The sequence below is a fragment of the Acidobacteriota bacterium genome (assembly GCA_039030395.1).
Lineage (GTDB): Bacteria > Acidobacteriota > Thermoanaerobaculia > Multivoradales > JBCCEF01 > JBCCEF01.
Map to the genome: position 1 here is coordinate 1 of JBCCEF010000005.1, position 55,960 is coordinate 55,960.

Below are 55,960 nucleotides of genomic sequence, written 5' to 3' on the forward strand. Positions count from 1 at the left end.
TTTCCAGGTCGGCGCCGGCGCCAACAACAAGAACGTCGCCTTCGGCGCCTCCGGCTGGTTCGACTGGAACGTCACCTCCCAGCCGACCGCCGGACCGAAGCTGGAGGTGACCGGCCAGGGTGACTTCAATGTCGACCTGGGCTTTGACTGCGAGCCGGTCTGCGCCGGCGACGGCAAAGTGAAGGACTCGTTCAAGCAGCGGTCGTACTCGAACAACGACGGTCCCGACAGCTGGGACGGTCCGTGGATCGAGGACGACGTGGCGGGCGCGGGTCCGAACTCCGGCAACGTGTGGATCGACAACGGGTTCCTGTTCCTGAACGATCAGCCGGATACCGGCACCGAGCCGAGCATCGCGCGCCAGGTCAACCTGGACGGCGCCCAGTCGGCGACGCTACGCTTCGCCTTCGACACCGGTCACGGGGTCGATCCGAGCGATGCGGTGACGGTCGAGGTGTCGAACGACGGTGGCGCGACCTGGACGGTGTTGGAGGTGATCACCGGCATCTCGGGGGCGGTGGAGGAGAGCCGTACCTTCGACATTTCCGGCCACATTTCGGCCAACACCCAAGTGCGGTTCCGGGTGACCAATCTCTACGGCGGTAGCAATGAGTTCTTCTGCCTGCGCTTCGTGGAGATCACCTATTCCTGCGATCCGCCGGTGCAGCACCCCTGCCCCGGCTGCGATCACTACAACGGAAGCCTGAAGAATTCCGGTGACTACGACCTGCATCCGGATGGCACCTACTACTACGCCAATGCCGGCACCCATCGCGGTGTCCTCGAAGGTCCCGCTGGATCGGACTTCGAGCTCGAGCTCTACCGCTGGAACGGCAACGGTTGGTCGCGAGTGGACGGGTCTTGGGAAAGCGGCTCGTCCGAAGAGATCAACTACAACGGCAGTTCCGGCTACTACATCTGGATGATCGAATCGTATTCCGGTGGTGGTAGCTACGATTTCTGGCTCGACTCCCCCTAAGGTATAGAGTCAGCAGTCGTTGCCAGGCGGCGGGTCCCGGACGGGGCCCGCCGTTTTCTTATGGCCGGCACTGAATCGCCTGATCCGCCCGGTGCCACCCGAATGTCGGTGGTGGAATGTCGGTGGTGGTGGTGCTCGGTGGTGCAAGGTCGGTGGTGGTGCCGCCCGAAGGTCGGTGGTGGTGCCGCCCGAAGGTCGGTGGTGGTGCTGAATCGCTCGGTGCCACCCGAATGTCGGTGGTGGGAATTCGACGGCACTGGGCGCCCAGGCCCCTAGATAGGACAGCTCTGACAAGCGCTGAAATCATGCGCAGAGCGCATCTTCGGTAGGCTGCTAGAGCCCAATGACGCGAATGACCTCTTCGACCGTGGTCTGGCCCTCGGCGAGTTTGCGCAGGGCGGCTTGGCGGAGGGTTTTCATGCCGCGCTGGACCGAGTCGCGCTTGATCTCGGCGGAGTCAGTTCCGGCGATGATCAGTTCCTGGACCTTCTCGTCGATCGGTAGAATCTCGAAAATCCCCGTGCGGCCGAGGTAGCCGGTGCCGCGGCACTCGAAGCAACCGGAGCCTTCTTTGACCCGCACGCGGCGGTTCTCCGGCACCGTCAAGCGCAGGCTGGCGACCTCTTCGTTGGTCAGGTGGCGGTCCGCGATGCAGTGCGGGCAGATCTTGCGCATCAGCCGCTGGGCCATGGTGCCGATCAGCGTTGAGCTGATCAGGAAGTGTTCCACGCCGAGATCGGCCAGGCGGGAGATCGACGAAGCGGCATCGTTGGTGTGCAGGGTGGAGAGCACCAGGTGGCCCGTCAAGGCGGCCTGGATCGCGTACTGCGCCGTTTCCGGGTCGCGGATCTCCCCGACCATGATGACGTCCGGATCCTGGCGCAGGATGTGCCGCAGGGCAGCCGAAAAGGTCACTCCGGCCTTCGGCTGGACGGCCGTCTGGTTGAAGGCTTCGTGCACCATCTCGATGGGATCTTCGATGGTGGTGATGTTGATCTCGGAGTTGCCGATCTGGCTCAATGCCGAGTAGAGGGTGGTGGTTTTGCCGGAGCCCGTCGGTCCGGTGACCAGGATGATGCCGTGGGGCCGGCTGATGAACTCCTCGAAGAGGAGCAATTCTTCCGAGTAGAAGCCCAATCCCGACAGTTCCTGGGTGAGGATCTCCGGGTCGAAAATGCGCATCACCGCCTTTTCGCCGAAGGCCACTGGCAGCGTCGAGGTCCGTAGTTCGACCTCCCGACCGTCGCGCAGGGTCTTCACCCGGCCGTCCTGTGGCCGCCGCTTTTCGGCGATGTCCAGCCGCGACATGGTCTTGATGCGGCTGACCACTGCTTTGTGCACCACCCCCGGCATCTTCTGGATGTCGTGCAGCACACCGTCGATGCGGAAGCGGATGAGGCTCTCGTCGCGCTTTGGTTCGACGTGGATGTCGCTCGCCCGCGAGTCGAAAGCGTGTTGCAGCATGAACTCCACGGCGTTGACCACATGCTGGTCGCTGGACTCGATCTCCGTGTCGCTCTTCATGCGGACGAGCTGTTCGAGATTGCCCAGATCGATCCCGCCGCGCAGATCCCGCTCCGCCCGCTTTACCGAATGGCGCAGGCCGTAGAACTCGGTGATCGCCTTCAAGATGTCCGGCTCCGAGGCCACCACCACTTCGATCTCCCGGCCGGCGAGGCGCCGGAAGGAGTCCAATCCTTCGATGTCGTAGGGGTTGGCGCAGGCCAGCCGCAGGCGGCCGTTGGTCATCGCCAGGGGAAGCATGCGGTGCCGTTTGGCGAAGGGCCGCGACATCTTGTTTTCAATCAGATCCGCGTCGAGGCCGAGGGCGTCGATGCGCACGTGATCGAGGCCCGCGTCGGCGGCGATCGCCTCGGCGATTTCCTGCTCGCCGAGCTGGCTGCCGCTCGTCTGGTCGCGCAGCTTGAGGCGCTGTACCAGGTCGTAGGCAAAGGCCTTCTGTTCGTAGCTTTTGGCGGACCGCAGGCGGTTCGGCAGCAGCTTCGCTTCGGTCTTGATCTGCTGCCCATGCTCGGGCGAGATCCGGCTCTGGCGAACCAGAATGTCGGCGACGAGATCCGGCGTGAGGCTCATGAGAAATCCAGCATAGCAGGAGCGTTAGAGCGCTCTCTGCACCGGCTGGGCGGATGCCTGCAGGGCGTGGCCATCGCGAGCCGGGGCCGAGCGGTGTAGCGCCTCCTCCAGGGACATCTTCGGAAACACCTCCAACGCTCCTCCATCGGTGGCGTCGAGGATCTGGCGGCCCTCGGCGACATAGGCCGATCTTGCCGCTTCGTAGAAGCGCTCCGAACCGGCGAGGTTGGGCAAGTGCCAGCGAACGCCATAGCCGAAGTAGTCCGGGGCGAAGTGGTCGCGGTCCTCGCCCTCTAGGCGAACCTCCCGCATCGCCGGACCGCGGGTGCCGAAACGGTGATCCACGCCGATCAGGATGACCGTCTGGAAGCCGAGGTAGAAGGCGGCTTGGAGGGCGGCCATGGTCACCGTGTAGCCGAGGGTCCAGCCGGTCAGCAGGTCGCGATGGAAGCGCATCGACGGAGCCTCCGGCAGGAAGACCGTTTGGGAATCCGGAGGGACGAATCGCCGTCCCGCTCGCCAGTCGAGCAGCTTGAGGCCCGGCAGGTCGATCATTTCGCGATGGAACTGCTCGAGAACCAGGCTGTTCACGCAGCAGTAGACCGAAGGAGAGAAGCCCATCTCCTCCTTCAGCAAGTAGATCCTGTTGGTGCCGAAGGTGAACTCGTCGCGCACCTTGCTCCAGTCCGTCTTTCGGAGGCTGGGACCATTGCCCATGATGACCGCGCGCCGCCCGGAGTATTGGTTGCGTCGGGGAGCGAGCACGCGGACGGCATGAGCCTGGCCCATCGGGCTGCGTCGCCAGGCGGCCGTCGCCGGCCAGTGGGACGCCTGCCGGTACAGCGCCTTGGTGGCGGGCGGGAGGCGTTCGTAGAACGTCCGCAATCGCGACGAGCGGACGCGGTTCCAACTACGGGCGAAAAAATGTCGCATCGGCCAGATGGGTCGGTCGGAAGGTCGGCACCGTCGAAAAGCCTACGGCGCTCGGGAGATCTGCTAGGGTTGGCAGGTCAGGAATCTTTACCATCCTCCGACGAATCGAGTGACATCCATAATCCCGGGACCGCACCCTCTGGTATGACCCTCTGCACCGAAACGGACCCAGAATCCAAGAAGCCCCGCTGCTCCGTCGTTGTTCGCTGCTACAACGAGGAGCGCCATATCGGCAGGTTGCTCAGGGGCATCATGGAGCAGACCATCGACGATGTACAGATCGTGGTGGTCGATTCCGGCTCGACCGATCGTACCGTCGAAGTTGCAGGTCATTATCCCATAGATCTCGTGCGGATTCGGAAAGAAGACTTTTCTTTCGGCTTCTCTCTCAACGCCGGCATTCATGCCGCTCGCGCCGACATCGTGGTGCTCGCCAGCGCCCATGTTTTCCCCACCTATCGGGACTGGCTGGAACGGTTGATCGCCCCCTTCGAAGATTCTCAGGTGGCGTTGACCTACGGCAAGCAGCGCGGCAACGAACAGACCCGCTTTTCGGAAGAGCGGATTTTTAGAGGCTGGTTCCCGGAGACCTCGGATCCCTGGCAGAGCGATCCCTTCTGCAACAATGCGAACGCCGCTATTCGGCGTTCGGTGTGGCAGGAGATCCCCTACGACGAGAGCCTCACCGGCCTCGAAGATCTCGCCTGGGGCAAGCAGGCTCTAGCCCAAGGCTACCGAATCGCCTATGTCGCCGAAGCCGAGATCATCCACGTGCACGAGGAAACCTCGGCGCAGATCTTCCGCCGCTACGAGCGGGAGGCGATGGCCTTGAATGCCATCTACTCGGATTCCCGTTTCTCCTTCGGCAGTTTTCTGCGCCTGGCGAGCCACAATATCTGGAGCGATTGGGTGGCGGCGGCGCGCGCCGGCCGGCTGTTCGGCAACTTGTTCGACGTCGCTCGCTTTCGGGTTCTCCAGTTCTGGGGTACCTATTGGGGTTTTCGTCAACCCGATGAGGTCAGTGAGCAGCTGCGCATGCGGTTCTACTATCCGCCGGCAACGGCTCCGCGACGAATCGAGCCGGAGCCCCGGCGGCCCGACGCCACTCCGGTCGACTATGTTCTGACCGGTTCGCAAAGCGGTAAGACCAAGTCGTTGCCCGAGCGGTCGGAGATCCGGACCCTGGCGCGGGAATGATCGACATCTCCGTCCCCCTCGACGCCGGGCTTCCCCTGTGGCCGGGGAGTCCGGGATACCGGATTTCCTCACTGGCAGCCCTCGGATGTGACTCCGATGCCAACGTTTCGCTGCTCGCCATGGATCTTCACACCGGCACCCACATCGACGCTCCGCGGCACTTCCTCGCCGACGGCGCGACGGTCGAAGAGATTGCGCTGGAAACCCTCGTCGGCCGCGCCTGGGTGGCCGAAGTGCCAACCCAGGGCGACATCGGTCCGACGGAACTCGACGCCTTGAGCCTGCCGCCGGGGATCGAACGGTTGCTGTTGCGGACTCCGAACTCGGCCCTTTGGAGCGAGCATCCGGGGGAGTTTCGGAAAGACTTCGCCGCCCTTTCCCTGGCAGGCGCCCACTGGATCGTCGAACGCGGCATTCGCCTCTTCGGCATCGACTATCTGTCGGTGCAGCGATTCGCCGACGGGCCGGAGACCCACCGGGTTCTGCTGCGCGCCGGCGTGGTGCTGCTGGAGAGTGTCAACCTGTCGGCGGTGAAGCCCGGTCCCTACGACCTGACCTGCCTTCCGTTATCCCTGATCGGCACCGAGGCGGCGCCGGCCCGAGCCATCCTTCGCCCTCTCGACCCCTAGAGAACAGATCATGACGAAACCTCGAGTGGCGGCCATTGTCCCCATGCGCCACGACAGCGAGCGAGTGCCCGGCAAGAACTACCGCTCCTTCGCCGGACGGCCGCTGTACCACCGCATCGTCGAGACCCTGCTGGCCTGTGGCGCGATCGATCGCGTGGTGATCGATTCCGACAGCTCGCCGATGCTCGAAGAAGCGGCGCGGCTGTTTCCCTCGGTGACGCTCCTCGAGCGACCGGAGCACCTGCGAGATGGCGAAACGCCGATGAACGACGTGCTGCTGAACACCACCGCGCAGGTCGAGTCGGAGCTCTATCTGCAGACCCACAGCACCAACCCGCTGCTGCGGGCCGACACCTTGGAGCGGGCCCTCACCGGCTTTCTGGACGTTTATCCCACCTATGACTCGCTGTTCGGCGTCACCCGCCTCCAGACTCGGCTGTGGGATCCTCTGGCCCGACCGATCAACCACAACCCGGCGATCCTGCTGCGCACCCAGGATCTTCCTCCCGTTTACGAGGAAAACTCCTGCTTCTACGTTTTCGACCGCGATACCCTGTTGCGGCGCCACAACCGGATCGGCGACCGCCCGATGCTGTTCGAGGTGCCGCGCAACGAGGCCTGGGACATCGATGAGGAAATCGATTTCGACGTTGCCGAGTTCCTGTTCAGCCGGAACCCGAAGGGATGACCGTGGAGAAGCGCGCGCTCATTCTCTGCCTTCACCTGCAGCGACACCTCGACCGATTCCGCGGCCTGTTCGACGATCACGGCATCGCGGTGGAGGCGCCGGAGGTAGAGCAGCAGATGCTGGCCGCCGAGCTGCTGCCGATCATCGGCCGGTTCGACGGCGTCATCGCCGGTGACGACGAATTCACCGCCGCCGTTCTGGAATCCGGTCGGCCGCGCCTGCGGGTGGTTTCGAAGTGGGGGGTCGGGGTCGACGGTATCGATCGGGAAGCCGCTCGGCGCCTCGGGATCGCCGTCTTCAACACGCCGGATGCCTTCGCCGACGAAGTCGCCGATGTGGTGATCGGGTACCTCGTCTTGCTCGCCCGGCGCCTCCACGAGATCGACCGCTCGGTGCGCCAAGGCGGCTGGAGCAAACCCCAGGGAAGGTCTTTGCGGGGCAAGCGGCTGGGGGTGATCGGCGTCGGCAGCATCGGCCGGGCGGTGGTGCGTCGGGGTTGTGCCGTCGGCATGGAGGTGTGCGGCTTTGACACCGCCGAGATCGACGCCGAGTTTCGGCGCGAAACCGGCCTGTCGGTGCTCTCCCTCGACGAGCTGCTGGCGGAGAGCGATTTTGTTTCGCTCCACTGCCCTCTCACCCCGGCGACTCACCATTTGATCGACCGGGCCGCCCTGGCGCGGATGCGGCCGGGGGCCTATCTGATCAACACCGGGCGCGGTCCGCTGGTCGATGAGGTGGCCATGGCGGAGGCCCTGCGAAGCCGGCATCTGGCCGGTGCCGCCCTCGACGTCTTCGAGCAGGAGCCGCTGCCCGCCGGCAGCCCGCTGCGCGACCTCGACGGCGTGATCTTGGGCAGCCACAACGCCTCGAACACGCTAGAGGCGGTTCAGCGGGTCAATCGGCTCTCCATCGACAATCTGCTGCGCGGCCTGGGGATCGAGCCGTGAGTTCGCCGGTGGCCCTGGTGACCGGTGCGGCCCGGGGCATTGGCGCGGCGATTTCGGCCCTGCTGGCCGGCGAAGGGTGGCGGGTCGTCGCGGTGGATCGTCGGCCCGCCGAGGCGGTGCCAGAAGGGGGCCGCTGGTGGAGCGCCAACCTGCGAGACCCCCAAGACGTTCGCTCCCTCGCCGCGTCGGTGGCGGGCGAGGAGGGCCGCCTCGATCTGCTGGTCAACAACGCCGCCATCCAGGTGGCGGCGCCGCTCGAGGAGACCTCTGACGAAGCCTGGGACGAGGTGATGGAAATCAACCTGCGGGCCCCGTTTTTGCTCGTCCGCGAGGTCTGCCCGCTGCTGGCATCGAATGGCGGAGCGGTGGTCAACGTGGCCTCGGTCCACGCCCTCGCCACCTCCGTTTCGATGGCCGCCTATGCCGCCAGCAAGGGAGGCTTGGTGGCCCTCACCCGTGCCCTCGCGGTGGAACTCGCCCCGCGCCGTGTGCGCGTCAATGCGGTGCTGCCGGGGGCGGTCGATACGCCGATGCTCGAGGCCGGCCTGTCCCGAGGTCACCTCACCGCCGCGACCCTCGCCGAGGGTAAACGTCAGCTGGCGAGCCGTACCGTCGCCGGCCGCATCGGCTCTTCCGAAGAGATTGCTCAGGCGGTCCTCTTCCTAGCCGACACTGCACGCTCCGGTTTCATCACCGGCCAGACGCTGGTGGTCGATGGCGGGGCGACGGCGCGGTTGAGCACCGAGTGAGGAAGCGCACCGATGGCTGACCTAGCCACAGCCACCGCCGGGCGCCGGCCGGGCACCTTCCGCCGCTACTTCGCCCTCATCCTGTACAAGACCTATACTGAACTGCGGGCCGAGGCGTCCCGGACGTACTTCGGCTACGTCTGGTGGGTGGTGGAACCGGTGCTCTCGATGAGCGTTTACTACTTCGTGTTCGAGTACCTGTTCCGCCAGGGGACGGCGAATTTTGGCCTGTTTCTGATCATCGGGTTGATCCCCTGGCGCTGGTTCTCCACCAGCATCACCCACGGGTCCAGCGCGTTGATCCAGTCGCGCGCCTTGATGAAACAGGTGTATCTGCCGAAGGTGGTCCTTCCGTTGGTCACCCTGGCCAGCAACACCTTCAAATTCTTGGTGGTCTTTGCCCTGCTGATCGCGTTTCTCTGGCTGATGGGATTTGCGCCAGGTCCTCAGTACCTCGCGCTGGTGGCGGTGATTCTGGTGCAGGGGCTGTTGGTGGGGGGACTGACCTTGTTGGCGGCCGCTGTCACCCCGTTCGTTCCCGACCTGCGGGTGTTGCTGGACAATTTTCTGCGCTTGCTCTTCTTTGTCTCGGGCATCTTTCACGACATCGATGTGCTGGGCGGCAAGGCCGAGTCTTTACTGCGCCTCAACCCTCTCACCTGGTTGACCGAGGCGTACCGCGAGATTCTGCTGCACAGGCAGTGGCCGGATTTTGAAGCGCTGCTGTGGATCGGCGCGTGCAGCGCGGTGGTTTTGTTCCTCGCCGAGCGGCTGATCCGGCGTTTCGAGTTCGTGTACCCGAAGCTGAGTCGTTGACTTCGATGGGCAAGAAACTCCTCAGCCTCCAACACGCCGGCGTCTACTATGGACCCGCGGGCCATCTCGTCTCTCGTCGGCGGGAGAAACACTGGGCGCTCAAGAACATTTCCCTCGACGTTTCGAGCGGCGAAACCCTTGGCGTCATCGGCCGCAACGGCGCCGGCAAGAGCACCCTGCTGCGGCTGCTGGCGGGCATCATCCGGCCCGACCGGGGCCGCTATGCCAACTACGGATGCCGCGCCACCCTGCTGTCGCTCAAAGTGGGCTTCGTTCCTTACCTGACCGGTCGGGAGAACGCCATCTTGAGCGGCATGCTCCTCGGTATGGAGCGCAAGGAGCTGCTGCGCAAACTGCCGGCGATCATCGAATTTGCCGAACTCGAAGAGTTCATCGACGAGCCGGTGCAGACCTATTCTTCCGGCATGCAGGCCCGCCTCGGGTTCTCCACCGCCTTCCATGTCGATCCGGACGTTCTCCTGGTCGACGAAGTGCTGGGAGTGGGGGACGCTGAGTTCGTTGCCAAGTCTACGGCGATGATGCGTCAGAAGATCCTCTCGGACCACACGGTGGTACTGGTCTCCCACAGCGCCGAGACCATTCGCACGCTGTGCGATCGGGTGGTGTGGATCGAAGGGGGATGCACCCAGGCGAGCGGCCAGGTCGAAGCGGTACTCGACGCCTACCAACGCTCGCTTTCGAAGACCTAGCTACACTCCTTCGAGGAGCGGGCGAGCATCTCGCGATAGAAGTCGACGGTCATCTCGGCGGTCCTGCGCCACGAGAACTGCGCGGCGCGGGCGCGGCCCTTCTCGGAGAGTCCCCGACGCCGATTCGGATCCCGGGCGAGGGCTTGGATCGCACGAGCGATATCGGCGGTATCTTCCGCGTCGACATAGACTCCGGCGTCTCCCACCACTTCCGGCAAAGAGCTGTTGTCGGCCACGATCACCGGGCAACCGGCGGCCATGGCTTCCAGCGGGGGAATGCCGAAGCCCTCGTAGAGGGGCGCGTAGACTAGCGCCGTGGCCAGGGCATAAAGGCCCGACAGGGCCGCGTCGTCGACCTCGGTGAGGATTTTGATGGTGTCGCTCAGAAGCCCCTCCTCCCGCAGCGTCGCCAGCAGGCGGCGTCGGTGGCTCTCCCAGGTGACCAGGACCAGGTCCGGAAGCTCCGCTGGTTGCGTCGCGGCTGGCCCAGGCGCGGCCGGCCCAGGCGCGGCCGGCTCAGGCGCGGCCGGCCCAGGCGCGGCCGGTCGCGGTCGGCTTTCGTTTCGGAACCGCAGGTAGGCCTCGACCATCTTCGGGATGTTCTTGCGCGGCTCCGACTGGGCCAGCGCCAACAGATAGTGTCCGGGAGTCACCTCCAGGGCCGCGAGCCGGCGCTGGGCTTCGGCGAGGTCGGGTGTAAAGAACTGCGCATCCGCCGACAGCGGGACGACGGTGGTTCGGTCCTGGGCGATTTCGAGGTAGTTGTGGAGATCCCGGCGGCTGTTTTCGGAATCGCAGATGACGAAGTCGCTGTGCGGGTCGATGCTGTCGAGGGTCCGGCGGATCGCCGGTACCTGGCCGGGATTGGGGTACAACTCCGGAAACTTGAGAAACAGGCAGTCGTGTACCGTCACCACCCGCGCGTGCCTCTCGGTGAGGCGGCGAGGGGGCAGCGGATTGACCGGCGAGTGAAAGATCTGGCCTGCGATGGAAGAGCTTTCGGCGGTACCGAAACTCCTCGTGACCAAGCTCCGCTGGAGGGATCCCAGGGCGCGTCCGAATAGGCGGTTCGGATCGCCGCCAAAGCGGCGCTCGAGTCCGTTGATCAGGCGCAGCCCGAAGCCGGCGACGGACTGGCGGTCCCAGAGAGTCTGGACGTTCTCACCGAACAGGTTGGCAACGGCATCCAGCCCGAAGGTCTCCGTAACGGCCTTCTTGACTCCGATGCGCTGGGGGTCCAGGGGGTGCAGGTAGACCGGATTCACCACCACCTCGTCGCCGAGCTCCCGGAGCGATTCAAAAAGCCGCAGGGCATAGCGGGTGATGCCCTGGTGGGGCTTGCGAGTGACGCTGGCGTCGACCAGCCGCTTGATGTCGAAGTCGATGACGATGGCCATGAAGGACCCTCAGCCTTTCCCTGAAGCGATCTTCGAGGCGTCCTCGGCGGGAAGCGCGTCGATGGTGGGGCCCGTACAGCCCAGAAACCTAGCCACCCCTATGGCGGCTTCGGCGCTGGCAGGAGGCAGCGGATCCTCCTTCCCCGGCGGGGCGGCCGCGGTGTCGCCGAACCAGAACAAGCGGGAATTCGCCGGCACCAGGCCAAAGAGCCGCTGGGGCAGGAAGAAGAGAGTCTGTTGGCTGGACTTCAGCCGTTCGCTGACCTCCTGGGCGAGGGCCGGCTGCACCGTCACGTAGAAGTCCGGTTCTCCTTTCGGTGGATCCGGAAAGTGCCGGTCAATGGCGAAGGTGAGCGTTGATTCGGCTTCGGTGGTTTGGTCGCTCTCTGAACCACTCAGAACCGTCGCCCGGCGGCCGTCGAAGCGCCCCGCCAGCTGCCGCAGACGCGCTTCTTCCTGGGGCGAGCAGCCGGAGGCGGTCAGCGGCGAGTCGGCGGCCCGGGGACTCTGCCAGATGTGCCCGAAGATTCGTTCGTAGGGAACCGCTCTCGCCGGAAACCACTGCCGGCGATAGTGCACCAGATGGGGTACCTTCGCCTTGAGTTCATCGGTCTTGACGCCGAGGCGCGCAAGGGTGGCCTCGCCCCTGGTGAGAACCCCCTTGCCCAGACGGGGGAGAACCCACAGGATCAGCTTTCGGCTCAATTCGCGGACCCCGTGCTGCCGCAGGGTGCCGAGCGCCTTGGCCGGTAGGGAGGGGGAAGCCCTGGTCGCGGCCGTATCTTCCCGGGCCGGTTCCTTCGCACGCGGTGCCTCCTGGGGCGGCGTCAGGGGCGGCGGCGGTGCCTTGCGGGGAGGAGCCACGGCAGCGAGCTCTCTCAGGTCCTGGGCCAGGGATTCGAACTGGCCGGCGTCGAGGTGCTCTGCCGCCCCCCCGGCCGCCGCGATCAGGTCGTCGACGAATTGCTCGGGTCCCCTCTGGTGCGCGGTGCCGTCGTTTTGCCGGCAGGGGTAGAAGCACTCCTGCGCCAGCCAGCCGACGAATGGAGGAAAGGGCTCGAGCTTGGCGGCGAGCCCTTCTCGGGCCAGCGCCGCCTCGAGGGTGGACCGCACCCGGTGGGGATCCAGGCAATGATAGGTCGCCCCGCAGACCGCCACGGGGTTGGGGGCGAGGGTCACCACCGGCAGGCCGAGGGCGAGGGCGGGAAAGGCGACCTTGGTGTTGAAGGTCACCACCACATCCGAGGCGGTGAGAATGGCGTGGAGGTCTCCCTCGATCCAATGGGCGCCGCTCGGTAGGGTGGCTTCGCTGATCGCCAGGCAGGCCGGGTGCCCCTTGACCACCAGCGATCCGCCGAGGGCCTGGGCGTGGGCGACGAGGTCCTCGATCGCCGCCCGCGGACTGGGATAGAGCGGGTTGTCGACCTGGCGCATGGGATGGTCTAGCTGTTCCCAGCCGGTCCACAGCACGTTGTCCATGGGTAAAAAGAAAATCGGCTTCTTGAGTTTGGAAAACCACCGGGGAAGGCTGCGGGGACCGGTGGCGGCGCGAAAGCCGTGGGGATTCTCCACCACCCGCGCCATGTAGGACTCGCCGATCGAGGTGAGTTCGGCGGAACCGCGAGCAGGCGCCGCCTGGTAGCGCGGGCCGATCTCCGACTCCGCGAACAGCCCGTTCGGTTCCAGCCAGATGCTGTCCAAGGGGGAGCGCTCCACCACCATCGTCGACAACTTGCGGTAGAGGCTCGCTTCGCGAAACAGCGCGACGCCGTGGTCGATCTTGTTGGTGGTCAACACCACTGCGGGCTGGGCGCGCCGCATGGCGTCCTCGACGAAGTCGGTCAACCGCAGCAGCCCCAAGAGAGTCGCCGGGAGGCGTTCCGGGAGGTTCCAGCGGCGGTATTCCCAGTCTTCCAGGATCCGCAGATAGTCGCTGGAGATCCAAGGGGGAGTGAGTCCCTCGGAGCGCCTTGGCGGGGCGGGCAACTTGGCAAACAGATCGCTGAGCCGAGCCGGCAACGATACGGACTGGGCGAGCGGGGTTTCCGGCAGAGCTCGGGTGGCGATCTCTAGCCAATGCCAGCCCCGCGCCGCGGCGGCGGCGGCGGCCGCCACCCAGAATTCGTGTTCCGGCGGGGTGGCGTGACAAGGGTTGGCCACCAGGATGACGTTGTGGCGATCTTCCTGCGGTCGGGGAGGAGCGAGATCACTCATCTGCCGTCGAGCCTTCCTTTGAGCTCCCGTAGGGTCTCGTTCTTTTCCACGATTCGCTCACGCAACTCGGCGATTGCGGTGTCCTTTTGGGCCAGACCCTCCCGCAGGCGAGCCAGTCCTTCGTCTTTCTGGCGCACGGATTCCTTCAGGCGGTCCAGGACCTCGTCCCGGCGGCCGATGGCTTCCTTGAGGGCATGGATGTCGGCCAGTCGTTTCTCCATGCCGGCGTTGCGCTCCGCCACGCTCACCCTCAGGCGCTCCAGCCCTTGATCTTTCTCCTGCACCGTTTCCTTCAGGCGAGCCAGGCTCTCGTCCTTCCGGTGGAGGGCCTCCTGGAGGTCGTGAATGGACTCGAGCCGCTGTTCCATGCCCGCATTGCGCTCTTCCAGGGTGTCGGTCAATCGGACCAGCCCCTGGTCCTTCTGGCTGAGGGTCTCTTTGAGCTGGGCGATGGTCTCGTCCCGCTTGTGGATTGCTCTCTTCAGATCATGGATCTCGGCGGTCCGCTCCCTCATGGTGCGTTCGAGACCTTTGAGATTGGCCAGCGCTTGATCCCGGTGGAGGAGGGTCTCCAGCATTCGGGTGCGGTCGGCAACAGCCGCGTCCAGGAGCAGTCGCCGGAGGGTCTCGGGATGACTTCGCCGGGACACCGCAATGAAATTGCCCCACGACCGCGGGTGGATCAAGTCGCACGGGTAGAGGCGCACCGAGACCCAGCTATGGGGGCGACCGTACTCTTCGATGGGACGCCACTCGGATAGGTAGACCTCGTAGCCCTGTGCGAGGAGGAACTGTCCGAGGTCCTGGTGGGTGAAGTGTTGCTGTGCGGACTTGTAGTCGTCGAACTCGCACAGCACGATCTCCGGCCGGCAGCTTCTCCGCAGCAGGTCGAACCCTGGTCGGCGCCAGGGGAAGCCCCGCAGTACCTTGAGGTCGAATCCTTCCGTGTCGACTTTGAGATAGTCGACCCTTCGGAGTTTCTCCCCCCGCATGACCTCGGTCAGGGTCTTGACCTCGACCTTGGCCACTTCGCGATGCGACGGCAGGAAGGGCTTGAGGGTCGAGATGCCCTGGCTCTCGGGACTGGAAAAGAAGGGAATCTCCTGGCCCGGTTCGTCGGACAGGGCGCAGTCGAAGAGGTGAACTTCGGGCTGGCCGTGGAACGCTTCGCGCAGGTTCTTTTGCGGATCCGGCTCGAAGGCATAGATTTGCCATTCCAGCTCCGTGAAGGCCTGAAAGCTGCTGCCGAGCATGGCACCGACGTCGAGCATCACCCCGGGCCGGGGGTGGGCTTGAAAGTATTTGAGAATGACGTCGTGTTCGTTGAACGAGCGCGCGGTCATCGGGGTCGAGTCATGAGATGGGTCGGTCATCGCCGCCGGACATCGTAACACCGGCCCGGAGGGCGGCACGGCGCCTTTCCGGGGCCTGAAAAGACCAGTCCTGGCGGGCGAAAACGCTTCACGCACTCGAGCGCCTCGAGGATCCCCGAGGCAGCAGGGCTCCTTGCGCACGGTGGTAGAATCGGTCAGTTCGTAGCCCATTGCAGCCTGGCGGTGTCGACTCTCCTTTCCTCGATGAAGAGATCGTAGAAATGTCTCAGCCCGTTACCCGTCCGGATCGTCTACCGGAGGGGGTGTCCGTCGTGGTTCCGGTCTTCAATAGCGAAGACTCCCTCGCCGATCTGGTGGCGGGACTGGGACGCGTGTTGCCGACGGTGGCGAGGCGATTCGAGCTGATCCTGGTGAACGACGGCAGCGGCGACGGGAGCTGGCGAAAGGTGGAGGAATTGGCGGCGAGCCAGCCGTGGGTTGTGGGCATCGACCTGGTGAGGAATTTCGGTCAGCACAACGCTCTGCTGTGCGGCATCCGAGCGGCGCGCTTCCGGGTGGTCGTGACCATGGATGACGACCTCCAGCATCCTCCGGAGGAGGTACCTCGACTGCTGGAGCGGCTCGCCGAGGGATTCGATGTGGTCTACGGGCCGCCGATCGATCCGGAGCACGATCTGCCGAGAAACCTGGCCTCGTTGGTGAGCAGGATGGTGTTGAAGACCGCCATGGGGGTGGAACATGGGCGTCACGCCAGTTCGTTCCGCGCCTTTCGCACTTCCGTGCGGAACGGCTTCGCCGGCTACAACGGTCCCTTCGTCTGCCTGGATGCCTTGCTGACCTGGGGAGCCAGTCGGTTTTCTCACGTACCGGTGCGCCACGAGCCGCGCAGCCAGGGCCACTCAAACTACACGGTGGCGAAGCTGCTGGGCGTGGCCTTCAACATGATGACCGGCTTCTCGGTCCGGCCCCTGCGGGCCGCCAGCTTGATGGGTTTCGCCTTCTCGCTGTTCGGCGGGCTGGTGCTGGTCTATGTGGTCGGCAGGTACGTGATCGAGGGTGGCTCGGTGCCGGGCTTTCCCTTCCTCGCCTCGATCATCGCAATCCTCTCCGGAGTTCAACTGCTGGCGCTTGGAGTGATCGGCGAGTATCTGGCCCGCATGCACTTCCGCCTGATGGATCGTCCGCCTTATGTGGCGCGCGAAGTCTCCGGCGGAGAGGGCACCGTCAGGAATCCCGGCTAGAGCCACCATGCGCGCGACCCACCTGAAGATTGTGAGATCGAGATGGATGTAAGAAGTCTCGTTGAGATCCTCGCCTGGGACAGCGATCACTTCGGCTGTCGGATCGCCCGCGTGGTTGCGAAGCGGCTGACCCCGGATCTCGGCCGGCAGATCCTCGAACGGGTCGACGAGGAGAAGGTGGATTGCCTGTACTTTCTAGCCGAATCGGCGGATCAGGGCACCGTCCGGGTCGCCGAAGATCTGGGGTTCCGGCTGGTCGACATCCGGCTGAGAATGGAGGCGGACAAGGCAGCGCGTTCGCTTTCACCGCGGGACTTGCCGCCGGGAATCTCGATTCGTCCCGCCGTCGAGGAAGATCTGCCGGGCCTGCGCGAGCTATCCCGCGATACCTTCAGGCATTCGCGTTTCTATCGCGATCCGAATTTCCCCGATACCCTGTGCGATGCGCTGTATGAGCAGTGGATCGAGAACGTGTTCACTGCCGAGTCGGGATTCGTGCTGGTGGCCGGGGCCCCCGGCGAGCCTGTGGGCTATACCGCCGGTCGCCTGCAGGACGGCGTGGGAGAGTTCGACCTGCTGTCGGTCGCCCCAGTCGCCCAGGCTCGTGGTCTCGGGCAGGTGCTCGTGGAACGCGGGATCCGCTGGTTTTTCGATGCCGGCGCCGAGCGGGTATTTACCGTGACCCAAGGACAGAATCTCAGAACGCAGCGAGTAGCCATGCGGGCCGGGATCTTCCCGATCGGCGTGGAGGTCTGGTATCACCGCTGGAGCCGAGACTCTCAATCCTGAGGGTCGGCTGAGGGCTTCGAGCCCGGATCGGGCGAGGTCTCCGTGGTGGGTCGGGAGGAGGTGTGGTGTCGACTTACAGAGTTCCTTTCAATCGACCCGTGTTGATGGGGAACGAACTCCGCTACATGGAGCAGGCGGTTCGGCGCGGAGCGACTTCCGCGGACGGTGATTTCACCGTCCGTTGCCAGAAGCTTCTCGAGCGACACACCGGCGCTTCGAAGGTTCTGCTGACGACCTCCTGTACCCACGCGCTGGAAATGTGCGCACTGCTGCTGGAGTGTGGTCCCGGCGACGAGGTGATCATGCCGGCGTTCACCTTTCCTTCCACGGCGAACGCCTTTGTGCTGCGAGGGGCCACCCCCGTCTTCGTGGATATTCGCGCGGATACCCTGAATCTCGACGAAGACCTGCTTGAAGGCGCGATCACCGACCGCACCAAGGTGATCGTTCCGGTGCACTATGGCGGGGTGGGGTGCGAGATGTCTCGCATCATGGAACTGGCCGGTCGGTACGGCCTGGGGGTCGTCGAGGACAATGCCCACGGGCTGTACGGCAGCTACCGGGGCAAGGCTCTGGGAACCTTCGGGTCGCTGGCCACGTTGAGTTTCCACGAGACGAAGAACATTTCCTGCGGCGAGGGCGGGGCTTTGATGATTCACGATCCGAAGCTAGTCGACCGGGCGGAGGTGATCCGGCAGAAAGGAACGAATCGCAGCCGATTCTTTCGCGGCGAAGTAGACCGCTACACCTGGGTGGACGTCGGCTCGAGCTACGGCCTGGCCGATCTGCTGGCCGCCCACCTCTATGCCCAATTGGAAGCCGCTGAGACCATTCAGGAGCACCGTCAAGGCGTTTGGGAGGAGTATCTCGCGGGCCTCAACGAGTGGGCGAAAGGGGCGGGTGCGACCCTACCGGTGGTGCCGCCGCACTGTCAGCAGGCCTACCATCTGTTCTATCTGCTGCTGCCTTCCCGGGAGGCGCGCCGGGCCCTCATCGAGCACTTGAAAGCCGCCGGCATCCTGGCGGTTTTTCACTACGTTCCCCTTCATCTCGGCGAGTTTCACGAGAGTTGGGCGGGCCGGCCCATGGTGAGACCGTGTCCGGTCGCGAAGGATGTCTCGGAACGACTGCTCAGGCTTCCCTTCTACAACGATCTCGATGCGGAATCCCAGTCCTACGTGATCGACTGTATCTCCGAGTTCAAGTGTTGAAGCGCGTCCTCGACCGGATTCAAGAGTGGTGGCGTCAGGACTGGTGTCTGCCGGCAGGTGTTCTGGCGCTACTCTGCGGAGCCCTATGGCTACCCTTCGGATTCACCGTCGGCGGTACCGTGGAGGAGTGGCTCTACCTCGACCGCTTCGGCCGGGGCATGAGTCCCTTCGCGCTCTATGAGCAGATTCTGCGGCCGATGGGCTATCTGCAGACCTATTTTCCTTTCCTGCTCACGCCCGGCTCCTTCGTCGGCCAGAATCTTCTGCATCTGGTGTACATGTGGGGCAAAGGGATGGCCCTGTTTCTGGTTTTGCGGGAGTTGCGGGCGAAGCCGGCCTTCGCCCTGGCGGCGGCGCTGCTGTTCGTGCTCCATCCGGCGGATACCGGGCAGATGACCCTGCGCACGACGGTGATTCATGGTCACTTGATGTACCTGATGGTCGCCATCTGGTGGCTGCTCCAACTGGCCCGGCGATTTCGCCTCGGCCTGGCTCTGGCGACCCTGGCCCTGCTGGCCTTCACCTTGCTCGTCTACGAAGCGGGCTACCCGCTGGCCTGGGCGGCGCCGTTGCTGCTGCTGGCGTTGGGAAAGAATCATGCGGCCGATGGCCTCAAGGCCTCGCTCTTGTGGTACGGCACGCTGCTGCTGCTGGTCGGCCGCTATGTTCTGGTCTTCGCCTCCGGGGTGGAGACCTACAACGCCGAGATTCTGGCCTTCGAGCAAGGGGGCGAGCGTTTGGCCAATATGTTCGCCGCTCTGGGCGGTGCCTACGCCCGGGTGCTGTGGGTCGGTTGGGTGGAGGCCTTCGAAAGCCTCAAGGCGGCAGGCTGGGGCGACCTGGCGATCGGGTTGCTATCCGCCGCATTGGCAGGCTTCGCGGTGGCGGCTCTAGGGCCGTGCAAGGATGCGAAAACCAAAGGCGGTGCGCGGTTCTCGATGCTCGTGGCGGTCGCCGCGTCGGCGATCGTCGCGCTGGGTTTCTTGATGTACTTGCCGACCCAGGTGCGGGCGTCCACCTGGCGAACCCTGTTTCTCCCTTCCGTCGGCGGGGGGCTGATGGCGGCGGCCATCCTGTGGTGGGTCTGCTCCCGCCGGTTGCCCGGGGGACGACTTTTCTTCGCCGTGGCGTCGGGCTTGGGCGTTCTGCTCGGCACGGTGCACTTGACGGCCCAGCACCGCGCCTTCGCGGAGGTGTCCTGGAACCAACAGCGGGTGCTCGCGGGCATTCTCCGCGCGGCTCCGAGAATCGAGCCGGAGGTCGAGCTGTTGCTCCTGATCGACCAAGGCGATCCGGCGGCGATTTCTCCGCAGTCTTTTCCCTACAGCCGCTACTTCCGCGCTGCGCTGACGTACCTGTATGGCTTGGAAGGGCTCAACGCCCAGGTTTGCTATCCCTTCTTTCCAAGGCGAGGCGAGCGGTGCGAGTTCGGGAGGGAGAGTGCTCTAGTCGACCATATCGAGCCGGATTGGTTGCACCCTGAGCTCGCCTGGGACGTGGACTATGAGCGGTTGCTGGTCTTCGAGCGGGATCGGGACGGCCGGATCTCCCTGCTGGAAACTCTGCCCCGCTGGTATTCCCTGCAGCCGGGAGACCTGAGCTACCACCCTGGACCGCTGCTGGAGGAAGGGGGAGCCCGCCACCCGCGATTCCTCAAGGTCCCGCCGGTGGTGGCGAGCGGGCGGACCGCTGGCGAATCTTTGGAGCACCTCGCCTACGAGTTCGACGAGGACCGCTTGGTCGGCGCGGGCTGGGGAGGGCTACGCAAGAACGACTCGGGGATCACCTACCGCTTCATGCTGCACGAGCGGGCGGCCCTGCACCTTCCGCTACAGCCGCGGTCCTACCGCCTCGAACTGCGCATCGCCAATGGGCTTTCCGACAAGCTGTTGAACAGCTTGCGTCTGCAGGCCTCGGCACAGCCGATTCCCCTGCGCAGGACCGGCCCCGGTACCTACCAGGGCCAACTCTTCCGGGAACAGGTGGAACCCGGTAGCGACACCACTTTGCTGTTCGAAGTCGACGCGGCAGAGCTGCACCGCCTACAGGCGGAGCGGGGACCGCGGGTGGGATTGGGAGTGGACTGGCTGCGAATCGAGCCGGAGAGGGCAGAGCGCCCCTCCCCTTAGCGGGAAGGAGCGCTCCTAGACGAAAGACCTGAAAGCGAGGTGGGTCAGGGCGCCGCGGAGGCGGCCTTGAGCGCTTCGATCTCGCGCTTCAGCTCAGCGTTGCTAGCGGACAGCTCTTGCACCGCCAACCAGAGGGCCATCTGGACCTCCTGGCCGTTGAGCATCTTGTCCGAGCCCTTGCCGAAGACCTGGTGGAAGTCCTCCGCCACCAGACCGATCACATCCTCGGGACCATCGATGAAGTCGTAGTTGTAGACGTCGATAGCGGCGATCTTGTCGAGGATCCCCTGCGCCGGGATCGGCTGCAGGTTCGTCTTGTAGAGACGCGACGAAGAAGCGGTGAAGGTGGTCGCACCAGCCTGCAGGGTGGAGGCCGGCGCAGAGCTGCAGTCGGTCACGGCATCCTGAGTCCCCGACACCACGAAATCGTTGCTGCCCAGGCTGGAGAAGCAGCCGATAGACACCTGGCCGGTGCTGAGAATGCGCATGCGCTCAGCCGTATTGGTGTTGAAAACCAGCGGGTCATCGGACTGGGTGCCGACGAAGCCTGCAGTGCCGGCGGCCGCCATGGAAACTCGCGTGCCGCTGTCACTGGTGCGCACCTGAAACACGCCGACGGAGGCATTTCCCACCACGTCGAGATCGGCGCCGTCCGTTGGGTTGTCCGTACCCAGGCCGACGTCACCGTCTGCCGCGATGAAGATCGAGTCTTCCGGCGCGCCGGGCTTCGAGCGGAAAAACAGCCGGGAGCCGTTGGTGACGTCGCGGATGAAGAAGTTGGCCTCGTTGGCGGCGATGTCGTAGATCTGCGGGGTGAAGCCGTCGGAGCCGTCCTGCTCCAGGCGGAGCGTCGGAGTGTTGCCCTCGACGATGTGGATGTCGACCACCGGGTTGGCGGTCTTGATGCCGACGTCACCGTCCGCTTCGACGTACAGGGTGTTGGCGTTGGCGCCCGCTTCGATGGTGAAGGGGCTGCGGCCGGCGGTGGCGTCGTCGATCGAGAACTTGTTCGCGCCACCGTTGTCGGACTCGTTGGCCGTCAGGCGCCAGTCGTTGCTCGGGAAGCTGGCCGTGGCACTGGTGTCGTCGAAGTGGAGGCGGAGGTTGTTCTCCTTCATGCGGATGGTGTCGAAGCCGAAATTCTCACCGTTGACGCAGTCCAGACCGGCGCACAGGCTGCCGTCGACGATCACGTCGTCAAGGAACACCTGGTCGGCGGCGCTCATCGGAGTGGGGCCGTCGCCGGAGCGGGCCGGAGCGTCAACGCTGATCGGCGCCCCGCGGCGCGCCTCTTCGACCAGGCTGCCGTCGACGATGGAACCGCCGGCGATGGTGAAGGAACCGGACTGGACGAGAAACTCCTCGGCCGGCACCAGGCCGGAGCGCTTGAGCTGGCGTGCCACTTCGCCGTCGTTACCGCGCTCGCGGGAATCGGCGAGGGCCCGCTTCACCCCTTCCGGCAAGACCGGCGAAAGGCGGAACTCCCAGCTGTACGTGCCGTCCGGGTAGACGTTGCCGAACTCGTCGAACACGCTGAACACCGGCAGCTCGGACGGGCCGAAGAAGTATTCCATGGAGACGTCCGGACCGGAGACGCGGAGCGACATCGATTCATAGGGGACCGCCGGCGCCCACTGCATGGCGGCGCTACCCGGAATGACCACCGCCATGTCGGCGGATTCGTTGGCGAAGGCGGTACCGCTCAGGACAAGACTGAGTACGGCGACGATCACGCTAATTCGTTGAATGGACTTCATGAACTGGACTCCTCTCATATTCGCTCCCGCGGCAACCGTGACCACGCCGTGTGGTCGCTTCGAACGGCTTCCGCGGGATGTTGCCTGAGTGACTGAGACAGGCCTAAAAGACGCACTGAAACCATCTCTACGATACCATGAGTAGAGGTTGGCTTTGGGCCGAAGACCCTTGTATTTGTGAGCTCTTTTGCATATCTATTGCCTGCTCTGTTCAGGGGTGGCACGAGGCGGCGAAAACGTTTCGGGTGCGGACAAAAGAAATTCATTCGCCCGGTGGGCGGCAGGGCGGCCCGCTGGAGTAGAGGGCCAGGGCGGTACGGGCGGCATCGGAGGCGAGGCCTTCGTCAACGGCTCGCTGCTGCCATTTGGCGGCCTCGTCGCAGCGACCCTGCTCGGCGAGGGCCAAGGCGAGGGTGGCGGCATGGGCGGGTACCGCCTTGGCCTCGAAGACGCGGCGCGCCAGATCGAGGGCCTGCTCGCCGTCGCGCAGCGAGCGATCCGGAGAGCCCGCGAGAAGGCGCGCCAGGGCGTGCGCCAGGCGGCCGTCCTCCGGCAGGAGCCGATGGCCTTCTTCCAACAAATCGCGCGTAGCCTGCCAGTTTTCGTTCTCGGCGTGGATGCGCGCTGAGCCGACCCAGGCGCGGACTTCGCCGGGGCTTTGCTCACGCGCCGCTTCGAAGTGGGGGAGCGCTTCGGCGGAGCGATCGCTACGCTCCAGGGTCTCGGCCAGGTCTAGCCGTGCCGCGGCGTCCTCCGGCGCCAGACGCACGGCCTTTTGCAGCTGCTCAAGGGCTTCCGGCAAGGCATTTCGGGCGATCAGGAGGGCGCCCAAGTTGTAGCGGGCGGTGGGGTTTTCGGGGGCGACGCGGATGACGATGCGCAGTTCCTTCTCGGCTTCCTCGGCCTGCCCGGCGGCGGACAGGGCGGTGGCGAGGTTGATGCGCGCCCGGGCGCTGTCGGGTTTGGCTGCGACGGCCTTGCGGAAGCCGGCGATGGCATCTTCGAATTGGCCGGCCCGGAAAGCGGCGCGACCGCTCAGCAGGTGCACTCGTTCGCCGCTGCGGAAGGCTTCCAGTTCCTTGATCAGCGGGTCCGGCGGCCGCACTCCCACCTCGCCCCGCCGGGCGAGGTGCCAGCGGGCCTTGTCCTCGTCTCCCAGGCCGCGGTAGGCGAGGGCCAGGGGATAGTGGAGCATGCGGGCTTGCGGCACTCGCTCCAGGGCATCGCCAAGGTGGCCCGCCGCGTCGTTGTAACGTTTCTGCGACAAAGCGACCTGCCCCAGGCCGGCGAGAGCGGCGGGTTCTTTGGGGCCGACGTCCAGGGCACCTTGAAAGAATTTCTTGGCTTCCTCCGGGCGGTTGAGGGCGAGGTAAATCTCGCCGAGGTGGACTTGCGCCGCGATGCTCACCGGCAGCAGTTCTAGGGCGCGCCGGTAGAAGGTGATCGCTTCCTCCAGGCGGCTCTTGTGCTGCAGCAGGTACCCCAGGTAATAGGGCCAGCGAAAGTCCTCCGGCGCGAAGCGCAGGGCGTTGCGATAGCAGGCTTCGGCGGCTTCGGCGAGGGCGTAGGCATGAAACACCCGGCCCATGTCGCCGTAGGCGTTGGCCTTGCGCAGGTTCGTCGCCCGGGGGTGGTGGAGGACTTCTTCGACCTCCCGGCGCTGGGCGCGGATCTGGTCCGCCACGTCTTGTTCCAGGGCATCCAGGTCAACCGAGGGGATCGGTACGGCGCCGGAAGTCTCGCCATCGGTCTCCTGGGCCTGTGTCGAAAGGACGCCGGTGGGGGTCGTCAGGAGGAAGATGAGGGCGGCGAAGACGGTACGTTTCATGGGGTTCGTTCCTCGGCGGGCGGAGGCTCTCCTGGCTCGCCCTGCTTTGATTCGGCCGGCGAAGGGGTCGACGCTCCCTGGACGAGGCTCGTGTAGCGGCCGAGGGGCGGTGCCGGCCAGGTTTCCTGTGATCCATCGGGCCAGTACACCCGAACGGACTGCGGTTGAAAGTCGTCGCCCAGGCCGAAGACCACCCGCGGATCGTGAGCCGAGGCGTAGCTACCGTCGCTTCGCACCCGTCCCCACCGGCTCTTCTTGGGGTTCTTGGTGGCGGCCTCATCTGCCGCCGCTAGCAGCTCGACCCGCGCGCCGAAGGCGTCGCGCTCGCCGGTCACGAGACGCAGACCCAACCAGGGTCGGTCATCCCCCCACCGGTTGAGAAGCACCCGGGCAGGGCCGCTGTTGTTGATCAACAAGAGATCTCCGTCGCCGTCGTTGTCGAGGTCTCCGAGGGCCAGGCCGCGGCTCACCTCTGGACCGAGAAAGGCTTTGCCAGCCTCAGCGCTGGCGTCCTCGAAACGTCCGTCCGAGCGCTGCCGGAAGAACTGGTTGGGTTGTTCCAGAGGGTACGGCGTTTCCGGTCCCGGCCGCCGGTCGGTAAAGGAGACGGCACCGTTGGCGATCACCAGGTCGAGGCGGCCGTCGAGATCGGCATCGAACCAGGCGGTGCCGAAGGAGGTGAAGGGCAGACTGCTCTCACCGAGGCCCATTTCCACCGTGCGATCTTCGAACAGGCCACTGCCGTCGTTGATATACAGGGTGTTGGTTTCGCCCATCAGGTGGGTCATGAACAGGTCCGCGTCGCCGTCGCCGTCAAAGTCACCGGCGTCCACCCCCATGCTCGCTTCGGCCTTGCCGTTGCGATTGACGGCGATGCCGGCGAACAGGGCGTCCTCTTCGAAGGTGCCGTCGCCGCGGTTGGTCCACAAGAAGTTCAGCATGCCGTCGTTGGCGACGTAGAAATCCAATCGGCCATCGCCGTTGAAGTCCGCCGTCGCCACTCCCAGGCCGGCACCCTTTTGGCGTCCGATGCCGCTGGTCAGGGAGACGTCTTCGAAGGTGCCGTCGCCGCGATTGCGCAGCAGTCGGTCGGCTTCCGCATCGAAGGCGGCGGGGCCGCAGTAGTCCAAGCGACTACTCTTCTCGAAGCAGCGGACGTTTCTTTCCACGTCGAAGCGCACGTAGTTCACGACGAACAGGTCCAGCCAACCGTCGCCGTCGAAATCCGCGAAGGAGGCTCCGATGCTCCAACGGTCGTCGTCGCTCCCGCTTGCCGTTGTCACGTCTTCGAAGGTGCCGTCGCCGCGATTTCTCCACAGCCGGTTCGAACCGAGGTTGGCGACGTAAAGATCGATATCGCCGTCGTTGTCGTAGTCGCCGGCGGCAACGCCCATGCCGTAGTCCTCGGCCTCGAGGCCGCTCGCTTTCGTGACGTCGGTGAAGCGCGGTGTGCCGCGGGGTCCCGGATCGTTCCGCAACAGGCGGTCGGTGAGCGCCCCGCGGGGCGCGATGAGGGCGTCTTCAAGCTTCGCTTCCCGGGTCAGCAGGGAGCCCTGGACGAGGTAGGCATCGAGATCGCCGTCGCCGTCGAAGTCGAACAGCGCACCGCCGGAGCCGGCGATCTCCGGAAAGAGCAAGTCGCCGGTCATGCCGTTGAAGTGAACAAAATCGAGCCCCGAAGCAGCGGTGACGTCGGTGAACAGCGGCTCTCCGCCGGCGGCGCGATCTGCCGGTGCAAGGAGCGTCAGGGCGATCGCCGTCGCCAGCAGGCGCAGGCTGAAGGAGGCCATTTCGGTCATGGTCTGAAAAGCGTCTTGGATCGCTCGATCAGTGGGTCGTCAGAGGATTTCGATCACCCGCCGGGCGATCCAGCCGGCCGCCACCGCCAGGGCGCCGGGCCAGAGGCTCAAGGTGCGCTCCCGGAGCAGGCCGAGGAGCAGGGCGCCGCCGGTGGCCAGTACCGTCACCAACCAAGGATCCCAGACCGGGACCGGCGCCGGCATCGCCTCCAGCCAGCCGGTGGTCGCCGCGATGAATGCGGTGGCGCCGGTGAGTGCCGCGGATCCGAGAATGGCGGGGTTGAGCTGCGAGCTTTGCTTGCCGGTCGCCAGGAAGCTATTGCGCAGCAGGCCGTGGGCGTAACCGCGCCATAGGCTCTCCAGGGCGACGGCGGCGACCGCCAGAGCGGCAATTTCCGTGGCCTCCGGGGGGTTGGTGCCCGCCAGGGGGATGGCGCGCCAAGCGAAGCCCGCCGCCAGGAGGGCGCCGCCAAGGGTCAAGGTGATGCTGATCCCGTCGAAGGCCGGTCGCCGGAATCCGAACAGCCAGAGCCGCCGGCGGCTGGCCCATCGGCTACCGAAAGTGGCCAGCAGGCCGATGGCGACCGCCGTCGCGAACAATCCCCAGGCGCTCCTCCAGGGGCCCGGCCAGGGAATTTCGCGACCGGCGACGAAGGCGCCGACGGCGAGCGGTAGGGAGAACGCCGCCAGGGCCACGCCGCGCAGGCCGACGGAGCTTCCCCGCCGAGTGTAGATACGCTCCAACAGGGAACCGATCTGGGCCGGTGTCAGGGCGCTGCCGGAGGGCCGCGGCGAGCCCCCGATATCGTCGGAGCCACCCCAGCGTTTGGAGCGCGGCCGCCCGTCCACCGCCGGATCCTCGAGATTGAGGCTCTGGTAGGCGGCGCCCAGGTCGATACCGGCGAGGGCGGCGGTCAGGCGCAGAGTGTAGTGGCCGGGTTCCTTCTCGAGCACCACGATGCCGAGGCGGTCGCCCCAGGCCGCTCGCAGCCGCTCTTCCACTTCGTAGATGCCGGCCTCGTCCCGCACCACCACCGCCACCCGGTCGCCGCCGATGTCGAAGTGTCCGTAGTCCTTTTCGACCTCCGTCGGAACTTCGAGATCGGCCGGCGGGAGGGTTTGCCGGTCGAGGGTGTCGAGCATTCGGGTGGTGTAGTCGAGCGGATCCATCTGGGTCCACTCGCCGCTCGCCTTGAGAGATTTCTCGGCCTCCTGGAGGGCATCGAGGCGGCGCCGGGTTCGCGCCAGAAGGTCCGTCGGCAGGCCGCAATACTGGGCCAGCTTGTAGCCGTTGGCGTCGATCGCGCCCTCCAACCGCAACAGGGGCAGGAATTCGTCGAGCCGTTCCGTGTCCATTTCGAGCAACCGTCGGTGGTTGAGCAGCACCCAGATGGCGAAAACGGTATCCAGGTCCGGCTCGTTGGCGAGGATGCGCCAGCTGCCGCGGCCGAGTTCGAGACCCTGCACCACCATGATCAGCGCCTGCTCGCAAGTCGCCAGGGTGAATGCCCGCACGCAACCTTCATGGTGGTCGAGGTTGTAGAGATGCTTGGCGGTGTCCCGCAACGGTGCGAAAGCCCCGGCGCCATCGAGCAGGATGACCCGCTCGCCGAGCTTTCGTGCCTCGGCCTCGCTGAAACTGAATTCTCGATCGATCACCACCTCCAGGTTGGGCGCCTCTCGGCAGCGCAGGTGATGTTGGTCTTCGTTGCCTTCGCCCCCCGGCCGCCGCTCGTAGCGGCTGGCGCGGGTCGTCGGCGGGCGTATCGGCACGACGCCGCCAAATCGAAGCGAGGGTCTGGAGGTTGGATTCGCCATGAGGGAGTCGTCTAGAAGGTGCGGCAAGCTCGACGAAGCGGGATAGCCGAAGGGCTTCACTCGCGCTGAACACTCAATTATAGGGGGTGTCGCCCTACCGCGTCGGCTGGATCACACCGTGGCCTAGGGGCGACGAATTCATCACCACCGGCCGGACGATCCCGATACACTGCCGGCGATGAAGAACGCGCCCTTTCGCCATCGCCTCGAAATGATCGGCTACCGAGCCGTGCAGGCTTTCCTGAAGCGTCTGTCGCCGGAGGGTGTTCGGCGGTTCGGCCGCAGACTGGGAGGATGGGCCTACCGGCTCGTTCCCTCCCTTCGGCGGCGCTCTCTGGACAACCTGGCCCTGGTGATGGGCGAACGGTCGCTGGCCGAGCGCAGGCAGATCGCCCGGGGCAGCCTGCGGCATCTCGCCGCCGCTCTGTGCGAGGCCCTGGCGATCGAGCGAAGGGTGCTGCCGCAGCTCGATCGCTGGGTCGATCTGGCGGGCCTCAGCCACCTCGACGAAGCGGTGGGCGCCGACCCCTCCCGTGGGGTGTTCTTGATGACCGGTCACTTCGGTCCCTGGGAGATCGCCGCCCACGCCCTGAGCAAGAGATTCGGCGGCATCGATTTCGTGGCCCGCCCGCCGGACAACCCCTATCTGGCGGCCGAAATCCTGCGCCTCCGCGAGCGTTTCGGTAGCCGGGTGATTGCCAAGAAAGGTGCCGCCTTCGGCATCCTGCGGTCGATCCGGACGGGCCGCAACGTGGGCATTCTGATCGATCAGCGAGTCCGCCCCTCGGCCGGCATGTTGCTGCCCTTTTTCGGCCGGCCGGCTTGGACCAGCCCGATCTTGGCGCAGCTCTCGATTCGCACCGGGGCGCCGGTGGTGCCGCTGTTTTGCCAACCGCTTCCGGGCGGTCGCTACGAACTGCGCTTCGAGCCGGCGATCCATCCGCCGGCGGCCGCGGCGCGGGGCGAGGAGGCCTATGCGGCACTGACGCTGCGGTATTTGGCGGTGCTCGAGGACGAAATCCGAAAGACTCCGGAGTTGTGGCTGTGGGCCCACAGAAGGTGGAAGACTTGAGTGCGCGAGCGGATGCACCTGCATCTGCGGCGTCGTGAGAACCCCGGCACTCCTCGGCGTACTACCAGTGCCTGCGGCTGCCGAGAACCCCACTCCTTGCATCTACAGGCACCTCCACCCGCTTTCGGTGTGGTTTCACTCGCCTGATGGAACCCTCGTGGTCCTGGTGAGGTCGTAGCGATCTCTCACCCATTCCCAATCACCCACCCACGAGGTCGGGGGCGGGTCTTGATAGTGGTCGATCAGGCCCAAGGTCAGGGTGCCGTTGTCAAACTTGTAGATCGTCACGATCACCGTGCCGACGTCGTCCTCGTCCGGCTGACTGTCCTCGACGATGGTGGCGTGGAGTTGCTTCGGGGCTCGGTCGGCACGAAGGGTGAAGGTCGTTTCGTACCAGAAGTCGTCTCGCGCGAAGAAGCGGAGCGAGCTGCCGGAAACGGTCACCCAGCATTGGCCTCCGGGACCTCGACAGTTCCACTCGCCCTGCAGGCGTTGGAGGTCGGAGTCTGCCGGTGAGGGAGTGGTCTGGCAGGCGGTGAGGAGCACCGCGAGGAGCAAGGTCAAGGCGCTCCACGGGAGCGGATGGTCGGGCTTTCTGGTCATCGGTCGTCCGGCGGTTGTCGGTTCATCGTGCCCTATCGAGGATCCCGAGGCAAGCTCCCCGGTGGTGGCCCGCGGAGCACTAGAATGCCCCTATGCGAGACGTTCTCGAAGATCTCGACCGGCTGCTGGCGGTGGAGGGGCGGGTGGCGCTGGCGACGGTGATTCACGTGTGGGGCTCGGCGCCGCGACGGCCTGGCGGCAAGATGGTGGTGGCTCCCTCCGGCGCCGTCGCCGGTTCGGTCAGCGGCGGCTGCGTCGAAGGGGCGGTGGTCGAAGGGGCGATGGCGGTTCTGGAAAGCGGCGAGCCGCGGCTCCTCGAGTTCGGCGTCGCCGATGCCGAGGCCTGGGCGGTGGGTCTATCCTGCGGCGGCAGGATCGAGGTGTGGGTGGAAGCGGTGATAGCCGGGGATCCGGTGTTCGAAGCGCTGCGGGCGGACCTGTGCGGCGACCGCCTGGTGGCTTCCGGCACGGTGTTGACGGGCGCCGCCCGGGGCCGCCGGGTGTTGCTGTCGCCGGAGGGCCCGCGGCGTGGCGCCGCGCTGCCGGCGGACCTCGAGGAAGGCTGCCGCTCGGCGGCCGAAGAGGCCTTTGCTTCCTTTGGCACGGTGCGACGGGAGCTGGAAGAGCAAGGCGCGGAAGTGTTCGTCGAGGCCCATCCACCGCGGCCGGAGCTGGTGCTGGTGGGGGCGGTCCACGTCGCCGTCCACCTGGTCACCCTGGCGCGGGAACTCGGCTTTCGGACGGTGGTATTGGATCCCCGCTCGGCCTTTGCCACCGCCGAGCGCTTCGCCCACGCCGACGAGTTGATACGCGGCTGGCCGCCAGCGGCCCTGGACGCCTGCCGTCTAGACGAGGGCACCTACCTGGCGGTACTGAGTCACGACCCGAAAATCGATCTGCCGGCCCTGGAGGTCGCTCTCCGGCGGCCGCTGCGCTACATCGGCGCACTGGGATCGAAGAAAACCCACCAGAAGCGGGTTGCGGCCCTTGCCGAACGGGGCTTTTCGGAAGAACGGATCGCCCGCATCCACGCCCCCATCGGTATCGACCTCGGCGGCCGCCGGCCGGAGGAGATCGCCGTTTCCATTTTGGCGGAGCTGGTAGCGGCCCGTCACGGTCGCCGGTGAGCTGCGGCAGGCAGCCGGTGAGCGGCGTGCTGTTGGCGGCGGGCCGTTCGTTACGCTTCGGCGGGTCCGTTCCCAAACAGCTCTTCGAACTCGAAGGAGAACCGCTGGTTCGCCGAGCGGCTCGAACGGTTCTGGCGGCGGACCTGGCGGAGCTGGTGGTGGTGGTGGGTTTCCGCGCCGATGAGGTGAGGAAAGCGATTGCCGATCTGGACCTTCGGGTCGTAGAGAACCTGGCCTGGGCGGAAGGGCAGAGCACCTCCGTGCGAGCCGGGCTGGCCGCCGTGGCCGCCGGCTCACGGGCCGCTTTGTTTCTGCCGGTGGACCAACCGAGATTGACCCCGGGCCTGATCGACTCGCTGATCGAGTGTTACCGCCGGACCGGCGGGCCGGTCGTGGCGCCAGTCCATCGAGGGCGCCGCGGCGCGCCGGTGCTGTTTGACCGGTCGCTGTTTGGAGAGTTGAGGCAGATCGAAGGTGACGAGGGCGGGAGGCAGGTGCTGCGGCGAAGGCCGGAGCCGATCGTCGAGGTGGAAGTCGAGGATGTCGAGGAATTGCAGGATCTTGATCGCCGACCGGGGTGAGGGAGGCGGTGCATCTTCCATTCTCTTGTATCGGGTGTGGCCGGGTTCGGAGATTCTCGGCAGCACCTGGCTCCGAGCCCATAGGGCGAGGCGGCGCCGTAGGCGCCGTGGATGGGGTGAGCCTGAAAAGACTAGTTCTTTTCAGGCGAGGGGGCGCCTGCGCGGCCCGGCCTAGCCCCCTCGAGAAGAGCTAGCAGTGCAGCTGAAACAATGGGCGAAGCCCATATTCAGCAAACTGCTAGCAGCAGACGCAGGTGCCGGCGCAGGCGTTGCCGGAGGGATTTTCACAGGTCGGCGAATAGCCGACGGGACAGCCGGCGGGCTGGCCGGTGATCTCACAGTCCCGGTCCGTCGTACAGTTGGTTTCCGGCCAGCACATGAACTTTTCCTGCGCTTCGCCCATCACCGAGATGCCGAGCAGCTCTTCGATGGAGAGTGCCTCAACGGTGTCGTCTTGCGGTACAAGGGTTTCGGTATCGGCGGTCTCGACGACCGGCGGCGGCGCCTTGATCTCCTCGGCCATGGTGGCGGGGGCGAAGCCGACGATCAGGGCGACGAGGACGACGATCCACAGTGCTTTCTTCATGGTTGCTCCTTGTGGTTTGAGGCCACCGCTGCTGCGGCAACCGGCGACGGAGAGACGCTCTCCGTGGTGAGATGAATATAACCTCTTTTAAATATCATATAATTTATACTAACGATATTAAATTCTTAGCATTTGTCAAGCGGGGTGTTCGAAGGGCTCCATCTGCTGATTTTTTTCCTGCTCGTCTTCGCCTGCAGTGAGGACAGTGATTTATGCGGTCCTTCCAAGGTGAGGCGAAGAGCGACTAGAGTCAGGGCATGAAACAGTTTCTATACGTGCTCAAACCGACCCGTCCGGCGATGTTGAAAGAAGGCCCTACCGCAACCGAGGCAGCGAGTGGTGAACGTCACGTGGCCTACCTTCGTGACCTGGTTGACAAGGGTCAAGTCCTGTTGTTTGGGCGGACCCAAGAGAACGATGACTCGACCTTTGGCTTGGTCGTTTTCGAGGCGGATGGCGAAGCGGCAGCGCGAGCGATCATGGAGGGGGATCCCGCGGTTGCCGAGGGTCTGATGACCGCTCGCCTACAGCCCTATCGAATTGCCGGCGGCCGGCTCACTCGGTGATCTTCGAGGTATCCCAGTGATCCGCTGGTCCAGCAGTTCGAGGCCACCTGGGGCACTGTGCTACGGTTTCGGCGATGCTCGAATCGCTGCTCCGTCAGCCGGATTTCTGGCCGAACTTCTTGCGCTATGCGAGCATTCCGGTCGTCGCCGCGGTGGTCGGCTGGGGCACCAACTGGTTGGCCATCAAGCTCACCTTTCACCCGCTTGAATTCAAGGGCATTCGGCCCTTCCTCGGCTGGCAAGGCATCATCCCCTCGAAGGCCGCCAAGATGGCGGGAACCTTCGCCGAGAAGACCATGTTTCGGCTGGGCACTCTGCCGGAGTTGTTCGAGGAGATGGAGCCGGAGCGCATCTCCCACCACGTTACCCGCTCGGTGGATCCGCACTTGCCGCGCTGGACCGACGAGGTGATGTACTGGAGCGGTCAGGGCGCCCTCTGGCGGAGGGTACCGAAGCTGGTCAAGGAGCAGATCTACCTGCGGGTACGGGAAGAAATGCCCGGCCGCATCGAGGCTCTGGTGCGCGAAGTGGGCCGCAGCGTCGACGAGCTGATCGATTTCAAGGTGATGCTGGTCGGGCATCTGAGCCGCGACAAGAAGCTCCTCAATCGCTTGTTCATCGAATCCGGCCGCGCCGAGTTCAAGTTTCTGGTGCGTTCTGGCTTCTACTTCGGCTTCCTCTTCGGCCTGGTGCAACTCGCTGTGTGGCTGCTGCTGCCGGCCGCTTGGGTGCTGCCGGTTTTCGGCCTGATCGTCGGCTGGGCCACCAACTGGATCGCCCTCAATCTGATCTTCCGGCCTCTCCATCCGGTCCGCTTCGGCCCCTGGACCCTCCACGGCCTGTTCCTGCGCCGCCAGAAAGAGGTGGCGGCGATCTGGTGCCACCTGGTGACCCGGGAGATCGTGACGGTCCGGCAGATCATGCGGGCGATGGTCAAGGGCCCGCGGGCGGAACGCTCCCGGGAACTCATTCGGCGCCATATCGAGCCGGTGATGGAGTCCTCCCTGGGCAGTCTCTTGCCGGCGGCGCAGGTCACCCTGGGCTCGGACGGCTATGCGGCGATCCGCCGGGCGATCGGCGACAAGGCCGTCGAAGTGGCGGCGGAACCTTTCGATCACTGGGGCTTCATCGAAGAACGGGCGCTGGTGGTGGAGGAGATGCTCCGCCAGCGGATGGAGTCGTTACCCTCGGAGGAGTTCCAGAACCTCTTGCGGCCGTGCTTTCAGGAGGATGAGATCAAGCTCATCCTGACCGGAGCGGTGCTCGGATTCCTCGCCGGATTGGGCCAGCTCGTTTTCGTTTTCGGCGGCGGATAGACCGCTTTCCGGCCCTCTGGTAGCGTTTTCGCGGCTCGGCTCTATGTTGTCTCACCCACACGACCGGCAATCGGAAGGAGCGCTCTTGAACCATCAACCCCTGCTCGGATCTTTCTTCCGGAGCGGACGACCCGCCCGAATCGGTTCCGTAGGGCTGCTCACGTTGTTCGTTGCCGGGTTGTGGGTCGGTTGTGGATCGTCGCCGGTTGCCCACTCCACGGCGGAAGAGGAGTCGCCGAGTGCCGCCGAACGGTGGCAGCGCTTGGAAAAGCGGCTGTTGGCCGCCGACAAGGTTTCCTTCGGCTACGACATCAAGTCGACCGGCGCGCTGGCCACCGTCCTCCAAGGCACGGCGACCTGGCGCGGCGATGGCGGGGTGCTGCTCACCGGATCGGGCCTGTTTGGCGACCAGGCGGTGGAACTCGATCTGACCTCCGCCGACGGACGAATGGCCGGAGGGTCCGCCGCCGGCCGCTTCGACGAAGAGACCCCGCCGGCCCTGGCCGAGGCTCTGGCGCTGGGCCTCACCCGCATGGGTCTGCTCCACAACCTCGCCCGGCTGACCGCCGGTTGGTCACCGGATCATGCGGCGACCGGGGTGGGCGACTGGCTGCGAATGGAACAGTTGGAGCCGGTCGCTAGAGGGGGCATTCGCTTCCAATTGCTGGTCGAGGGGTCCCCGGCGGGTGTCGGCACCCTCTGGCTCGACGACCGAGGCCTGCCGTTCGAACGCCACCAAACGGTGCAATTCTCGGGCGGCGGAATGAAGGTGGTCGAGCGCTACACGGACTTTGTGATCGAGCCTTAGGGTCTTCAGGCCGGCCGCAGGCCGATCAGGACCGGCTGAAAGAACGCTCCATCGATCCGTTCCACCGCCTGGTATCCGGCGTTTTCCATCAGTTGGATCAGCCGCGGGATGGCGATGGCGTGGTACAGCGCCCGGCCGACTTCCGTTTGGCAGACGCCGTCGCCGCCGTCGGTCACCCGGTAGAGGCTGGTCTCGTAGATCGAACCATCGAATTTCCACACCTGAAACAACACCTGACGACCGCCATCGACCTCCCGCACGCCGTGGGGTTCGAAATGCACTCCCTCGGTGGGCAATTGCGAGTAGTCCCGAACGGAAATCAGGCACCCGCCGCCGGGGCGAGTGCAGCGGTAGAACTGCTGGAAGGTGCGGGAGATTTCCGTCTCGTCCAGCAGATGGGTGATGGCGTTGTCGGCGGCGAGCACCAGATCGAAGGTTCCGCGATGTACCTCCGACAGGAACCGCATGTCCGCCACGGCGAATGCGAGCTCGAGGCCGCGCTCTTCGGCTTCGCGCTGGGCGCGCTCGATGGCGCCCGGCGAAAGATCCGATGCGGTCACCCGAAAGCCCGCCCGGGCAAGGGCGAGGGACTGCGTACCGATGCCGCAGGCGGCGTCGAGGACGGTTTTCACCGGCTGTGGCCACTTGGCCTGCAGGATGCGCCGGAGCGCCGCTCCCTGGCGTTCGATGCTCGCTTCCCAGTCGGCATAGACCAAGTGGTAGTGATCCGCCAGGCGGTCGTAGAACTCGCGGGTGGACGGAGGGGTTCCCGGGCGTCGGGGGGCGGATCCGTTGGGCGGCGAAGCGAGAGTCACGATCGAAGGAGCATAGAGGGGAAATGACGACAGAGCGAGCCGGCGACTCTCCCATTGTGCCAGATCCGGACCCTGTTATGCGACTTCGGCGATTTCTTCTAAAGCATACCGATGAAACAACTTGTGTTGGGTTCTTTGGGAGGGGAGGCCAGCGGGGTGCCGTCAGCTGCCCCGGATCCCTGTGGGCAAGGCCCGGATCAACAGGATTTCGTTGCGGTCGGTGTGGCGCCGGATCTCCACCCGGTCCATCAGGTGGTGGATCAGGAACAGCCCTCGCCCGTGGTTCGGAACGCTCGCCAGGTCTTCGGGATCGAAGGCCGGGCCCGGCGGCCGGCGGCGGGCTTTCGGTGGGATGGCGTGACCCGCGTCCACGATGCGGAGCTGTAGTTCGCCGCCTGCGGTGTCAACGGTCAGCCGCACCCGATGGCCGGATTCGCCGCAGTAGCCGTGGACGATGGCGTTGGTGAGGGCCTCCACGGCGCACAGCTCGATCTCTAGGCTGCCCTCCTGATCGAAGCCCAGATCTTCGCAGATCCCCTGCAGAGCCGAGGTGATCAGTGACAGGTGGTCCAGGGAACTGTCGATGGTCAACTCCAATCGCCTGCCGTCGTCAGCGCCACCGAAGGGCGCTGACGGCTGGTTCGGATCGACCATTGCGGCATTATATTATTTATTGCATTTTATTCTCATGGTTTTGACTTCGCTGCCGGCCCCGGCGGGATCCAGAAAGAACATCTGTAGGCGGGCCTCGGAGCCCCAGGAGACGTTACGTTCGATCAGCACACCTTCGGTTCCCACATCGAAGTGGTAGTGGGAATAGATCGTCTCCGCAGAGGCGCCGTCACTCCCCACGGAGACGGAAACCTCGGTCTCCTCGACGGCGTCTTTCGGTACGGTGGGGAGCCGGAAGAGCCAGCGCGGATCGCGCTCGATCGGTCGTTTTTCCCCGGCCGGAGTGCCGGCGAAGAGCGTGATGCCGTCCTCCCCGGCGGCCAGGAGATCGGGGATGCCGTCGCCGGTCAGGTCCATGCCGTAGTGCCAGTCGAGGCTTTGGAAGGGGAGTGCCGACCGGCGCTTCTCAGGGCCGAACCGTCCGCCGCCGCGGCCTTCCCAAGTATCCACCAGCAGTTCTTTGCCGCCCAGTCCCTTGGCGTGGATGAGGAGCAGGTCCTGCCGATCATCGCCGGTCAGCTCGACCAGGTGCGCCTCCGCCCGCTGCCATCGCCGGCTCTCGGTGATCGTCTCGAATTGCGGCCCACCGCCTTCCCGGGTGCGGTCCGTGCCGAGGTGAAAGATGCGGAGTTTCTGCCGCTCGAAGATGCCCAGTTTGTCGGCCCGGAAGGTGGTGGCGATCAACGCCGGTGCGCCATCGAGCAGGGTGTAGCGGGCCGTTGCCACGGTCTCCGGGCCCCGGAAGCGGCTCCAGGCCTCCACCCGATTGCCAGCATCGCCCGCTGCCGGCAGGACCAGGCTGCGCAACCGGAGATCACCGTGGGCCTCCGGTCCGACGATCCACCGGCCGTCCGGCAAGCGTTGGACCGGAGGCGAGGAGAGGACGATCCCGGTGGCGCTGCGGCGGGCGCGGGATGGCAGGGCGCGTTCGTCGACGATGCGGCCTGCCCGCTCGATCCGAAGTCGGCCGGCAGTGGCCAGGGGCAGGTCCGGTCCGCCGCCGGCGAGCAGGCCCGCTCGCTCCATTGCGGCGAGATCGAGGCCCGGTGCCTCGACCCTTCCGTGGCGGCGAGGAAGGACGTCGCCCTCACTCCGGGCCAGATCGGCGATCGGTCCGAGGGAGGCGAGCCAGCCGTCTCCGCCCACCAGGAGTTCCACGTCGCCGTCGCCGTCGAGGTCGAAGACCGCCAAGGCATCGCTCCCTTCGGGCAAGGTGCTGGAGAGCGTCACCGGCGCGTCGGAGAGCCGAGGTGCGAAGAAGTCGATGCGGAGCGCCTCATCGCTGCCGGAGGTCAGCAGCACCCAGGCCGGCGAAGGGACGCCGGGCACCGCTGGCAGTAGCACGCGGTCGACGCTTCGCCCCGCGATGCTGGTTTCGGTCACCGTCGGTGGGTCGCCGGTCGCCATGGAAGTCACCGCCAGGGCGGCTACCAGGCCGAGGCAGCGGGAGAAAGGCGCCCGCCTCATGGTTCGACCCTCGCGCGGTAGAGATCGAGCCGTACCGGCGGGGTGACGCCGGCCTCCCGGGCTTTGAGCGGCTGGATCACGACCAAGTCCGAAGGGTCGTCGCCGTCGAGATCCATCACCTGCACGAGGCGGAGGTTCTTGGGCTCTTCGGCCAGTCGGAGGGTGACGTCCGGTTTGGCGGGATAGCGGCAGCCCTGACGGCCGAAATGGATGGTGACGTTCCGGCCGCGGCCCATCTGCACGAAATCCGCCCTGCCGTCGCCGTTGAAGTCACCGGCGAACTGCGATAGCCGGCCGAGTCGAAGATCGTCCAGGTCGAGCTTGAATTTGCCCGACAGGTCGAGGCCGTCGACCTTGCGAAAGACACCGTTGTCACCCTGGCACCAGAGATGAAAATCGAGGCCGACGCTCAAGGAGCGAGTGGTGAGGATGCGCACCATTTGAAGCATCGAGAAGTCGACGGTCAAGGTGACCAGGTCGAGGCGACCGTCGCCGTCGAGATCTCGGAAACCGCCCGGCAGCGAAATCCCTTCCTCGTCATTGCCACCTGCGCCGAAGGCATAGCCTTCGATGGTCAACTCCATATACGGTTCAGAGAGGCGGGCGAAGCCATCGCCGGAGCGGTGAAAGCGCAGCCGATAGGGCGGTTTCTTGGCCTGTTTCATCTCCTTGCGCATGCCCGCATCGTCGTCCGAGAGATCCTCCTGGGTGACCCATTCGGCCCGTCCGTCGCCGTCGAGATCTCCGAAGTAGACCGTTTCAGGACGGTCGCCGCCGCTGCTGTCGTCGCCGTCCCGCGGCGGATCTTCGAACGGCCCGAAGAGCGAACTGAACCGACCCTCTCCCGCGTTGCGGGCGACGTGCAGACGCCGCCAGCGATCCTGCCCGTCGAGGAGGGTCAAGTCCGGCGCGCCGTCGCCGTCGAGATCGCCGACCCGGGGCAGCGGATAGCGCCGAGTGAGGGCGGCGGCGGTCGTCGTCGAGTCGCCCGGCGGTAGCGGTACGCGGTGTGCTGCGGAGGCGCCCTCCGGCGGACGGAAGGAACCCTCGTCGTTCGAGAGGTGGACGGCCAGCGCTTTCGGCGCGGGCATGATCAAGTCCAGTCGGTCGTCGCCGTCCAGGTCGTGGAGCAGGTCGAGATCCGGCAAGAAGGCGTCGGTGCCGGCGAGGACCGGCGGATCGTCGACCAGCGGCTCGAAGGTGAGTCCGTCGGGGCTCAAACGCACCGCCTCGAGCCCCGCGTCGGTCAGCGCCACCAGCGGTGCGCCGGGCGGTCCGGCGGCCAGGCTGAGAACCGACGGAGGCAGCGAGAGAGGATCGGCGCCGGTGGCGTAGGAGCCGTCTTCGCGGCCGAGGAAGAACCACAGTTCCCGCCGCTCGACCAGCGCCGGCACCACCGTCATCACCTCCATCAGGCCTTCGATCTCGTCCATCTCGACGGTTTCGGAGACGCTCAGGGAGTCCCAGCGGGTGGCGGCCACCAGAATCGCCAGGTCGCGCACCCCGTCGCCGTTCAGGTCGGTGGGCACGATGGCCGCCGGCGCGCCGGGAATTTCGATCTGTCGCGGCTCCAGTCGCACCTTGGAGGCTCCGGCGGGTATGACCGCCACCAGCAGACTGATCGGCAGCGCCAGAAGGCGCCAGGGAAAACGGCGGTCGGCGGCGCGCGGGCGGTGGGTTGGCGGGGTGAGGTGGGTCACGACAATCCTACGAAGGAGCACTCTGGATCTTACCGAAAGGGCGAACTTTGAACGGAGCCTTCGAAATTCAGCTTGCGGTGGCGGATAGAATCGGTCCGTTCGCAAACGAATGCCGGCGCAACGGCCGGCGAGGATCCGATGAGGGAGATGAGATGAGTGAGTCGCCTCTGCTGATGATTCCCGGACCGGTCGAAGTGTCGCCGGCGGTGGCCGCCGCCATGGCCTCGCCACCGCCCAGCCACCTGGCGCCGGAGCTGGTCGAGGCCTTCGGCTCGGCCCTCGAGAACATGCGCCGGGTGTGGCGGGCGGCGGCGGACGACCAGCCCTTCGTGCTCGCCGGCGGTGGCACCGCGGCGATGGAGATGGCCGCCGCCAACCTGGTCTCCGAGGGAGACCGGGTGCTGGTGGTCGGCACCGGCTACTTCTCGGATCGCATGGCGATCATCCTCGGTCGCTACGGTGCCCAGGTGCTGGCCGTCGAAGCGCCGGTGGGCGATGCTCCGGACGGCGAACGGGTACGCCAAGCGCTCGGCCTCTACGGTGATGTGCGGGTGCTCTTCGCCACCCACGTCGACACCTCGACGGGGGTCCGCATCGATCCCGCGCCGCTCGCCCGGCTAGCCCGGGAGCGGGGCATCCTGTCGGTCTTCGACGGGGTCTGCGCGACCGGTGGCGAGACCTTCGAGATGGCCGAGTGGGGAGCGGACGTCTACCTTTCAGCCTCCCAGAAGGCGCTCTCCCTGCCGGCCGGCCTTGCCCTGCAGGTGGTCAGCCGGCGGGCCCTCGAAGGGCGCCGCCGCCGGGCCGGCGCTCCGCCGCTCTATTTCGACTGGGAGGTCTGGCGGTCGATCATGGAAGCCTATGAAGAGCGCCGCGGCCGCTATTTTTCCACTCCCGCCACCAACCTGGTGTTGGCCCTCGATGTCGGCCTGCGGGAAATCCTGGAAGAGGGAATCGAAGAGCGGGTGGCGAAACACCAGCGGGCGTCCGTTGCCCTGCGCGCCGGTTGGCGGGAACTGGGGCTGGCACCGGTACCGGTGCGGCCGGACCTGGCGGCCCATACTCTGAGCGCTCTCAATCTGCCGGAGGGGGTGGACAAGTCCCTGGTGGCGGCCATCGGCCGGCTCGGCGTGTCCGTCGCCGGCGGCCTCCACACGGAGATTGCCGATCGCTACTTCCGGGTGGGCCATATGGGCTACTCGGTGACCCGGCCGGACTGGCTGGCGCGGGTGGTGGAGACGGTGGGGGAGGCGCTGGTCGAAAAAGGGGTCGAGGTCGACCCCCAGGCGGCGCGCAGAGCGGTGGAAGGCCTGTTTCCTTAGTCCTCGCTCGCCCTGCCGGCCCCCACTCGCTGCACATGGGTGACGGCGACCGGCTCCAGGAGGAATTGCTTGTCCTCCGGTAGCCGGTGGATGGCCCGCACCACCTCCATCCCTTCCACCACCTGGCCGAAGGCGGCGAAGCCCTGGCCGTCCGGATTGCGCTGGCCGCCGTAATCGAGTCCCGGCTGATCGCCGATGCAGATGAAAATCTCCGAGGAGCCGGTGCCCGGTTCGGCCCGCGCCAGGGAAAGGGTGCCGTCGCGGTGCAGGATGCCCGTATCGGCGGTGGTCTCGTGGGCGATCGGCGGCAGTTCCGAAGGGTGCGGGTCGAAGCCCAGGCCGCCCTGGATCACCGCGATGCGCACCGGGTTGCCCGGCTGGTTGGACGGAGTGACTACGCGATAGAAATGGGCGTCTCGGTAGCGAGCCTCATCGACGTAGCGCAGAAAATTGCCGCCGGTGATGGGAGCACGCCGGGTGTCGACCTGCAGCACGATCGGGCCCAGCTCGGTCTCGAACAGCACCCGGGGCAGGTCCTCCTTCGCGGCCGCGTTGGCTGACTCCGGCGACGGCCCGGCGGTGGCACAGGCGAAGCCGGCGGCGAGCAGGCCGCACAGCAGCAGGGGACGCAGCGTCACGCCAAGCGGTCCGCTTTTGCGGCCCACACGAAATCGCTTTCCGTCAGCCCGTCGATCTTGTGGGTGTAGATCTTGAGCCGAACCTTGCCCCAGGTGAGGTAGATCTCCGGGTGGTGATCCTGCTCTTCGGCCATCTCGCCGACCCGATGGGTGAAGGCGAGGGCGGACACGAAATCGTCGAACTTGTAGAGCTTTTCCAGGTGGTGCTCGTCCACCAGGTTCCAGCCGCCGTCGAGGCGCTGGTGAAAGTCCTTCAGTTCGTTACCCTTCAGCGGTGGAATACCCCCTTGGCAGGGCACACAGTTCTTCGAGGCTAGATCACTCACGGAGTTTCCTTTCCCTCGGTTTGCGCGTCGTCCTTCGGGAAGCGAGTTCAGGCTACCATCCGGCGCGGTTCTACGAATCGACGAATTTGAGCTGCGAAGACTTCGGAACGTCGAGCACTTCAATCCCGCACTCCTCTTCCAGGCGGTCGAGCAGCTCGGCCGGTAATTCCTCCTCGCGGCCGCGGCGCCATCCTCGGCGTTCGCCGGCGGCTCCGAAGAGGGCGAGGCCCTCGTCCCCGGCCGGATCGTGGCGCAGGCGGTAGACGACGCCTTCGAATCTCGCCTCGTGAAGCCGCCCTGCCCACTGCTGTGGCAAGTCGTAGGGAACGATCAGGCCGATCTCTCCGGTGACGCCGAAGGCTGTCGCCCGGCGCGCCACCAAATCCGCCAGGCGGTGGACCTTGGGAACCCGTAAGCGGCGCATGCGCCGGGCCGCCAGGAAGGCCCGGCTGACGGCGCCTCCGGCGCGATTCGGGCCGATGACGTCGAGCAGCGCCGCCAGTGGCTCGCGGGCGAGATAGCAAGTGCCGTGCGGCGCTTCGAGATCAAAGCGGCCGTCGCCGCGGTGGCCGAACCACCACGGGCCGAGGCCCTCGTGGACGATGCGGTAGAGATCATCTTCCGGGGCCAGCGAGCGGGCCGGAAAGGTCGCGAGATCGGACGGGTCGGAGGGTGGCGCGGTGAGAGAGGGGAGGCGTGACCGCCTCCTCGGCCGGGGTGCCTCGGGCAACGAACTACCGGGCGTGGCGCCGGGCGGTGTCGCGGGCCAATTCTAGAGCCGTCTCGGTATTGCCGCCGCCGCTCAGCCAGTCGATCACCGAGGCGTCGCCGAGGCTGCCGTGGGCTGCAACCAGCCAGCCGGCGACGGTCCAGTCGTCGGTGTGCTCCGGATCGAACGCCTGGAGGATCGCCGGCAAACCGGGGAGCACCCGGTGGTCTTCGCCGAACTGGAAGACCGGGTAGGCCACCACCCCGTCGGCGGTCACAAGGCCGAGGAGGGTGCGCCGCTGCCGCCGGTCGGCGAGGGCCTGGCGGCTGATGCCGCCACACAGCTCGGCCATCTGTCGGGTGCTGTAAAAGGGGCCCAACAGGTCGTCCCAACGCGAGGGGGCCGGTACCGTTTGCAGCATTCGCCGGGCCAGATCCTCCGCCGATCCGATCTCCGCTAGAGAATGGCCCGGCTTGTCCCAAGCCGTCAGGCGCTCCGCGAGGCCCACCCGCAAATGGGAGGTGATGCGGTCGATGTAGTCGGTGAGAGGTGCGGGTGCGACGTTCGGATTCGTCATAGCGAACCACACAATATTGCAATTTGGGGTGGTCGTCAAGTGCGTCAAGGTAAGGTCGTCAAGGGAGTAATTTCCGGCGCGAATTTTGTTGTACCCTTACCCGGCGGGCCTGTCCGGGCCATCCCCGCCGACCCGTCCCCCTACTCATCGGACAAAAGCAGGAGACACAGCATGAAGATTCTCGATAGCTACGTGTGCGGAGACTGGCACCGGGCGGCGGATGGATTCGCCTCCCTGATCGACCCTTCGACGGAGCAGGAACTCGCCAAAGCGTCCAGCGCCGGTATCGATTTCGAGCGCGTTCTGGCTCACGCCCGGGAGCTGGGAGGCCCGGCCCTGCGGGCGATGACCTTTGCCGAGCGCGGCCAGCTCCTGAAGGCGATGGGCAAGGCCCTCAAGGAGCATCGCGACGAGCTGCTGGAACTCTCCGCCCGCTCGAACGGCAGCACCACGCCGGACGGTTCTTTCGATATCGACGGCGCCGGCGGCACCCTTTCCTACTACGCCTTCGTCGGCAAGAAACTCGGCGACCGCAAGATGCTCACGGACGGCGCCGGCGTGCAGCTCGCCAGGAGCGAAGGCTTCTGGGGTCAGCACGTGCTGGTGCCGCGGCACGGGGTGGCGGTGCACATCAATGCTTTCAACTTTCCCGCTTGGGGTTTTGCCGAGAAGGCTGCCTGCGCCCTGCTTGCCGGCATGCCGGTGATCACCAAACCGGCCACCGCCACGGCGCTGGTGGCGGCGCGCTGCGCCGAGATTGTGATCGAGGCGGGAATCCTGCCGCCGGGGGCGCTACAGCTCGTTTGCGGCCGCACCGGCAACTTGCTCGACCTGCTCGGGCCGCAGGACGTTCTCGCTTTCACCGGCTCCGCTGACACTGCCCTGAAGCTGCGTGATCGCGACAACCTGCGCCAGACCAATACCCGCATCAATGTCGAGGCGGACAGTCTCAATGCGGCGGTGCTGGCGCCGGACCTCGAAGCCGAGACCTTCGACCTGTTCGTGCGCGACGTCGCCCGGGAGATGACCCAGAAGAGCGGCCAGAAGTGCACCGCCGTGCGCCGCATTCTGGTGCCGACGGAACACCTCGACACGGTGCGGGAACGCCTGGTCGAACGCCTCGATCGGGTGGTCACGGGCGATCCTGCCGCCGAGGGGGTGAAGATGGGACCGCTGGCTACCGCCAGCCAGCTCGCTGATGCCGAACGCGGTGTGGCGGAGCTGCGGGCCGCCGGGGCGGAAATCGTCTACGGTACCGGCAAGCGTGTGGACGGCGCCGGCGCCGATGCCGGCAAGGGCTACTTCTTTGGTCCGACCCTGCTGCTGGCCGATCCGTCGGCCGCCGAGGCGGTCCATCGGCGCGAGGTCTTCGCTCCGGTGGCGACGCTTCTGCCCTACGACGGTTCCGCCGCCGAAGCGGCGCGGCTGGTGGCCCTGGGTGGCGGCACCCTGGTGACCTCCGCCTACGGTGATGACGAGGCATGGCTGGGGGCTTTTGTGGCCGGCGCCGCCTGCACCACCGGCCGCCTCTACCTCGGCTCGCAGGGCTCCGCGGGTGATGCCATGGGTTCTGGAGTCGCTTTGCCGCAGTGTCTGCACGGCGGTCCCGGCCGGGCCGGAGGCGGCGAGGAACTGGGCGGTGAGGTGGGCCTGGGGATCTACCTCCAGCGGGTGGCCCTGCAGGGTAGCCGAGGCCAGGTCGAGGCATTGGCGGGAGTGGGCGACTGATCGGCCACCATCCGTACTTTCATCCCGGCCACCTCCCGGGATGCCGGTAAGTGCGATATGTTCTTCAAGCTCATGCCGACAAGATCGACAGGGCGCCCTTCGTGGCCGCGGCCCTCGCGGCCCTTCGAGATGGAACGGCGCCCGAGTTTTCATCCCAATCTGAGGGACGTTTCTCGGACGGCTCCGCCGTGGCCGTGAAGCTCACTCTTGTGATCGCGTTTTGAGGAGGAGTCATGCTTAGCCGATATCCGCAGGAGGCGGCTTTGAGGGACGGTCGCCGGGTGTTGATCCGCCCGTTCACGGAGAACGACACGGACGCCCTCTACGAGTTCTTCCGTTCGCTACCGGAAGAGACCCGGCGCTTCGCCTGGGACCGCATCGACGACCGTTCCCTGGTCGAGGCGTGGGGCCGCAACCTGGATTACGGCAAGGCCTTTCCGCTATTGGCGTTCGATGGTGGCAGAGTGGTGGCCGACGCCACCCTGCACCGCCGGGCCGGTGGACCGCTCCGCCTGGTGGGGCGGATCAAGTGGCTGATCGATCCGGGCTATCGTGCCGAGGGGCTCGGCTCGCTGCTGGTCAACCATTTCATCGACATTGCCCGCGCCAACGGCCTGCGCCACTTGACCTGCATGCTCATTTCGGGTCTGGAGGCCGACGCCGTGGCGGTGCTCGAAGGCTTAGGGTTCGAAGCCACCCAGTTCCCGGGCTACGGTACCGACCCGGACGGCGACGCCCACGACATGACGAAGATGGTGCTCGCGCTCTAGGGAGCGCTCGCTTTCATTTCCAGGGGGGCTTTTCAAGCCCCCCTCGGTGCGAAAAAGTGCGATTTTTCGCACCTCACCCTCGAGCCGGGCCTGTGGCCCGGCTCGCCCTTCGGGCTCGCTTCCTGTCCGGATCACTTCTACCGTTATTTCCGGTGGTGGAGCCGAATCCTAGCCGAGCGCTGGATCAAGAAAGGCCACCCGATCGGGTGGCCTTTTTGCGTTCCTCGCCAAAGCGAAGACCGAGGTGGCGGCACTCGGCCGCCGTGGTTCTTAGGCTTCGGCCTTGGTCACGTTCTCCGCGGCCGGGCCCTTCTGGCCCTGCACCATGTCGAACTCGACCCGCTCACCTTCCTGCAGAGACCGGAAACCGGCCGCGTTGATGGAGGAGTGATGCACGAAGCAATCGCGATCCCCATCGTCAGGCGTGATGAACCCAAAACCCTTGGTGTCGTTGAACCACTTGACTACGCCGGTAGTACGCATTGCGAACTCCTGTCGGCTTGTTGATTTGATATCTCGGAGTCCGGGGGTTACTGCACCTACCGACTCCTGCTACAGCGATTGACTCTCTATGGATGGTTCAGGCTTGAAGGTACGGGAATGTCGTGCGGTGTTGATAGCGATGCGCGCTATTGGGACTGCGTGACTCCTGAGAACTCTCTCTCGAAGGTGTTCTTTCTCGATATCGTTCTTTTCAGAGCCCTGCCCATTCTCGGGAGAGCCAAAGAAAATGGTAGCAGGGCGTCTCTCTCAGTGTCAATTTCTTGCGACCCAGGGCCGCCCCCGGAGCCGCTTCCGGTGTAGTCTCGGCGTGCCTGACTCGCCATGACTGCAACCGCTCTCTTTCTGGTCGTCGCCAGCAGCCTCGCCTGGGTGGCCTTCGATGTCACCCGCAAGGTGCTGGTCGAAACGGTGCGCCCGACGGCGCTCATCTTCCTCTTGACTTTGGGGCAGGTTCCGCTGTTCGGGCTGTGGGCCTGGGTCGAGGGCGGGGGTTTTCCCGCCACCGGCTACTGGCCTCCCGCCGTTGCCTCCATCGTGCTCTCGGTGGTCGCCAATGTCGCCTTCATCCACGCCTTCAAGCTGGCTCCACTGAGCGTCATCGTGCCGCTTCTGTCGCTCACCCCGGTGTTCACCCTACTGTCGGCCATACCGATTCTCGGCGAGCTACCGAAGCCGCTCCAGATCGTCGGTCTGGTGCTGGTGGTGATCGGCGCCTGGCAGCTCCAGCGGGAAGCCACCCGCGGCGCCGAGCGCGCCGTGGCGAGGCATTCGGCCGAGGATCGCGACGCGGAACTTCGCCGCCGTCGCCTGGGCTTCTGGTTGATGGTGACCGTGGCCGTGACCTGGTCGATCACGCCGGCCCTCGACAAGGTCGCCCTGCGCCACGCCTCGGCGCCGATGCACGGCTTCTTGCTGTGCACCGGCGTGGCGCTGGGAATTCTGGCTCTGCTGGTCGGGCGCGGTCAGCTCAGGGAACTTGGGGAAGTGCGTCACAAACCCTGGATCTTCGCCGCCTCGCTGCTGGCGAGCGTGGCCGCCCTCGGCCTCCAGCTCCTCGCCATCCGGCTGGTGCTGGTCAGCGTGGTGGAGACCCTGAAGCGGGGCATCGGCAACATCTGCTCCCTTCTCATCGGTGCCGCCTGGTTCGGCGAGACCCTCGATCTGCGCAAGAGCCTCGCCGTGGCGGTGATCACCGCAGGGGTGGCGCTGATCGTGCTCTAGCAGGTTGCTGAAAAAGGCCTTCAGCCTATTCTTTCAGCTGCCCTGCTAGCTTTTCTCTTAAGGGGGCTGGGCGCCCCCTCACCCGAAAACACCAGTGTTTTCGGGCTCACCCCGTCCACGGCGCCTCCGGCGGGGGCGCCGAGTCGCCGCCGAGCCCTGTGGGCTCGGTGGCAGGGTGCTGAAGAGTTCTTCAGCACCCTGCTAGCGAACCTGGGAGACGGGCTCGGCCGGTTTCGCTTGGCTGAGAGATCGGAATACCGAATGGGCGATGTCGCGAGCTCGGATCGGCAGCAGGGAAAGCACCGTTTCGCCGATGCCGTGGGTGTCCTCGGCGTAGCCCTGGAGGTAGACCCCTGGCTTGAAGTCGTCCCGGCTGGCGATGGAGTAGTCGCGATTCATGCGGTAGGCGCCCTGGTCCTCGGTCTCGAGATAGGGTGCCAGGGAATTGAGCAGCGGATGACGGGTGCCCCAGCGGAAGCCGGTGGCGAGCACTACTCCGTCGAAAGTACGTTCTTCGAGGTTGCCTTCGAGCAGGTGTTCTAGTCCCAGGGACACGGTACCGGGCTCTTCCTGCAGGCGGACGAGGCGACGGTAGGGAAGCACTCGCGCCCGTTCCTTGCCGACGACCTTCTCGTCGTAAAGCAGGCGATAAATGCGCTTGATCAGCGGCTGATCGACCACCGCGTAGTTGACGTCACGGTAGCTGTCGATCACCGCGCGGCGCCGGTTCGGAGGCAGGTTGTAGACGAAGTCGACCATCGACGGGAAGAAAATCTCGTTGGTGAAGTCACTGTCATCCACCGGCTTGTAGCCGTAGCCACGGATGATCGCCGTGACTTCAGCGTTGGGATAACGGGTGATCAGGTAGAGGAACAGCTCCGCCCCGCTTTGGCCGGCGCCGACCACGGCGAAGCGATGCGGTGCCTCACGATCCGGAAAGCGCTCTTTCAAGGCGGGCAAGAAGTTCTTCGAGTGAAAGGCCCGACCATCCGGCTGTAGCTCGATGCCGTCGGGCGTCCAGGGGCGGCCGCCGGTGGCAACGACCACATTGCGGGTCCATTGCTCCTCGGTGGCGCCGGTGGCGACGTCCTGGGAGACCACCCGCAGATGCTCGACAGACTCGCCAGGGGGCGCCGCGACGGGCTCGACGGCGGTCACCCTCCGACCCCAACGGACGTCTCGCCCGAGCTGCTCCGCTACCCAATTCAAATAGTCGTTGAACTCGGCCCGGGACGGGAAAAGATCCTTGAGATTCAGAAACTCGAACAGTCGCCCCTGCTCCTCCAGATAGCTCAAGAAGGTGAACCGGCTGCGCGGATTGCGCACCGTCACCAGGTCCTTGAGCACGCTGATCTGAATCAGCGAGCCCTCGAGCAGCATGCCCGGATGCCAGCAGGGGTCGAGCCTCGCTTCGAGGAAGCACCGATGGAGGGACGGGCCGCCGGGAGCCTCCTCTTCTTCTTGCAGAAGGGCACCGAGGGCCATATTCGCCGGCCCGAAGCCGATGCCCACCAGGTCGTGAATCGTGGGGTCGGATGAGGTCATAGGTCTCCCGGTCAACGGCAAAGGGAAGGGAGCTGACGGGCCTCAAAGCCGTCAGCGCAAGCTACCAACCACTGACAGTCTGGGCGAAAGCGCCGCAGGCTCGGTCAGGCGGTGGTGACTGCCGTCAGAGATCCGTGTTTCTTGTAGTCCTTGCCGCGCTGTAGGAACGCCGTGTCGACGTGCACTGGCTTGAACCAGCGTTGGGTGAAGGCCACCACATCGCTGATGTCGAAGGGCTTGCAGGAGTACACATCCACACTGATGAAGCGGTTGTGAGCGGAGGTGTGAATCTGAATACCGCTCTCGATGATCGGCACCCAGCCGCTGTAGCCCGGGCGTCCCGGGAAGGCCGATTCACAAGTTTTGAAGATGTAGGGCTGGGTTTGCTTGGTCATATGTAGGTGGTCGCAGATCCGGTCGAGGAACTCGTAGCCGTTGTCCAAGTCGCAGCAGGCATCGAAATCACAGCCGAAACAGTCGATGATGAGCTGAAATCCCCAACAGGAGGGGTCCATTCGTTCGTCCTGCATCGTGTCTCTCCTCCGGGTCGTTCCATCCTCGGCCAAGCCGGTGAAGCGTCTTGCAAATCACCGATTCGGCTGAGAACGTCGTTCAATTCGTTGGCATCCTCTTCGCCGAGGACCCTGCTCGACTCGCAACGGAGGCTCCTGTGAACGAGCGAGTAGGGATGCACTGATTCGCCTATGCTAATCTTTCTGTTCTTATATTGCAATCGTTCTATGCAAGAGAATGAGTTGCGTATCGGTACAGAGGCGTATGAAGAGGGCCGGCGAGTGCCCCTCGACGGGTACTTCGATCCGGCAAAGGTCTTTCTTACAGGGAGTTACGGGGCAGCGGATCCAGCTCTGAGGCGCTCAGCACCTCGCGCCACGGAAAAAGCCACCCGGGATCGATTTTTCGGCGAACCGAGCGGCTGCGATCATCCGAGGCGGGTACCCATTCGACATCGATGTCCGAGTGGCGGGCCAGATATCGCAGCGCCGGTAGGGCCTTGCGGAGCGTCGCGAGGAGGTCGAGAAGGCTCTCGACCTGTTCCGCCGGGAAGTCCTCCGTCGGTTCCTGCTGACCGCTGTCGAACCAGTGGGGGAAGCGGCCCCGATTCACCAGCTCAATGCCAACGGAACGACCGTTGAAGCTCTTAGCGTGGTGCGCCACCCGCTCCGGCGGCACCCAGCCCTCTACCGTACCGTCGCGATCCACATAGTAGTGGCCGGACACCCCGGTTCCGCTGCCCTCGTACACGATGCGCTCACCGTAGCGCCGAGCATCGGCCAGCGTCGGCAACTCCGTAGAGTGCAGTACCGCCAAATCCACCGCCGAAAGCGGTCTTTCTTCCAGGCGATCGACATAGGCAAGAGGACGGGCGGTGAGATCCATGTGGGCCGATTGTACGAGAGGGGATGGGGAGTCCGTTGGGATGTGTCGGCCTCGGCATGAGTTTGACCTCCAGACCCGTCGCGAAAAGGAGAAAGGTAGATCACTGGGACCGAGCCCGTAAGGGCGAGCGGCGGCGTAGCCGCCGAGGATGGGGTGTGCCCGAAAGATCTCGATCTTTCGGGTGAGGGGGCGCCCAGCCCCCCTTTGAAAAGAAAAGATTTGAGCCGGGGCTGAAACGCTTCGGTAAGAGAACTTCAGCCCCGGCTCAGATCCAGGAGCCGGCTTCGGTTTCCATCTGCCTGATCTTCCAGCGGGCACCCACCCCGAAGAACGGTTCCGGCGGAATCCAGGCAGGGCCCGGCAGCGCGCGCATGGCGTCGAGGGCTGGAGACTCGTGGCCGAGGGCGGCGTCCGCCAGCAGTTCGCCGGAGATGGTGCCCAGGGCGATGCCGGCGGCGTTGTAGCCGCCCGCCGCCCAGAGGCCCGGAGCCGGCGAACCGAAGACGTGACGGCCGTTTCGGGACATGCCCATCAGACCGCCCCAGGTGTGCTCGAAGGCGATCTCCCGGAGAGTCGGGAAGCGGTCCTCGAGAGCCTGCCGGTGGGCGCGGACGGCGGTGGCACGCCAGGCGGCGGAAGAGGTGGCGGAGCGCGAGAAGCGCACCGAATTACGGATCAGGAGACGCCCATCGGCGGTTCGCCGCACCGAAGAGCCCAGCGGGTCCTGCGCCAGCAGTCCCCACGGCCGGCGACTGCCGAGGCGGGCTTCCTCTTCGGCGCTGAGGGGACGGGTCAGGCTGCCGAAAGTCCACACCGGGAAGAGGCGCTGGCGGTGGAGTCCAAACTGCGGCAACAGGCCGTTGACCGCCACAAAAACGCGCTCGGCGGAAATGCTGCCGCCGCGGGCTCTAAGGGTCCAGGCGCCGTGGCCTTGGGAACTGTCGCGCCGCAGGCGGTAGACCGGGGTCTGTTCGAACAACCGGACCGACTCCGGCAGACCCTTCACCAGTCCGTGCATCAGCGCCGCGGGTTGAATCAGCACGGTGCCCGGCATGCGGATGGCCTCGCGGTAGTAGCTCGAACCGGTGAGCCGGGCGAGGGCCGCGGCGTCGAGGTGCTCATAGGGCTCGCCGCGGGCGTCCAGCCACCTTTCTAGGGCTTCGAGGGAAGCGCGGCCGGCATCCGTGGCGGAGCCGTGAAGCCAGCCCGTTTCGTCCCAGTCACAGTCGATCCGTCCGTGAAGAACCTGATCCCTCAGGGATCGAATGCCCTGCCGCGACAAGGCGATGAATCGGTTGGCACTCTCGGCGGGCATCGCCGCCACGAAGCTCGCTTGATCGACCACAAAGCCCGAGCAGCGACCGGAGGCGCCGAAACCGGCGCGCTGGGCGTCGAGCACGGCGATCCGCCAGTCGGGCTGCCGCCGGGCCAGCCGGCGGGCGATCGCCAGTCCGGTGAAGCCGGCGCCAACAATGGCCGCGTCGACCTGAAGATCGCTCGACAGCCGCCGGATCGGGCGATCGTTTCCCATGGCGGCGGTGTGAATCCAACCGCAGTCGTCGTCATCCCGAGGGAGTTCCTTGACCCGCATGGAGGCATCTTATCGAACTTCGTCGATATTTCCATTGAGCGGCTCGCCGCTCTGGCTTCGGATGCGACGTGCAGAATGGCTCTATTCAATAGTGCCGAAATGGACCTTGGCAGGAACCAAAGGGGGCCATACGATGGTTGGCGAATTCCAACGAGGGAGACGAAGACATGACATTGCGACGACCCGATCCGAAGGAACACGATCCGTACTACAGCCTGTACACCGACAAAGCTCCGAAAGGCGACATTCTGCAGGCGATGGAGGACGAAATGGGAGTCACCATCGACCTCCTCAGCGACTTACGGCAGGAACAGGAGACCTTCCGCTACGCCCCGGGCAAATGGAACCTGCGGGAAGTGGTCGGGCACCTGATCGACGTCGAATGGTGCTTCACCTACCGCGGCCTGTGCTTCGCGCGCACCGATCCGGCCTCGCGGCCGGGCTTCGATCAGGATTTGTGGGCCGACACCGCCAAGTGGGGTGACCGGCCGCTGGCGGAAGTCCTCAAGGTGTTCGGGGAGGTGCGGCGGGCCAGCCTGGCGATGTTCCGCACCTTCGACGACGAGGAGTGGGCTCGCAGCGGAGTGGCCAACGAAGTGGCTTTCACGGTGCGCTCCATGCCCTACATTCTGGTGGGCCATGAGATTCACCACCGCAACGTGATCCTCGAGCGGTACCTGCCGACCCCGGAGGCGAGCTGATGAGATTTTCGAGGACCTTCCATCGGTGGACCGGCCTCGCTCTAGCGTTGATGCTGGGTGGGACGGTTGCCAGCGCCCTGCCGGAGGACAAGGCCGCGGAAACGAAGACCGAGGAAATGATGTCCGTACCCCTTCTGCCGCGCTCCTGCGAAGTCGATCTCGCCCTGAGCGCCGCGCCGGAGCACCTGCGAAGCGGCGCTACCGTGTACGCCTTGGAGAAGGACGGCTACGTACGGGTACGCGAGGGCGACAACCCCTTCACCTGCATTGTCAACCGTGATCACCCCCGGGTTCTCAAACCCACCTGCTTTGATCGCGCCGGTGCCGAGACCATCGTGCCGAAGATCGTCTACGTCGGCAAAGAGCTGCTGGCGGGTACGCCCCAGGAATCCCTCCGGCAGTCGCTGGCGGAGGGGTTTGAGGCGGGGCGCTTTCGCTCGCCGGAGCGGCCGGGCATCGCCTACATGCTGTCGCGCTACAACCGGCCGTTCAATGCGGCGGACGGAACCCTCGGTTGGTTCCCGCCCCACGTGATGTTCTATGCGCCGAACCTCACCCCCGAAGACATCGGCTTCTCGATGGATGCCTGGCACGCCAACCAGGACTTGCCGTTCATCGGCTACCAGGGGCCCCAGGGCTACATGATCATGCTCGCCGACGACGGGCAGGCGCGGGCGCGGGAGGACCTGCCGTCGTGTCCGGATTGGGTGCACGCCGAAAACGGTCTGGCGGAGAAACCAGCGGCCCATGACAGCCGTGGCCGCTGATCGGCCCTCGGCCGAGAGCCGGAGGCCGCAATCGTGAAGCAGGCGGTGGGAGCGGTCTTTCAGGGCTTTGTGGTCGACCCCACCGCCCCGGTGCCGCTCTACCGGCAGCTCCACGAGCTGCTGCGCGATGCCCTGCTCACCGGCGCCCTGCCGGCCGGAAGTCGCTTGCCGTCGAGCCGCGCCCTGGCGGAGGATCTCGGGTTGTCCCGCAACACCGTCTGCGCTGCCCTCGAGCGGCTGGTCGACGAGGGCTTCGTCGACAGCCGGGTGGGGGACGGCAGCTACGTCTCCGAGACCCTGGCCGATCTCGGAGCAGCCGGCGGCAAGGCCCTCGGTGAGGGCGAAATGGGCGACCGGGACGAGGGTTCCTCGGACGGATGTCTCGTCTCGAAGCGGTCCATTTCGCGCCGCGGTATGGCCATCACATCGACGGCGCAGGGACCGGATCCGCTGCGCCCCAAGGCCTTCGCCGTCGGGGTGTCGGCTCTCGATGCCTTTCCCATCGGTACCTGGCGCCGCCTCCTCGGACGGCGCGCCCGGCAGATGGCGGCGGCGGATCTCGGCCACGGTTCGCCGGCCGGCGATCCCCGCCTGCGTCGCCTCCTGGTGCAGTACCTGACCACCGCCCGCGGGGTGCGCTGCTCACCGGAGCAGGTGTTGATTCTGCCGAGTGCCCAGCTCGGCCTGGATCTGGCGAGCCGGGTTTTGCTCGACCCGGGGGAGGCGGCCTGGATCGAAGAGCCCGGCTACCTCGGCGCCCGCGGTGCCCTGACGGCGGCCGGCGCGCGCCTGGTGCCGATACCGGTGGACGACGACGGACTGCAGGTCGCCCGCGGTGAGGAACTGTGCGTGGCTGCGCGCGTTGCCTATGTCACCCCCTCGCACCAGTTTCCCCTCGGGGCCTCGATGAGTCTCGAGCGGCGCCTGCGCCTGCTGGCCTGGGCGGAGGAACACGGTGCCTGGATCCTCGAGGACGATTACGACAGCGAGTTCCGCTACGACGGCAAGGCCGCTCAGGCCCTCCAGGGGCTCGACCGGGCGGGTTCGGTGCTCTATTTGGGAACCCTCTCCAAGGTGCTTTTTCCAGCCCTTCGGCTGGCCTACCTGGTGGTGCCGCGGGAACTCGTGGAACCGTTCCGCCGGGCCCGCTTTCTGCTCGACGGTCACGTCGCGCCGAGCACCCAGGGAGCGCTGGCGGACTTCATGGAGGCGGGGCACTTCACCGGCCACCTGCGCCGTATGCGGTCGCTCTACCGGGAGCGGCGAGACGTGCTGCTCGGCGAAGTGGGGCGGCGGTTCGGCGATCTGTTTCGCTTCCCCGGCGTCGAAACCGGGATGCACGTTTCCGCCCGCTTGCGCCACGGTGACGACCGCCGCATCGCCGTCCGCGCCGAAGAGCACGACCTCGATCTGGCGCCCCTGTCGCGCTATTTCCTCGGCGACGACCCACAGCATGGGGTGGCTTTCGGCTATGCCCACGTGCCGCCGGAGGAGATTGTCGCCGCATGCGGCCGCCTGGAGGCCGTCCTGACGGCGGAGGGCCTGCTGCCCTGAACGCCGTCGGCCTTCGCCCGGTCTGAAAACTCACCCGTTCTGACTTCGCCGTTCTTGCTAGGGAGCTCTCGCCATGACCGATCGTCCCGGCATTCGCCGCGCTTGCCCCGAAGACCTGCCGGAGCTGCTCGACCTGTGCGCCGACCATGCCGCCTACGAGCGCCAGGGATTCACCCGCGGCGATCAACTCGAATGCTGGCCGGCGATGCTGTTTGAGGAGTCCGGATCGCTCAATTGTTGGGTGGTGGAGAACCAGCCGGGTCGTTCGGAGAAGCTCCTGGGCTTCGCCTCCTGCTCGCTGGAGGCAGCCACCTGGTCCGCCAGTCAGTACGTCCATCTCGACTGCATCTACCTTCGCCCGGAGGCGCGCGGCGATGGCGTTGGCCTCGATTTGATGCGGCGGGTGGTGCGCCATGCCCTCGACTTGGGTTGTACCCAGGTGCAGTGGCAAACGCCGGTGTGGAACCAGCGGGCGGCGCGCTTCTACTACCGCCTCGGCGCGGTGGCGCAGCACAAGCTGCGCTTCGCTCTGCCGGCGGACGCCTGCCGCCAACTGGTGGCGGGCGACTTGCCCGCGGCGCAGTCGGCGCCGGTTGCCGGCGGCTACGCCCCCCGGCCGGTGACGCCGTTGGGAGTGGATCTGTGGGAAGGATGGTCGATCAAGCTCTACAGCCTGTCCGCGGACGGCTCACCGGCACCTGACGAGCAAGTCGAAGAAGCCCGTCGCCGGGTGCGGTCCACCTTGCCGGAAGGCGCTCAGGACGACGGCCGCTTCGGTATGGCCTTCGCCCTCCTCCACGCCGGCACCGAGGCCAACTGGCTGCTGGTGGACTGGTGGACCGAAGGCGGCATCCTCCGCCAGCGGCTGCTGGCGGCGCCCCTCGATCGGCCGCTGGAGTACCAAGCGGTGCACAACGCCGACCTCCACGCCTGCGTGTGGGAGATGGCGGTCATCGACCACGAACGCCGCGCCTGGGTGGAAACGGTGATGGCCAACCCCGACGGGCCGGATTTCGGGGCCTACTTGGGGCGGGTGATGGAGACGGCGGTGTAACGACTAGCCCTAGTCTGCAAGGCGGATCGCCGCCCGGTGTAGCTCGTCAGCGATGCCTTCGAGGTCTGCGAGATGTCGGGTGACGATGCCGAAGAGTTCTTCGGGAGTCAGGTCGTCGTAATGGTGAACGAGGCGGTTGCGAAATCCACCCATCCGGACAAACTGGGTGACCATTTTGGAGTCCGCCACGAGCCCACGCTCTCCAGCGAGCTTTCCGGTCTCCCGGTATTGCAATTTGCCAAGGCCGTGGGCTCTAGCGAGGAGATGCTTTGCCGTATCGAACAGGGCTTCGATCGATCGCCGCAGGAGGGCATCGGCGGCAAAGATATTCCGGCGGTCGGCCGCGAAGACCTGAAAGGACTCCGATGGAAGAGTGCGTAGATCGACCACCGCCTGGCGGACGATCGAGAGCCGGTCGAGCACGATCTTTAGATCGACCTCCGTCTTGGTCATGTCACACCGACCCCGTGAACCTCACGCTCGATCCACTTCTGCATGCGTTCCGCTTCTTCCGCCATCCTCATCACTTTGAGTTCCCAAAGGTCCGCTCGCGTGCTGTCGCCGGTGCCGATGCGGTGGCCCTGGATCGCCCGCCACTGAAAGAGAGCGTCGACTCGCTGTAGGGCCACCACATCGACCTCCAAGGGCGCGAAGCGCTCCTCGAAAGCTACCTGGAGGTCCGACAGCTTGAGGACATCGAACGCATGGTCGAGGAAAACCACACCAAGGTCCAAATCGGAACCCTCGGCAGAAACCGTTCCGCTCTCGAGGATCCGCAGTCCGTCGTCGGCCCGCGAACCGAACAGGTAGACAGCGAGCAATCCGTGCTCGCGGCAGAACGCGTCGAGGGGAAAGTCCATGGCCGGATTCTACCCGCGGTCCTTCAGGTGCGGGCCGATACACTCTGAGCTTCGAACGAAATCGCCAGGAGGCCGTATGCTGCCAACTCGACCAGCGAGCCGTTCTCTCACCTGCCGGAGCGC

Annotated in this window: 53 protein-coding genes (1 of these 53 cut by a window edge); 27 read left to right on the top strand and 26 right to left on the bottom strand. The window is 65.7% G+C overall.

Annotated elements, in window-relative coordinates; all coding sequences use genetic code 11:
- A partial coding sequence (locus AAF481_06860) for a hypothetical protein (protein MEM7480877.1) occupies positions 1-979 on the top strand: 979 nt, incomplete at its 5' end.
- A 333-nt stretch (positions 980-1,312) separates the two neighbouring features.
- On the opposite strand, the gene AAF481_06865 is transcribed toward AAF481_06860, so the two are convergent.
- Entirely contained in the window at positions 1,313-3,073 is a 1,761-nt protein-coding gene (locus tag AAF481_06865) for an ATPase, T2SS/T4P/T4SS family (protein MEM7480878.1), read from the bottom strand.
- A 24-nt stretch (positions 3,074-3,097) separates the two neighbouring features.
- A complete protein-coding gene (locus AAF481_06870; protein MEM7480879.1) occupies positions 3,098-4,006 on the bottom strand; it encodes a 6-hydroxymethylpterin diphosphokinase MptE-like protein in 909 nt (302 codons plus the stop codon).
- A gap of 144 nt (positions 4,007-4,150) precedes the next feature.
- Here AAF481_06870 and AAF481_06875 point away from each other — a divergent pair, with 144 nt between their 5' ends.
- From AAF481_06875 to AAF481_06905, 7 genes are read left to right on the top strand one after another with little or no spacing between them, the layout of a single operon-like run.
- A complete protein-coding gene (locus AAF481_06875) occupies positions 4,151-5,203 on the top strand; it encodes a glycosyltransferase family A protein (protein MEM7480880.1) in 1,053 nt (350 codons plus the stop codon).
- Positions 5,200-5,832, top strand: a complete 633-nt coding sequence (locus AAF481_06880; GenBank protein MEM7480881.1) for a cyclase family protein — start codon at positions 5,200-5,202, stop codon at positions 5,830-5,832. Before AAF481_06875 ends, AAF481_06880 begins: the two co-directional genes overlap by 4 nt.
- Positions 5,833-5,842: 10 nt before the next feature.
- Positions 5,843-6,520 carry an acylneuraminate cytidylyltransferase family protein gene (locus tag AAF481_06885; protein MEM7480882.1) on the top strand — a complete coding sequence of 226 codons (678 nt, stop codon included), beginning with the start codon at positions 5,843-5,845 and terminating at the stop codon, positions 6,518-6,520.
- Entirely contained in the window at positions 6,517-7,467 is a 951-nt protein-coding gene (locus AAF481_06890; protein MEM7480883.1) for a phosphoglycerate dehydrogenase, read from the top strand. Before AAF481_06885 ends, AAF481_06890 begins: the two co-directional genes overlap by 4 nt.
- On the top strand, positions 7,464-8,216 hold the full coding sequence (locus tag AAF481_06895) for an SDR family oxidoreductase (protein MEM7480884.1): 753 nt from the start codon (positions 7,464-7,466) through the stop codon (positions 8,214-8,216). Before AAF481_06890 ends, AAF481_06895 begins: the two co-directional genes overlap by 4 nt.
- Positions 8,217-8,228: 12 nt before the next feature.
- Complete coding sequence (locus tag AAF481_06900) at positions 8,229-9,032, top strand: ABC transporter permease (protein MEM7480885.1); 804 nt, start codon at positions 8,229-8,231, stop codon at positions 9,030-9,032.
- 5 nt (positions 9,033-9,037) lie between these two features.
- Positions 9,038-9,742 carry an ABC transporter ATP-binding protein gene (locus tag AAF481_06905; GenBank protein ID MEM7480886.1) on the top strand — a complete coding sequence of 235 codons (705 nt, stop codon included), beginning with the start codon at positions 9,038-9,040 and terminating at the stop codon, positions 9,740-9,742.
- Here AAF481_06905 and AAF481_06910 read toward each other — a convergent pair.
- From AAF481_06910 to AAF481_06920, 3 genes are read right to left on the bottom strand one after another with little or no spacing between them, the layout of a single operon-like run.
- Positions 9,739-11,139, bottom strand: a complete 1,401-nt coding sequence (locus tag AAF481_06910; protein MEM7480887.1) for a glycosyltransferase family 1 protein — start codon at positions 11,137-11,139, stop codon at positions 9,739-9,741. The two genes, AAF481_06905 and AAF481_06910, sit on opposite strands and share 4 nt — an antisense overlap.
- 9 nt (positions 11,140-11,148) lie before the next feature.
- A complete protein-coding gene (locus AAF481_06915) occupies positions 11,149-13,353 on the bottom strand; it encodes a hypothetical protein (GenBank protein ID MEM7480888.1) in 2,205 nt (734 codons plus the stop codon).
- A complete protein-coding gene (locus AAF481_06920) occupies positions 13,350-14,726 on the bottom strand; it encodes an FkbM family methyltransferase (GenBank protein MEM7480889.1) in 1,377 nt (458 codons plus the stop codon). The genes AAF481_06915 and AAF481_06920 overlap by 4 nt, the downstream gene beginning before the upstream one ends.
- A 221-nt stretch (positions 14,727-14,947) precedes the next feature.
- Between AAF481_06920 and AAF481_06925 the strand changes: the two genes are divergently transcribed.
- The 4 genes from AAF481_06925 to AAF481_06940 all read left to right on the top strand — a co-directional run bounded on the left by AAF481_06925 (position 14,948) and on the right by AAF481_06940 (position 20,057).
- Positions 14,948-15,928 (top strand): glycosyltransferase family 2 protein, encoded by a 981-nt coding sequence (locus AAF481_06925; protein MEM7480890.1) that lies wholly within the window; start codon positions 14,948-14,950, stop codon positions 15,926-15,928.
- A 42-nt stretch (positions 15,929-15,970) separates the two neighbouring features.
- Positions 15,971-16,717, top strand: coding sequence for a GNAT family N-acetyltransferase (locus tag AAF481_06930; protein ID MEM7480891.1), 747 nt, complete (start codon positions 15,971-15,973; stop codon positions 16,715-16,717).
- 65 nt (positions 16,718-16,782) lie between these two features.
- Positions 16,783-17,928: a dTDP-4-amino-4,6-dideoxygalactose transaminase gene (gene rffA / locus AAF481_06935; protein MEM7480892.1), complete on the top strand. Its 1,146-nt coding sequence runs from the start codon at positions 16,783-16,785 to the stop codon at positions 17,926-17,928.
- Positions 17,922-20,057: a hypothetical protein gene (locus AAF481_06940; protein ID MEM7480893.1), complete on the top strand. Its 2,136-nt coding sequence runs from the start codon at positions 17,922-17,924 to the stop codon at positions 20,055-20,057. The genes rffA and AAF481_06940 overlap by 7 nt, the downstream gene beginning before the upstream one ends.
- A 44-nt stretch (positions 20,058-20,101) precedes the next feature.
- On the opposite strand, the gene AAF481_06945 is transcribed toward AAF481_06940, so the two are convergent.
- The 4 genes from AAF481_06945 to AAF481_06960 all read right to left on the bottom strand — a co-directional run bounded on the left by AAF481_06945 (position 20,102) and on the right by AAF481_06960 (position 27,214).
- Positions 20,102-21,814, bottom strand: a complete 1,713-nt coding sequence (locus tag AAF481_06945) for a tail fiber domain-containing protein (GenBank protein MEM7480894.1) — start codon at positions 21,812-21,814, stop codon at positions 20,102-20,104.
- Between the two features lie 262 nt (positions 21,815-22,076).
- Entirely contained in the window at positions 22,077-23,642 is a 1,566-nt protein-coding gene (locus AAF481_06950) for a tetratricopeptide repeat protein (protein ID MEM7480895.1), read from the bottom strand.
- Positions 23,639-25,441 carry a CRTAC1 family protein gene (locus AAF481_06955; protein MEM7480896.1) on the bottom strand — a complete coding sequence of 601 codons (1,803 nt, stop codon included), beginning with the start codon at positions 25,439-25,441 and terminating at the stop codon, positions 23,639-23,641. Before AAF481_06955 ends, AAF481_06950 begins: the two co-directional genes overlap by 4 nt.
- 39 nt (positions 25,442-25,480) lie before the next feature.
- Entirely contained in the window at positions 25,481-27,214 is a 1,734-nt protein-coding gene (locus AAF481_06960) for a hypothetical protein (protein ID MEM7480897.1), read from the bottom strand.
- Between the two features lie 223 nt (positions 27,215-27,437).
- On the opposite strand from AAF481_06960, the gene AAF481_06965 reads away from it, so the two are divergent.
- A complete protein-coding gene (locus AAF481_06965) occupies positions 27,438-28,331 on the top strand; it encodes a lysophospholipid acyltransferase family protein (protein MEM7480898.1) in 894 nt (297 codons plus the stop codon).
- A 135-nt stretch (positions 28,332-28,466) separates the two neighbouring features.
- Here the strand turns inward: AAF481_06965 and AAF481_06970 are convergent, their stop codons facing one another.
- The gene (locus tag AAF481_06970; GenBank protein ID MEM7480899.1) at positions 28,467-28,934 is read right to left on the bottom strand and encodes a hypothetical protein; all 468 of its coding nucleotides are present in this window, start codon (positions 28,932-28,934) and stop codon (positions 28,467-28,469) included.
- A gap of 92 nt (positions 28,935-29,026) precedes the next feature.
- On the opposite strand from AAF481_06970, the gene AAF481_06975 reads away from it, so the two are divergent.
- Both AAF481_06975 and AAF481_06980 read left to right on the top strand, forming a co-directional pair.
- Positions 29,027-30,061, top strand: coding sequence for an XdhC/CoxI family protein (locus AAF481_06975; protein ID MEM7480900.1), 1,035 nt, complete (start codon positions 29,027-29,029; stop codon positions 30,059-30,061).
- A 17-nt stretch (positions 30,062-30,078) separates the two neighbouring features.
- Positions 30,079-30,642, top strand: a complete 564-nt coding sequence (locus tag AAF481_06980; protein ID MEM7480901.1) for a nucleotidyltransferase family protein — start codon at positions 30,079-30,081, stop codon at positions 30,640-30,642.
- A gap of 238 nt (positions 30,643-30,880) precedes the next feature.
- On the opposite strand, the gene AAF481_06985 is transcribed toward AAF481_06980, so the two are convergent.
- Positions 30,881-31,228 (bottom strand): hypothetical protein, encoded by a 348-nt coding sequence (locus AAF481_06985; protein MEM7480902.1) that lies wholly within the window; start codon positions 31,226-31,228, stop codon positions 30,881-30,883.
- A gap of 257 nt (positions 31,229-31,485) precedes the next feature.
- On the opposite strand from AAF481_06985, the gene AAF481_06990 reads away from it, so the two are divergent.
- The 3 genes from AAF481_06990 to AAF481_07000 all read left to right on the top strand — a co-directional run bounded on the left by AAF481_06990 (position 31,486) and on the right by AAF481_07000 (position 33,918).
- A complete protein-coding gene (locus AAF481_06990; GenBank protein MEM7480903.1) occupies positions 31,486-31,794 on the top strand; it encodes a YciI family protein in 309 nt (102 codons plus the stop codon).
- 74 nt (positions 31,795-31,868) lie between these two features.
- Positions 31,869-33,110: a hypothetical protein gene (locus tag AAF481_06995; protein MEM7480904.1), complete on the top strand. Its 1,242-nt coding sequence runs from the start codon at positions 31,869-31,871 to the stop codon at positions 33,108-33,110.
- A gap of 85 nt (positions 33,111-33,195) precedes the next feature.
- A complete protein-coding gene (locus AAF481_07000) occupies positions 33,196-33,918 on the top strand; it encodes a hypothetical protein (protein ID MEM7480905.1) in 723 nt (240 codons plus the stop codon).
- 5 nt (positions 33,919-33,923) lie between these two features.
- Here AAF481_07000 and AAF481_07005 read toward each other — a convergent pair whose 3' ends face one another.
- The 4 genes from AAF481_07005 to AAF481_07020 form a co-directional block, all read right to left on the bottom strand.
- Entirely contained in the window at positions 33,924-34,733 is an 810-nt protein-coding gene (locus AAF481_07005; protein MEM7480906.1) for a class I SAM-dependent methyltransferase, read from the bottom strand.
- A gap of 162 nt (positions 34,734-34,895) precedes the next feature.
- Positions 34,896-35,387, bottom strand: a complete 492-nt coding sequence (locus AAF481_07010; protein ID MEM7480907.1) for an ATP-binding protein — start codon at positions 35,385-35,387, stop codon at positions 34,896-34,898.
- Between the two features lie 12 nt (positions 35,388-35,399).
- Positions 35,400-36,872 carry a hypothetical protein gene (locus AAF481_07015; protein MEM7480908.1) on the bottom strand — a complete coding sequence of 491 codons (1,473 nt, stop codon included), beginning with the start codon at positions 36,870-36,872 and terminating at the stop codon, positions 35,400-35,402.
- A complete protein-coding gene (locus tag AAF481_07020; GenBank protein MEM7480909.1) occupies positions 36,869-38,572 on the bottom strand; it encodes a VCBS repeat-containing protein in 1,704 nt (567 codons plus the stop codon). Before AAF481_07020 ends, AAF481_07015 begins: the two co-directional genes overlap by 4 nt.
- A 152-nt stretch (positions 38,573-38,724) precedes the next feature.
- Between AAF481_07020 and AAF481_07025 the strand changes: the two genes are divergently transcribed.
- Positions 38,725-39,894, top strand: coding sequence for an alanine--glyoxylate aminotransferase family protein (locus tag AAF481_07025; protein ID MEM7480910.1), 1,170 nt, complete (start codon positions 38,725-38,727; stop codon positions 39,892-39,894).
- On the opposite strand, the gene AAF481_07030 is transcribed toward AAF481_07025, so the two are convergent.
- The 4 genes from AAF481_07030 to AAF481_07045 all read right to left on the bottom strand — a co-directional run bounded on the left by AAF481_07030 (position 39,891) and on the right by AAF481_07045 (position 42,144).
- Positions 39,891-40,532 (bottom strand): peptidylprolyl isomerase, encoded by a 642-nt coding sequence (locus AAF481_07030; GenBank protein MEM7480911.1) that lies wholly within the window; start codon positions 40,530-40,532, stop codon positions 39,891-39,893. The genes AAF481_07025 and AAF481_07030 overlap by 4 nt on opposite strands.
- Entirely contained in the window at positions 40,529-40,858 is a 330-nt protein-coding gene (locus AAF481_07035) for a 4a-hydroxytetrahydrobiopterin dehydratase (GenBank protein ID MEM7480912.1), read from the bottom strand. The genes AAF481_07030 and AAF481_07035 overlap by 4 nt, the downstream gene beginning before the upstream one ends.
- A gap of 70 nt (positions 40,859-40,928) precedes the next feature.
- Positions 40,929-41,588 (bottom strand): RES domain-containing protein, encoded by a 660-nt coding sequence (locus AAF481_07040; protein ID MEM7480913.1) that lies wholly within the window; start codon positions 41,586-41,588, stop codon positions 40,929-40,931.
- Positions 41,589-41,592: 4 nt separating this feature from the next.
- A complete protein-coding gene (locus tag AAF481_07045) occupies positions 41,593-42,144 on the bottom strand; it encodes a hypothetical protein (GenBank protein MEM7480914.1) in 552 nt (183 codons plus the stop codon).
- Between the two features lie 171 nt (positions 42,145-42,315).
- Here AAF481_07045 and AAF481_07050 point away from each other — a divergent pair, with 171 nt between their 5' ends.
- Both AAF481_07050 and AAF481_07055 read left to right on the top strand, forming a co-directional pair.
- Entirely contained in the window at positions 42,316-43,872 is a 1,557-nt protein-coding gene (locus AAF481_07050) for a 3,4-dehydroadipyl-CoA semialdehyde dehydrogenase (GenBank protein ID MEM7480915.1), read from the top strand.
- A 233-nt stretch (positions 43,873-44,105) separates the two neighbouring features.
- Positions 44,106-44,642 (top strand): GNAT family N-acetyltransferase, encoded by a 537-nt coding sequence (locus AAF481_07055; protein ID MEM7480916.1) that lies wholly within the window; start codon positions 44,106-44,108, stop codon positions 44,640-44,642.
- Positions 44,643-44,912: 270 nt separating this feature from the next.
- Here AAF481_07055 and AAF481_07060 read toward each other — a convergent pair whose 3' ends face one another.
- Positions 44,913-45,125 (bottom strand): cold-shock protein, encoded by a 213-nt coding sequence (locus AAF481_07060; protein ID MEM7480917.1) that lies wholly within the window; start codon positions 45,123-45,125, stop codon positions 44,913-44,915.
- Positions 45,126-45,467: 342 nt separating this feature from the next.
- Between AAF481_07060 and AAF481_07065 the strand changes: the two genes are divergently transcribed.
- A complete protein-coding gene (locus tag AAF481_07065) occupies positions 45,468-46,367 on the top strand; it encodes a DMT family transporter (protein MEM7480918.1) in 900 nt (299 codons plus the stop codon).
- Positions 46,368-46,568: 201 nt separating this feature from the next.
- On the opposite strand, the gene AAF481_07070 is transcribed toward AAF481_07065, so the two are convergent.
- The 4 genes from AAF481_07070 to AAF481_07085 form a co-directional block, all read right to left on the bottom strand.
- Positions 46,569-47,912, bottom strand: a complete 1,344-nt coding sequence (locus tag AAF481_07070) for a SidA/IucD/PvdA family monooxygenase (GenBank protein MEM7480919.1) — start codon at positions 47,910-47,912, stop codon at positions 46,569-46,571.
- A gap of 104 nt (positions 47,913-48,016) precedes the next feature.
- Complete coding sequence (locus AAF481_07075; GenBank protein MEM7480920.1) at positions 48,017-48,442, bottom strand: S-adenosylmethionine decarboxylase; 426 nt, start codon at positions 48,440-48,442, stop codon at positions 48,017-48,019.
- A 304-nt stretch (positions 48,443-48,746) separates the two neighbouring features.
- The gene (locus AAF481_07080) at positions 48,747-49,310 is read right to left on the bottom strand and encodes an N-acetylmuramoyl-L-alanine amidase (GenBank protein ID MEM7480921.1); all 564 of its coding nucleotides are present in this window, start codon (positions 49,308-49,310) and stop codon (positions 48,747-48,749) included.
- Positions 49,311-49,575: 265 nt separating this feature from the next.
- On the bottom strand, positions 49,576-50,901 hold the full coding sequence (locus tag AAF481_07085; GenBank protein ID MEM7480922.1) for an FAD-binding oxidoreductase: 1,326 nt from the start codon (positions 50,899-50,901) through the stop codon (positions 49,576-49,578).
- A 167-nt stretch (positions 50,902-51,068) separates the two neighbouring features.
- Here AAF481_07085 and AAF481_07090 point away from each other — a divergent pair, with 167 nt between their 5' ends.
- The 4 genes from AAF481_07090 to AAF481_07105 all read left to right on the top strand — a co-directional run bounded on the left by AAF481_07090 (position 51,069) and on the right by AAF481_07105 (position 54,977).
- Positions 51,069-51,602, top strand: a complete 534-nt coding sequence (locus tag AAF481_07090; GenBank protein MEM7480923.1) for a DinB family protein — start codon at positions 51,069-51,071, stop codon at positions 51,600-51,602.
- The gene (locus AAF481_07095) at positions 51,602-52,369 is read left to right on the top strand and encodes a hypothetical protein (protein ID MEM7480924.1); all 768 of its coding nucleotides are present in this window, start codon (positions 51,602-51,604) and stop codon (positions 52,367-52,369) included. Before AAF481_07090 ends, AAF481_07095 begins: the two co-directional genes overlap by 1 nt.
- Positions 52,370-52,402: 33 nt before the next feature.
- Positions 52,403-53,923, top strand: coding sequence for a PLP-dependent aminotransferase family protein (locus AAF481_07100; GenBank protein ID MEM7480925.1), 1,521 nt, complete (start codon positions 52,403-52,405; stop codon positions 53,921-53,923).
- Between the two features lie 73 nt (positions 53,924-53,996).
- A complete protein-coding gene (locus AAF481_07105; protein ID MEM7480926.1) occupies positions 53,997-54,977 on the top strand; it encodes a GNAT family N-acetyltransferase in 981 nt (326 codons plus the stop codon).
- 9 nt (positions 54,978-54,986) lie between these two features.
- Here the strand turns inward: AAF481_07105 and AAF481_07110 are convergent, their stop codons facing one another.
- Positions 54,987-55,430: a DUF86 domain-containing protein gene (locus AAF481_07110; protein MEM7480927.1), complete on the bottom strand. Its 444-nt coding sequence runs from the start codon at positions 55,428-55,430 to the stop codon at positions 54,987-54,989.
- Positions 55,427-55,837 carry a nucleotidyltransferase domain-containing protein gene (locus AAF481_07115; GenBank protein ID MEM7480928.1) on the bottom strand — a complete coding sequence of 137 codons (411 nt, stop codon included), beginning with the start codon at positions 55,835-55,837 and terminating at the stop codon, positions 55,427-55,429. The genes AAF481_07110 and AAF481_07115 overlap by 4 nt, the downstream gene beginning before the upstream one ends.
- A 76-nt stretch (positions 55,838-55,913) precedes the next feature.
- On the opposite strand from AAF481_07115, the gene AAF481_07120 reads away from it, so the two are divergent.
- Positions 55,914-55,960, top strand: the start of a protein-coding gene (locus AAF481_07120; GenBank protein MEM7480929.1) for a hypothetical protein. It continues 445 nt past the right edge of the window; the window shows 47 of its 492 coding nt (coding positions 1-47); its start codon is at positions 55,914-55,916; its stop codon lies beyond the right edge, outside the window.

Excerpts from the sequence above, each read along its gene's own strand:
- AAF481_06865 (MEM7480878.1), bottom strand. The coding sequence starts at position 3,073 with ATGAGCCTCACGCCGGATCTCGTCGCCGACATTCTGGTTCGCCAGAGC.
- AAF481_06870 (MEM7480879.1), bottom strand. The coding sequence starts at position 4,006 with ATGCGACATTTTTTCGCCCGTAGTTGGAACCGCGTCCGCTCGTCGCGA.
- AAF481_06875 (MEM7480880.1), top strand. The coding sequence starts at position 4,151 with ATGACCCTCTGCACCGAAACGGACCCAGAATCCAAGAAGCCCCGCTGC.
- AAF481_06880 (MEM7480881.1), top strand. The coding sequence starts at position 5,200 with ATGATCGACATCTCCGTCCCCCTCGACGCCGGGCTTCCCCTGTGGCCG.
- AAF481_06885 (MEM7480882.1), top strand. The coding sequence starts at position 5,843 with ATGACGAAACCTCGAGTGGCGGCCATTGTCCCCATGCGCCACGACAGC.
- AAF481_06890 (MEM7480883.1), top strand. The coding sequence starts at position 6,517 with ATGACCGTGGAGAAGCGCGCGCTCATTCTCTGCCTTCACCTGCAGCGA.
- AAF481_06900 (MEM7480885.1), top strand. The coding sequence starts at position 8,229 with ATGGCTGACCTAGCCACAGCCACCGCCGGGCGCCGGCCGGGCACCTTC.
- AAF481_06905 (MEM7480886.1), top strand. The coding sequence starts at position 9,038 with ATGGGCAAGAAACTCCTCAGCCTCCAACACGCCGGCGTCTACTATGGA.
- AAF481_06910 (MEM7480887.1), bottom strand. The coding sequence starts at position 11,139 with ATGGCCATCGTCATCGACTTCGACATCAAGCGGCTGGTCGACGCCAGC.
- AAF481_06915 (MEM7480888.1), bottom strand. The coding sequence starts at position 13,353 with ATGAGTGATCTCGCTCCTCCCCGACCGCAGGAAGATCGCCACAACGTC.
- AAF481_06920 (MEM7480889.1), bottom strand. The coding sequence starts at position 14,726 with ATGACCGACCCATCTCATGACTCGACCCCGATGACCGCGCGCTCGTTC.
- AAF481_06925 (MEM7480890.1), top strand. The coding sequence starts at position 14,948 with ATGTCTCAGCCCGTTACCCGTCCGGATCGTCTACCGGAGGGGGTGTCC.
- AAF481_06930 (MEM7480891.1), top strand. The coding sequence starts at position 15,971 with ATGGATGTAAGAAGTCTCGTTGAGATCCTCGCCTGGGACAGCGATCAC.
- AAF481_06945 (MEM7480894.1), bottom strand. The coding sequence starts at position 21,814 with ATGAAGTCCATTCAACGAATTAGCGTGATCGTCGCCGTACTCAGTCTT.
- AAF481_06950 (MEM7480895.1), bottom strand. The coding sequence starts at position 23,642 with ATGAAACGTACCGTCTTCGCCGCCCTCATCTTCCTCCTGACGACCCCC.
- AAF481_06955 (MEM7480896.1), bottom strand. The coding sequence starts at position 25,441 with ATGACCGAAATGGCCTCCTTCAGCCTGCGCCTGCTGGCGACGGCGATC.
- AAF481_06965 (MEM7480898.1), top strand. The coding sequence starts at position 27,438 with ATGAAGAACGCGCCCTTTCGCCATCGCCTCGAAATGATCGGCTACCGA.
- AAF481_06970 (MEM7480899.1), bottom strand. The coding sequence starts at position 28,934 with ATGACCAGAAAGCCCGACCATCCGCTCCCGTGGAGCGCCTTGACCTTG.
- AAF481_06975 (MEM7480900.1), top strand. The coding sequence starts at position 29,027 with ATGCGAGACGTTCTCGAAGATCTCGACCGGCTGCTGGCGGTGGAGGGG.
- AAF481_06985 (MEM7480902.1), bottom strand. The coding sequence starts at position 31,228 with ATGAAGAAAGCACTGTGGATCGTCGTCCTCGTCGCCCTGATCGTCGGC.
- AAF481_06990 (MEM7480903.1), top strand. The coding sequence starts at position 31,486 with ATGAAACAGTTTCTATACGTGCTCAAACCGACCCGTCCGGCGATGTTG.
- AAF481_06995 (MEM7480904.1), top strand. The coding sequence starts at position 31,869 with ATGCTCGAATCGCTGCTCCGTCAGCCGGATTTCTGGCCGAACTTCTTG.
- AAF481_07010 (MEM7480907.1), bottom strand. The coding sequence starts at position 35,387 with ATGGTCGATCCGAACCAGCCGTCAGCGCCCTTCGGTGGCGCTGACGAC.
- AAF481_07015 (MEM7480908.1), bottom strand. The coding sequence starts at position 36,872 with ATGAGGCGGGCGCCTTTCTCCCGCTGCCTCGGCCTGGTAGCCGCCCTG.
- AAF481_07025 (MEM7480910.1), top strand. The coding sequence starts at position 38,725 with ATGAGTGAGTCGCCTCTGCTGATGATTCCCGGACCGGTCGAAGTGTCG.
- AAF481_07045 (MEM7480914.1), bottom strand. The coding sequence starts at position 42,144 with ATGACGAATCCGAACGTCGCACCCGCACCTCTCACCGACTACATCGAC.
- AAF481_07050 (MEM7480915.1), top strand. The coding sequence starts at position 42,316 with ATGAAGATTCTCGATAGCTACGTGTGCGGAGACTGGCACCGGGCGGCG.
- AAF481_07055 (MEM7480916.1), top strand. The coding sequence starts at position 44,106 with ATGCTTAGCCGATATCCGCAGGAGGCGGCTTTGAGGGACGGTCGCCGG.
- AAF481_07060 (MEM7480917.1), bottom strand. The coding sequence starts at position 45,125 with ATGCGTACTACCGGCGTAGTCAAGTGGTTCAACGACACCAAGGGTTTT.
- AAF481_07065 (MEM7480918.1), top strand. The coding sequence starts at position 45,468 with ATGACTGCAACCGCTCTCTTTCTGGTCGTCGCCAGCAGCCTCGCCTGG.
- AAF481_07070 (MEM7480919.1), bottom strand. The coding sequence starts at position 47,912 with ATGACCTCATCCGACCCCACGATTCACGACCTGGTGGGCATCGGCTTC.
- AAF481_07075 (MEM7480920.1), bottom strand. The coding sequence starts at position 48,442 with ATGCAGGACGAACGAATGGACCCCTCCTGTTGGGGATTTCAGCTCATC.
- AAF481_07080 (MEM7480921.1), bottom strand. The coding sequence starts at position 49,310 with ATGGATCTCACCGCCCGTCCTCTTGCCTATGTCGATCGCCTGGAAGAA.
- AAF481_07085 (MEM7480922.1), bottom strand. The coding sequence starts at position 50,901 with ATGCGGGTCAAGGAACTCCCTCGGGATGACGACGACTGCGGTTGGATT.
- AAF481_07090 (MEM7480923.1), top strand. The coding sequence starts at position 51,069 with ATGACATTGCGACGACCCGATCCGAAGGAACACGATCCGTACTACAGC.
- AAF481_07095 (MEM7480924.1), top strand. The coding sequence starts at position 51,602 with ATGAGATTTTCGAGGACCTTCCATCGGTGGACCGGCCTCGCTCTAGCG.
- AAF481_07105 (MEM7480926.1), top strand. The coding sequence starts at position 53,997 with ATGACCGATCGTCCCGGCATTCGCCGCGCTTGCCCCGAAGACCTGCCG.
- AAF481_07110 (MEM7480927.1), bottom strand. The coding sequence starts at position 55,430 with ATGACCAAGACGGAGGTCGATCTAAAGATCGTGCTCGACCGGCTCTCG.
- AAF481_07115 (MEM7480928.1), bottom strand. The coding sequence starts at position 55,837 with ATGGACTTTCCCCTCGACGCGTTCTGCCGCGAGCACGGATTGCTCGCT.